Here is a 56,444-nt window from a genome sequence, read left to right as displayed (position 1 = left end):
GGCCGGCGGCGACGACTACGTGACCAAGCCGTTCAGTCTGGCCGAGGTGGTGGTCCGGCTGCGCGGCCTGCTGCGCCGGGCCGCCCCGCCCGCCGCGCCCGGGCAGCCGCCCCCGCACGCCCTGGTGCTCGGCGACCTGGTGCTGGACGACCGGGCCCGCGAGGTCACCCGGGGCGGGGAGGCGGTCGAGCTCAGCCCCACCGAGTACGCGCTGCTCGCCCACCTGATGCGCCACCCCCGGCAGGTGCTCAGCAAGGCGCAGATCCTGGACGCCGTCTGGTCGTACGACTTCGGCGGGCAGGCGCACATCGTGGAGCTGTACATCAGCTACCTGCGCAAGAAGGTGGACGCCGGGCGCAGTCCGATGATCCACACGGTGCGCGGCGCGGGTTACCTGATCAAGGCCGCGACGTGAGCGGCGCGCAGGCCCGCGACGCGAAGCGCCAAAAGTCCCGCGGCCCGAAGCGCCTGGGGTCCCGCGACGCGAAGCGCCTGGGGTCCCGCGTCGCCCGGCTGGTGCCCCGCACCCTGCGGGCCCGGCTGATCGCCGGACTGCTGGTGCTGCTGGTCGTCACCTGCGCCGCCGTCGGCCTCGCCACCACCGCCGCGCTGCGCCACTTCCTGGTCGACCGGCTGGACCAGCAGCTCACCGAGTCCGGCGGACGCTACGCCGCGAGCCTGGAGCACACCGCCCAGGGCGCCGGCCCCGACACCCGGGCCCAGACCCCCGGCACCCTCGGCGTACGGCTGCTCGGCGGCCGGGTCACCGCCGCGGGCGTGGTCGACGGGGACGCCGACGACGTGGACAGCCCCGGCGACGAGGACGACCGGGTCGCCTTCACCCCCGAGCAGCAGCACGCGCTGGCCGCCCTGTCCGTCGACGGCCCGGCCCGCACCCTCGACCTCGGCCGGGCCCTGGGGCGCTACCGGGTCCGCGCGGTCACCGGGCGGGACGGCGACGTGCTGGTCAGCGGTCTGCCGCTGCGCCCGGCCGAGGACACCGTCGAGCGGCTGGCGACCCTGGAGCTCACCGTGTTCGCGATCTCCGTCGCCGCGGCCGGTGCTGCCGGGGCCGCCTGGGTCGGCGTCTCGCTGCGCCCGCTGCGGCGGGTGGTGGGCATGGCCGAGCGGGTCAGCGCGCTGCCGCTCGCCAGCGGTGAGGTGATGCTCGCCGAGCGCGTGCCCGACGACGACCCGCGCACCGAGGTCGGCCGGGTCGGCGCCGCGCTCAACCGGATGCTCGGGCACGTCGGCGGCGCACTCGCCCGCCGCCACGCGGTGGAGGAGCGGCTGCGCGGCTTCGCCGCCGACGCCAGCCACGAGTTGCGCACCCCGGTCGCGGCGGTCCGCGGCCACGCCGAGCTGGCGCTGCGCCACCCCGGGCCGGTGCCGCCCGAGGTGCGGCACTCGCTGGAGCGGATCGACGCCGAGGCGCTGCGGATGGGGGCGATCGTCGAGGACCTGCTGCTGCTCGCCCGGCTGGACGCCGGCCGCCCGCTGGCCGAGGAGGAGGTGGACCTGACCCGGACCGCCCTCGACGCGGTGGCCGACGCCCGTGCCGCCGGACCGGAGCACCGCTGGCGGCTCGTCCTGCCCGAGGAACCGGTGCTGGTGCGCGGGGACGGGCACCGGCTGAGCCAGGTGGTGGCCAACCTGCTGGCCAACGCCCGGAGCCACACCCCGCCCGGCACCGAGGTCGAGCTGCGGCTCGAACGGGCGGACGGCCAGGTCGAGTTGAGCGTCACGGACGACGGCCCGGGGATCGCGCCGGAGCTGGCCGAGCGGGTCTTCGAGCGCTTCGTCCGGGGCGACCGGGCCCGCTCCCGGGCCACCGGCTCGACCGGGCTCGGCCTGGCGATCGTCCGGGCCGTGGTCGGGGCGCACGGCGGCACGGTGACGGTGGCGAGCCGGCCCGGCCGTACGGAGTTCACCGTCCGGCTGCCGTGACGGTCGCCCTGGCAGCGGTGGGGATCGCGGTGGGTGCGGCAGCCGTCCGGAAGCGCTGCCGGTAGTCGGTCGGCGTCGTCCCGAGGCGGCGGCGGAAGGCGCGCACCAGGGTGTCGACGGTGCCGAACCCGCAGGCGGTGGCGATGCGTTCGAGCGTCGCGTCGGTGGACTCCAGCCGGTGGCGGGCCAGTTCGACCCGGGCCGACTCGACGTAGGCGCTCGGGGTGGTGCCCAGCTCCGTCTTGAAGATCCGGGTCAACTGCCGTTCGCTGACGTGGGCGTGGGCCGCGAGGTCCGGGACGGTGAGCCGTCCGGAGAGGTTGCGCAGGATGTGGTGGCGCAGTTCCTCGATCCGCCGGGTGGTCGACACGGGTTCCAGTGGGACGCTGAACTGGCTCTGGCCGCTGGGGCGTTTGAGGTACATGACGAGCTGGCGGGCGACCCGCAGGGCCAGCTCCTCGCCGAAGTCCTCGGCGACCAGGGCGAGCGACAGGTCCAGGCAGGCGCTGATGCCCGCGCCCGTCCAGACCTCGCCCTCGCGGATGAAGATCGGGTCCGGGTCGACCTCGATCTCCGGGTGCTCCTCGGCGAGTTGGCCGGCCGTGGACCAGTGGGTGGTGGCGCGCCGCCCGTCCAGCAGCCCGGCGGCGGCGAGCAGGTGCGCGCCGACGCAGACGCTCGCCACCCGGCGCGAGCGGGCGGCCAGGGAGCGGACCCGGTCGACCACCGCCGGGTCGGTGAGCGCGCGGACCCGGCGGCGCTCGTCCACCTCGACCGAGCCGGGCACCAGCAGGGTGTCGATCCGGCTCCGGGCGGCCTCGTCGAAGGTGAGGTCGGGCAGGATGCGCACGCCCGCCGAGGTGGTGACCGGCGCCGCCGTCTCGGCGGCGAGGACGACCCGGTAGCCGGTCGCGTCGTCGGTCTCCCGGCGGACCAGGGAGAACACCTCGGGCGGGCCGGTCACGTCGAGCAGGTCGACGCCCTCGAACAGCACGATGACGATCAGCCGTTGCGCAACCGGTGCGGCCACTGCCTGCCCCCTCGTTCCCCGGGGCGCTCTTCCCCGTCGATGTCGGAATCTGCATGTTAGGCGACATTGCCGACACGCGAGCACCGCCCGTAGCGTTTTCGAAGCCGGCCGCACCAGGTGTGACCTGCGAGATCCCCGACTCCCGACCGTGAAGGCGGCATCCCATGCCCACGACGACCCTGCGCACCCTCAACGGCCTCGACGAGCAGCCCGCCGCGCTCGGCGACTCGACCCTGATCATGATCGACTACCAGAACACCTACGTGCGCGGCGTGATGGAACTGGAGGGCTGGCAGGAGGCGCTCGACGCCGGTGCCGACCTGCTCGCCCGGGCCCGGGATGCCGGCGCCCCCGTGATCCACGTGATCAACGACGGCGGCGAGGGCACCCCGTACGACATCCGGGCCGAGATCGGGCGGATCCACCCGAGCGTGGCCCCGGCCGAGGGCGAGCGGGTGGTGGTCAAGCAGGCCCCGGACGCCTTCGTCGGCACCGAGCTGGGCGAACTGCTCGACGCCGCCGGCCGCCGGGATGTCGTCGTCGCCGGGTTCATGACCCACATGTGCGTGGCCTTCACGACGGCCGGCGCCTTCCTGCGCGGCAACCGCCCGACCGTCGTGGCCGCCGCCTGCGCCACCCGCCCGCTGGACTCGGCGGGCACCGGGCTGACGGCCACCCAGGTCCACCGCGCGGCGCTGGCGACGATCGGCGACCTGTACGGCGTGGTGGTGGAGTCCCCGGCCGACCTCGGCTGAGGCCAGGCCAGGCCAGGCCAGGCCAGGCCGGACCGGACCGGACCGGACCGGACCGCGCGCGGAGCCGGGGCCGACAGCCGGGGTCCGCCCGGATCGCCACCGATCCGCCGCCGCCTCGTTGACCAGACGGTGCACGGCGAACAGCGGTGCACGGTGCGCGGTGGCGGAGAGGGGCGGGGAACGGGCATGGCGGCGAACGGGGCGGCAGCGGTGGGCGGTCCGCCGGAGCTGGCGGAGTCGTACCGGCTCTGCGAGCGGGAGGTGGCCGCCCACCAGGCCCCGCTGCGGGCGATCAGCGACACGCTGCCGCCCGAGGTGCGGCCGTACTTCCACGCCGTCAACGGCTTCGCCTCCCGGTCCGACCGGATCGCCGACGACGCCGCTGCCGACTCCGACTCCTACGGTGACGAGGACACCCAGGGCGCCGCCGACCCCGCCGAGCGCGAGCGCCGGTTCGCCCGCTGGCGGGCCGACACCCTGGCCGACCTCGTGGCCGGCCGCAGCGACCACCCGCTGCGCCGGGCCTTCGTCGACACCGTGCGGCGCTGGGAGCTGGACCGGGCGCTGGTCGAGGAGTTCCTGGACGCCACCCGGGCCGACGGCGCCCGCCCGCCCGCCTTCGAGACCCACGCGGACCAGCGCCGCCACCTGCGGGGCGTCGCGGGGACGGTCACCGAGCTGTGGGCCCCGCTGCTGGGCGCGCGGGGCCCGCGGGCGGCGGGCGCGCTGTCCGCGCTGGGGGAGGCCTGCCAGCTGGCGGACATCCTGGAGGACCTCCCGCTCGACCTCGCGGCCGGCCGCTGCTACCTGCCGCAGGACGACCTGCGCCGACTCGGCCTGACCGTCGCCGACTTCGGCCGGGACACGAGTCAGGACGACCGCCGACCCGACCGCCGACCCGACCGCCGCGCCGCCCTGGACGAGCTGGTCGAGAGCCAGCAGAGGCACCTGCACCGCCTGCTGGAGCAGGCCCTGCCCGCCACCTGGCTCGCCGCCCCCGGCTGCCGCCCGTTCCTGCACACCCTGCTTCTCGGCGCCCAGCTCCAGTACGACGAAGTGACCCTGCTGCGCTCACGCGTCCTGACCGAGGGCCTCACCCCGCTGAGCTCCGACGGCACCACGCCCCACCGCCGCGCCCGGCCCGCGCCTCCCGAGGGCGCGCCCGCCCACGTCGCCGTGATCATGGACGGCAACCGCCGCTGGGCCGAGGCCCGTCGGCTGCCCGCGCAGCACGGCCACCGGGCCGGGCAGCGGGCCGCGCTGCGCCTGGTCAACGCGGCGCTGCGGCTGGGCATCCGCCACCTGAGCCTGTACGCCTTCTCCACCGAGAACTGGGACCGCCCGCCCGAGGAACTGACCGCGCTGTTCGACTCGCTGGCCGACGGCCTCACCCGCAGCGCGGAGGGCCTGCACGCGCTCGGCGTACGGATCCGCTGGTGCGGCCGGCGGGACCGGGTGGACGAGTCGCTCGCCTCCTCCATCGCGCTGGTGGAGAGCCTGACGTCGAACAACGGCACGCTGACCCTGACGGTCTGCGTGGACTACGGCGGACGGGAGGAACTGGCCGCCGCGGCACGGAGCCTGGCCGCCGAGGCGGTGGCGGGCCGGATCAGCCCGGAGGCGATCGGCCCGGCCGACCTCGCCCGGCACCTGTACGCCCCGGACCTCCCGGACGTGGACCTGCTGATCCGCACCTCCGGGGAGCAGCGGATCAGCAACTTCCTGCCCTGGCAGCTCGCCTACGCCGAGCTGCTGTTCGACCCCACGCCGTGGCCGGACTACGACCTGGCCCGGCTGCGCGGGGCGGTCCGGGCGTACGCGGTGCGCGAGCGGCGCTTCGGCGGCGGCGTGCCCGCCCAGTCCCGGACACCCCGCCGAGACCGGCCCGCTACGCCTTCTGCTCCTGGGCGGCCGGAGGAGGGGTGTACGTCCCCTGGGCCGTGACGTAGGCGAGCACCGTGTCCACGGTGACCGGGTGCGCGCCGAAGTTGGCGGTGTACGCGTCCACCGCCTCCTGGGTGGGGCGCAGCGGCACCCCGCTGAGCCGGACCTTCATCGGCTTCCCGGCCGGCACCGGATCGGCCGTCAGCTTGCCCTCGGTGAGGCCGCAGCGGAAGGCCGAGCGGTGCCCCATCTCCGCCCCGCTCACCTCGCACCGGCCCGAGCCCAGGCCGTCCTTGATCGCGCCGGACAGGTTGACCACCCGGTAGTCGCCCTTGGAGGTGCGGACGGAGACCCCGCCGTCCAGGGCCCCGTCGCCGTGCGCCTTCGGCGGGTTGGCGAGGGACGGGTCGCCCACGGCGGAGCGGATCGGCAGGTGGACCGCCGGGCCCCGTTGGTCCAGCACCATGCGCGCCGGGGCGACGACGTCCACCATCGCGTGGAAGCGGTCCAGCTGGGCCTGTGCCTCCGGGGTCCAGCGCACCTCCACCCAGCCGTCGGAGAGCGTGCCCAGACTCCCGGTGCGGTCGGTGCCGCCGTCAACGGCACCGGCCGCCGTCCCGGTGAGCCACCCCAGTAGCGGGGCGCCCAGCGCCGCGCCCAGCAGCGAACGCCGCGTCGTGCCCATCGTCCCGAACCGTCCTTCCCTGGCCGCCCGGTACGGCCCCGGAAGCGATCATCCGTCCACCGACCGTCTCCGGGGCCGAGGCGGGGGACGAAACCACTCGTGCGGGGGGAGCGGGGAGCGGGCCGGGGTGGTTCGTCCAGGCGCGGAAGCCCCCCGGGACGGCCGCCCGCCGGGTGCCCGCCGGGTGTCCGGTCCGGCTCTCGGGCCTCCCGCCCGAGAGCCCTGAATCCGGGCCGGCCGACAGCCCGATGCCCGCCGGACGGCGGCCCGCCCGGCAATGGATTCGGTTCTCGCCGAACGGTCTTGCGGCGGTGCCGCATCCGGGCGACGATCGCGACCGTGCTGCGAATCTTCTTCGGTACGGACGACCTGGAGCGGCTCCGGGTGGCGGAGCGCCCCGACATGTCGATGGAGCTCTCCCTGAGCGTGCACGCCCTGGTCAGCGGGGTGCGCGACCCGCGCTTCCAGGCCTGGCGCGAGCAGCTGCGGGCCTCCTGGAACCCGCGCACCGCGCTGCTCTTCGACCTCTACACCCCCACGGCGATCCCGGAGTTCCTCGCGGTGCGGCGCGACCCGGGCGCCACCGAGAGCGCCACCGCCCAGGCGCCCGAGGCGCCGCTGCGCGACCACCTGCGCTCGGTCGGCGGGGAGCGGCAGTTGAGCGCCTTCGCCCGGGGCGTCGCGGCCGGCGACCGCCGGGCCCGCAGGCTGCTGGGCAACGTCACCGCCGACTACCAGACCCGGGCGATCGACCCGTACCGGCGGCAGATCGAGACCATCGTCACCACCGAGCACGGGCGCCGGCGCCGGATCGCCGAGCCGGACCGGGTGCTCGGCTCGCTGCACCCGACGGTGTCCTGGCGCCGCCCGGTGCTGAGCTTCCCGCTGGCCGGCGGATGCCGGCACGACGTGCGCCTGGACGGCCGGGGGCTGCTGCTCCAGCCGTGCGTGTTCGGCCCCCGCCGGCCCGTCATCGCCCGTTTCGAGGACCCGGCCCAGCAGCCGGTGCTCCTCTACCCCGCCCGGATCGGTGGTCCCTTGCGCGCCGAGCCCGAGCCGACCCCCAGTCGCACCCTCACCGCGCTGCTCGGGCAGACCAGGGCCGCCGCCCTGGAGGCCATCGCGGCCCACGGGCCCTGCTCGACCAAGGACCTGGCGGGCCATCTCGACATCTCCACCGCCTCCGCGAGCGAGCACGCCACCGTCCTGGCCGACTCCGGCCTGACCACCAAGGACCGCACCGGCCGCTCCGTCACCCACCGCCCCACCGCGCTCGGCCACGCCCTGCTGGCCGGCCGCGTCCCGGCCCCGGACCCCGAGGACGACCCGGCCTGACCCCGTCTCCGCCACACCCTGACCCCGCCTCCGCCACGCCCGGGGCCCGCGCTCGCGCAGCGCGGGCCCCGGGCGTTCGCGTACCCCGCCCACCCCTCCAAGCCCCGAGTTGAACACGTTCAAAGTCGTGCGCCATGATGAGGACGCGCGAGAAAACCCCGCCGCGGCCCGCGGCGAAGGGCGGTCCCGTGCTGCCCCGTCACGCTCCGAACCCCCCTACCCGACCACGGAGTCGACCGTGCGACACCTGCTGCAACGCCACCCCTTCGCGATGCGCACCCGCTTCGCGCACTCGCTCGTCCTCACCTACGCCCTGCCGCCCCGCCTGCTCGCCCCGCTGGTGCCGCCCGGCCTCGCCCTCGACACCTACACCGACCCCGACGGCGCCGAGCACGGCTTCGTGGCCGCCGCCGTCGTGGACGCCCGGGCACTGCGCCCGGCCGCCCTGCCCGCCCGCCTCGGCCGGGACTTCATCCTGACCGGCTACCGGGTCTTCACCCGCTTCCCGACCCCCGGCGGCCGCACCATGCGCGGCCTGCGCATCCTGCGCTCCGACACGGACAGCCGGATGATGGCGCTCGGCGGCAACGCCTTCTCCCGCTACCACTACCGGCACGCCCGGATCGGCACCCGGGTGGTCGACGGGACCCTGGAGTTCAAGGTGGTCAGCGGCGACGGCCGCGCCGACCTGCACGTGCGCGCCGACCTCGGCAGCGCCCCCGCCGCCCTCCCGCCGGGCAGCCCGTTCGCGGACGCCCGCGCCGCGCGCCGCTTCGCCGGCCCGCTGCCCTACACCTTCGAGTACGAGCCGCAGACCCGGTCGATGATCGTGGTCAAGGCCACCCGCGCCCACTGGGAACCCGCCCCGGTGGCCGTCGAGGTGCCCCGGCTCACCTTCTTCGACCACGGCCCGCTGGCCGGCAGCCGGCCGGTGCTCGCCAACGCCTTCCACGTCGCCGGCCTCGACTACGGCTGGCACGCCGGGGAGCGCCGCACCCTCACCGGAGCCGCCCGATGACCGCACCCGCCGCCCCCGCCGCCCCCGTCGCCGCTCCCGTCCCGGACGGCCCCCGCCCGTCGGGTGTGCGCGAGGTCGTCCGCTACAACTGGCCGATGTACGCCGCCGGCGCGTTCACCGTCGTCGCCGGCGGGGTGCTGGCCCGCCGGCTGCCCGGCCCCGCCGCCGCGCTCTCCCGGGCGGCCGCCGCCACCGCCGCCGGGTACCTCGCCCTCGGCACCCTCGCCACCTGGTGCGTCTACGACCGCTCCGGGCTCCACAGCTACGACTGGCTACCCGCCCTGCTGCCCGACGGCCCCGGCGACCACCTGGTGATCAGCACCGGCCTGGACGAGGCCGGCCGCCCGCTCGCCGCCCGCCACCCCGGGGCCCGCGGACGGCTCGCCGACCTGTACGACCCGGCGCTGACCTCCAGCGGCTCGATCCGCCGCGCCCGCCGCCACGCCCCGCCCGCCCCCGGCGGCATCCCGTCCCGGCCGGACGCCCTGCCCGCCGCGACGGGCACCCTGGACACCGTGTTCGCCGTCTTCGCCGCCCACGAGCTGCGCCGCCCCGCCGACCGCACCGCCCTGTTCGCCGAGGCCGCCCGCACCCTGCGCCCCGGCGGCACCCTGCTGCTGGTCGAGCACCTGCGGGACGCCGCCAACACCGCCGTCTACGGCCCCGGCGCCTGGCACTTCCTGCCCCGGGCCACCTGGCTCCGGCACGCCGCCGAGGCGGGCCTGCGCCCGGCCGCCGAACGCCGGATCGCCGGCCTGGTCACCGCCTTCGCCCTCCGGAAGCCCGCCTCATGACCGGGCCGACCGGACTGACCGAGCTGACCGTACTGGCCGAACTGACCGGTACGCCCGGACTCCTCACCCTCGAGGCCCAGTTGCGCCTGGTCGGCGCCGCCCTCGTGACCGCTGGCCTGGTCCACGCCGTCCTGCCCCGCGCCATCGGCTGGCCCGCCGACCTCGCCGGCACCACCCTGCTGACCCGCCAGGTCTCCTACGCCCACCTCTTCTTCATCGGCCTCGCCTGCGCGCTGCTCGGCCTGCTCCCGCTCTGCCTGGCCCCCGACCTGCTCGCCGGCGGCCGGCTCGGCACCGCCCTGCTGGCCGGCCAGACCCTCTTCTGGGGCCTGCGCTGGCTCTTCGAGTTCGCCTACTTCTCGCCCCGCCTGTGGCGCGGCGACCGCCTGCGCACGGTCGCGCACCTCGGCCTCTCCGTCCTGTGGACCTGGGTGACGGCGGTCTTCGCGGCCGCCCTCTGGCACACGGTCTAGGAACCGACCCGCTTCTGCGGCCCTCACGCCCCCAGGTAGCGCAGCACCGCCAGGACCCGCCGGTGGCCGTCCACGTCCACCGGCAGGTCCAGCTTGGCGAAGATGTTGCCGATGTGCTTGTTCACCGCCGCGTCGCTGATGAAGAGTTCAGCCGCGAGCGTGGCGTTGGAGCGGCCCTGGGCCATCAGCGCCAGCACCTCGCGCTCGCGGGCGCTGAGGCGCTCCAGCGGGTCGTGCCGCAGCCGGACCAGCTGCTGGACCACCTCCCGGTCCACCACCGTCCCGCCGCCGGCCACCCGTTCCAGGCCGGCCATGAAGTCGGCCACCGCGCCCACCCGCTCCTTCAGGAGGTAGCCGACCGCCCGTCCGCCGTCCGAGTCCAACAGCCGTGTCGCGTAGGACTGTTCGACGTACTGGCTGAGCACCACCACCGGCAGCCCGGGGTACTCCCGGCGCAGCCGGACGGCGGCGCGCAGGCCGTCGTCGCGGTGGTCCGGGGGCATCCGGACGTCCGTGACCACGAGGTCGGGCCGCTGCGTGCGCACGGCGGCGGCCAGGGCGTCCGCGTCGCCGACGGCGGCGAGGACGTGGTGCCCGAAGCGGTGCAGCAGGCCGATCAGTCCCTCGCGGAGCAGGACGGCGTCCTCGGCGACGATCACCCGAAGCGGCACGGTATCTCCACGTGGAGCAGGGTCGGGCCGCCGGCCGGGCTGGACACCCGCATCCGGCCGTCGACGGCGGTGAGGCGGTCGGCGAGCCCGGTCAGCCCGCTGCCGAGCGCCGGGTCCGCGCCGCCGCGGCCGTCGTCGGCGATCTCCAGGACGAGCAGGTCCGCGTGGTAGCGGCCGGAGACCCGGGCGCGGCCGGCGCCGCTGTGGCGGGCGATGTTGGTCATCGCCTCGCTGATCAGGTAGTAGACGCCGGTCTCCAGCTGCCGGGGCAGCCGGACGGGCAGGTCCAGGTCGACGGTGACCGGGATCGGGAACCGTCCGGCCTGCTCCCGGACGGCGGCGGCCAGCCCGTGGTCGGCCAGCACCGGAGGGTTGAGGCCGCGTACGATCCGGCGCAACTCCTCGTGCGCGGTGCCGAGTTGCTCCTGCGCCCGGGCCAGCTGCGGGCCGAGCGGCGAGCCCGGCGGGACGTCCAGGTGCATCAGCCCGAGGGTCATCCCCAGCGAGACCAGCTGCTGCTGCGCGCCGTCGTGCAGGTCCCGCTCGATCCGCTGCCGCTCGGCGTCGAAGGCGTCCACCAGTCGCGCCCGGGAGGCCTTCACCTCCCGCAGCCGCGCGCCCAACTCCGCGTCGCGCGGGGCGAGCAGGGTGCGGGCGAGGGCCGCGCGGGCGCCCGCCCAGGAGGTCACCGTGTACGGCGAGGCGAGCAGCACGAGGGCCCCGAAGACCGACCACGGCCAGGTGGCGCCGTCGAGCGACGAGAAGCAGAGCGCCGGCACCCCGAAGGAGAAGAGCAGCACCAGCAGGTCCAGCCACCACAGCGCGGCGGCCGAGAGCAGGGTGAAGCCCAGTTCGCGCCAGGTCACCGGTTCGGTCAGCCGGGTGGCCGCCCAGGCGCGCGGCCCCGGGGCGTCCGGCGCCCGGTGCGGGTCCTCGGCCGGGTCCAGGTCCACCAGCCGCAGCCGCCACCGCTCGACGGCCGCGACCGCCACCGCCGACAGCACCACCCCGACCAGCGGCGCCACCCCGACCAGCACCACCAGCAGCACCGCCCCCGCCACCAGGCCGGCGGCCAGCACCACCAGCGCCGCGGCCCCCACCAGCACCCCGCTGGCCAGGTACGCCAGCGAACGCCACGGCCACGCGGAGCCGAGGAAGCTCAACGGCCGTTGGGCCATCGCCTGCCATGCCGTTCTCGGACGCATGCGAAGAACGATAGTGGGGTGGTCCGTCGGGCGGGGTAGTGCAGGCACTACCTTCCCGGTGGTGCCCGGATCAGTGCCCCCGGTCCGCGGGTCCGCTGGAATCCTCGGCATGACGAACCATCGGGAACCCAGGGCGGAGCGGGGCGCCGCCGAACCGCACGGCGTGGTGGAGCTGCACGACGTCCGCAAGGTGCACGGCAGCGGCGAAGGGGCGGTGACCGCGCTCGACCGGGTCACGCTCGGCTTTCCGCGCGGCACCCTGACCGCGATCATGGGGCCCTCCGGCTCCGGGAAGTCCACGCTGCTCCAGTGCGCCGCCGGACTGGACCGGCCCACCGGCGGCCGGGTGCTGCTGGCCGGCCTCGACCTCGGCGCCCAGAGCGAGCGCCGCCGCACCGAACTGCGGCGCGAGCGGATCGGCTTCGTGTTCCAGGCGTACAACCTGGTCGAGTCGCTGACCGCCGCCCAGAACGTCGAACTGCCCGCGCGCTTCGCGGGCCGCCGGAAGGGCGGGACCGTCGGCCGCGAGGAGGTGGCCGCCGCGCTGCGCGCCGTCGGGCTGGCCGAGCGCGCCGGGCACCGGCCGAGCCGGCTCTCCGGAGGCCAGCAGCAGCGCGTCGCCCTGGCCCGCGCCCTGGTCACCCGCCCCGACGTGCTCTTCGCCGACGAGCCCACCGGCGCCCTGGACACCCGGACCTCCGGCGAAGTCCTGCGCCTGCTGCGGCGGTTGGTGGACGAGCAGGCACAGACCACGGTCATGGTCACCCACGACCCGGCAGCCGCCGCCGTCGCCGACACCGTGGTCTTCCTCCAGGACGGCCGGATCGCCGACCGGCTGGACCTCGACGGCGACCACGCCCGCGCCGCCGCCGCCGTCGCGGCCCGCATGGCCCGGCTGGAGGCGTGATGCTGATCGTCGCCAACGTCCGTGAGCGCTGGTCGAGTCACCTCGCGTGCTGGCTCGCCGTGCTGGTCGGCGTCGGGCTGATCACCGCCACGCTGACCGTCCACGAGTCCGCCCGGCCCGCCGTCCAGCCCCGCCTCTCCGCCGCCACCGCCCTGGTGCTCCCGCCGCAGGCCACCGGCCGCGGCGGCAGTGCCGAGGACCGCGTCCCGTGGAACGCCGCCGAGGCGGGGGCCCTGACCGACCGGCTGCGCGCGGCGCCCGGCGTGGCGGCCGCCGTGGTGGACCGCGCCTTCTACGCCCAGGCCGTCCGGGACGGTCGGCCGGTCCCCGACGAGGGCGCGGCCGAGGCGGGCCACGGCTGGTCCTCGGCGCGGCTGGCCCCCTACCGGCTGCTCACGGGCCGGGGGCCGGAGGCCGCCGACGAGGTGGTGGTCGACCGGTCCCTCGGCGTCCCGGCCGGCGCCCGGCTGACCGTCAACCTCACCGCCGGGCGTACCGAGTTCACCGTCGTCGGCACGGTGGACGGCCCCGGGTACTACCTCAGCGACGCCGCCGCCGCGCAGCGCGACCCGGGCGTCCGGACGATCGCCCTGCTCCCCGCCCCCGGCACCCCGCCCGCCCGCCTGGCCGCGGCCGCCCGTACGGCCGTCGGCGACCGGGCGGCCGTGGTCACCGGCGAGGGCCGCGCCGCGCTCCAGCCCCGCCACGTCGAGCACCGGCGCTTCCTCGGCACCCAGGTGATCGCCGCGCTGGCCACCCTCGGCCTGTTCACCACCGGCTTCGTGGTCGCCTCGATGCTCGTCCTCGCCACCGGCCTGCGGCGGCGCGAACTCGGCCTGCTGCGCGTCCTCGGCGCCACCCCGGGCCAACTGCGCCGGATGGTGCTCGGCGAGGCCGCGCTGGTCGGCCTGCTCGGCTCGGCGGCGGGCTGCCTCGCCGGGCTCGCGGCCGCCCCGCTGCTGCGGGACGCCCTGCTGCGCCTGGACGTCGCCCCGCCGGGGCTCACCGTGCGGGTGACGGCCTGGCCGCTGCTCACCGCCGCCGCGACCGGCGTCGGCGTCAGCGTGCTCGGAGCCTGGGCGGCGAGCCGCCCCGCCGCCCGGGTGGCGCCACTGCAGGCACTGCGCGAAAGCCGCACGGGGGAAGGGCAGTTGGGCCGCACCCGGCTGATCTGCGGCGTGGTGGTGCTCGGCCTCGGCACCGGCTGCGCGGTGCTCACCGCGACCGCCGCCGCGGACCGCCGGATCAGCCTGGCGATCACCGCCACCATGCTGCTGATCGCGGCCGCCGCCCTGCTCGCCCCGGTCCTGGTCGGCCCGGTGGGCCGGGTGGTGACCGCACCACTGCGACGGCTCGGTACGGCCGGCCCGCTGCTGCTGCGGGCCGGGCTGACGGCGGGCGCGTCCCGCGCCGCCGCGGCGGCGGCACCGGTGATCGCGGCGGTCGGCTTCGCCGTGCTGCTCAGCGGCGCGGTGGAGACGATGCGGGCGGCCTACCCGGCCGGCCAGGCGCTGCGGCTCTCCGGCCAGGCGATCGTCACCAACGACGGCACCCCGGGCCTCACCGACGAGGCGGCCGACGCCCACCCGGTCGGCAAGGCCGCCCTGCCGACCCGCGCCTTCGTCCACCGCGCCGACGGGACGACCGTCGTGATCGACGCCCTCGGCTCCCGCGACCCGGCCTGGAGCCGGCCCGGCGAGGCGGTGCTGGGAACGTCCATGGCGCGTTGGCTGGGCGTGACGGCCGGGCAGCGGTACCCGGTCCGCTTCGCCGACGGGGCGACCGTCCCGCTGCTCATCGCCGGGATCCTGCCGGACGACCCGGCCCGCGGCGACTTCGTCCTCGCCCGGAGCCTGGTCCGCGGCCACGACCCGGCCGCGCTGGGCGACGACCTGTTCGTCCCGGCGGAGGCGGATCCGGTGGCGGTCGTCCCGGGCACGGCCGTCCACGACGCCGTCCGTTACGCCCTGGACGACTACGACACCGACGCCCGGCTGACCGACAGCCTGGCAGCCATGCTGATCGCCGTGGCCGTCGGCTACAGCGCGATCGCCACCGCGAACAGCACCGCCCTGTCCGCCCACGGCCGGCGCCGTGACCTCGCCGTGCTGCGCTCGACCGGCGGCACCGTGCGCCAACTGGTCCTGCTGGCCGCGGGCGAGGCGGCCGTGGTGACCGCGATCGGCACCCTGCTGGGACTGCTGGCCACCCTCCCGCCGCTGGCCGGTCTCGCCTCCGGCCTCGCCCAGAGCACCGGAGCCCCGGTCACGCTCCACCTGGACCCGGCGGCGCTGGCCTCCGTGGTCCTCGCCTGCCTGCTGCTGTCGGGGACGACCGCCGGCCTGGTGACCTGGCGGGTGCTGCGCCGGGCCTGAGGAACCGGCCCCGCGGGACCCCGGTGCCTCAGGGGTTGGCCGGGAGGGCCGGGGCGCGGCGGGGCTGGGGCGGGAGGGTGAGGGTGAGGGCTTCGCGGGAGGCGGGTGGGAGGGCGAGGGCGGAGGCGGTTTCGGCGGGGAAGGGGTGGAGGCCGAGGAGGGCGGTGGTGAGGCGGGTGGTGGCGCGGTGCCAGTCGGGGAGGCGCTGGAGCATGGCGTGGCCGCTGCCGGTGACGGTGTAGCCGCAGACCCGGGCGCCCGCGGCGCGGCTGCGGGCGGCGAAGGCGCGGGTTTCGGCGGGCGGGGTGACGGTGTCGCGGTCGCCGTGCAGCAGGAGGACGTCCCGCCCGGCGAGTTGGTCGCACGGGTCCTCGGGCGGGCACCACGGTGCGAGGGCGACCAGGCCGGTGACGGAGGGGTGTCCGCCGGCCTGGAGGGCGGCGCGCCCGCCCATCGAGTGGCCGACCAGGACGGTCGGCACCGGCCCGAGCAGCGCGGTGAGTTCGTCGAGCGCGGCGGTCGCGTCCCGTGCGGCGTCGGCCCGTTCGCCGTTCCAGCCGCGGTGGCGGTAGCGGACGGTGCCGATGGCCACCCCGTCCCGCGCGGTCGCCCTGGTGAGCGCGCGCAGGAAGCCGTGCATCCGCAGCAGCGGGAGGTTGAGGCGCCCGGGCCGGGCGACGTTGTGCTCCTCGCCGCCGTGCAGGACCAGGACGGCGGCCCGGGCCGCTTCCGGTCGGACCCGCCAGTGCAGCGCCCGGTGGTCCACCGCGTGCTCCGCCGCCGTACCGCCCACTTGCCGCACCGTCCCGTCCGTCCCGCCCCGTGGCCCGTCCCCCCGGACCGCCACTGTACGCGTGCGGACGGCCGGAGCATTCACCCGAGGGGACCATCCCGGACACCGGGCGCGCGCGGCCGGGGCGGGCGCCTGCTATCCACGAAGGGTGGGGGGCCGAAGCGCCCGCTCGTGGCGCCGTGTCACCGAGTGGAGGACTCCGTGGCTCAGCAGCTCGCACTGTCCGTCGATTTCGGGTCGGGCTTCACCGAGGCCTGGTCGAAGATCGCCAAGGTCATTCCGCAGTTCATCGCCTTCCTGGCGATCCTGGTCGTCGGCTGGTTCGTGGCCAAGGCGATCGCCAAGATCCTCGACCGGGTGCTGCGCAGGGTCGGCTCCGAACGGGTCGCGGAGCGGTCCGGAGTGGCCGCCCACCTGCAGGGTTCCAAGTACGACATGACCGGCATCATCTGCAAGGTCGTGTACTACATCGTCCTGCTGATGGCCCTGCAGTTGGCGTTCGGCGTCTTCGGCTCGAACCCGATCAGCACGATGATCCACAGCATCGTCGCCTGGCTGCCGCGCGGCATCGTCGCCGTGGTGATCGTGGTGGTCGCGATGGCCATCGCCAACGCGGTGCGCGACATCGTGGGCAGCACGCTCTCCGGCGCCTCGTACGGCCGGACGGTCTCCACCCTGGTCTGGGCGTTCATCGTCGGCCTCGGCGTGATCGCCGCGCTGGGCCAGGCCGGGATCGCCACCTCGATCACCGGGCCGGTCCTGATCGCCGCGCTCGCCACCATCGCCGGTGTGCTGGTGGTCGGTGTCGGCGGCGGCCTGATCATCCCGATGCGCCAGCGCTGGGAGCGGTGGCTGGACGGCGCCGAGCGGGAGACCGCCCGGCTGCGCGGCACCGCCTACCAGGCCGGCCGCTCCGACGCGCTGTCCAACCAGCCGGTCCGGCCGACCACCCAGACCGGTCCGGGCACCCCGCCCGCGCCGGGCATCGAGGGCGACCAGAACCGGTAGCCCGCCGCACCGGGCGGTCCGGGAGGGCCTGCCGGGGCTCAGACCCCGAGCAGGCCCTGCTCGCGAACCAGCCAGCAGATCGCGGTGAGCCGGATCACGGCGTAGTCGTGGCCGACCGGCTCCCGCCAGCCGATCTCGGCGAGCGCGTCCAGGAAACCCAGCGCGTAGTCCGACAACTCCTCACGGTCCAGGGGCCGGGGCGCGAGCTCCGGCCCCTGCGCGTACAGCAGCTCCCGCAGCATCGCCGCGTGCTGGTCGACCGCCGCGACGAAACCGGGCTCGAAGGCGAACTCGGCCAGCCGGGGCGTGAAGGCCGTCACGATGCCGGGCAGCGGACAGCCGGCCGGCTCGTCGGGGGAGCGCCGGAAGGACTCGTCGGGGGTCGCGAACATCCGTCCACGGTAGGCGACCCTCCGAGCGGGAACGGGCGCCCGTGACGGTTCCGTACTGAGACCTTGGCCACCCCTGCCGCCCCACCCGGCCGGATCGGAAACCGTCCGTGGCGCGGCGGACGCGCTGTGCCGATCACCGGTCGGTCCGTACCAGAATGGCCGGCATGGATCTCCGCGTCTTCACCGAACCCCAGCAGGGTGCGAGTTACGACACCCTCCTCAAGGTCGCCCGCACCGCCGAGGAGCTCGGGGCCTTCAGCGCCTTCTTCCGCTCCGACCACTACCTGAAGATGGGCGACGTCGACGGCCTGCCCGGGCCCACCGACGCCTGGATCACCCTGGCCGGCCTCGCCCGCGACACCAGCACCATCCGCCTGGGCACCCTGATGACCGCCGCCACCTTCCGGCTGCCGGGCGTCACCGCGATCCAGGTCGCCCAGGTGGACGCGATGAGCGGCGGCCGGGTCGAGTTCGGCCTCGGCGCCGGCTGGTACGAGGCCGAGCACACCGCGTACGGCATCCCCTTCCCGAAGGAGAAGTTCGGGCGGCTGGAGGAGCAGCTGGCGATCATCACCGGGCTGTGGAACACCAAGCTCGGCGACACCTTCGACTTCGCCGGCGAGTACTACACGCTGACCGACTCGCCGGCCCTGCCCAAGCCCGCCCAGGAGCACGTCCCGGTGCTGGTCGGCGGCCTCGGCCCCAAGCGCACCCCGGCCCTGGCCGCCCGCTTCGCCGACGAGTTCAACCTGCCGTTCGCCTCGGTGGACGACACCGCGGCCCTGTTCGGCCGGGTCCGCGCCGCCGTCGAGGCGGCCGGGCGCTCCGCCGACGACCTGGTCTACTCCAACGCCATGGTGGCTTGCGTCGGCCGCGACGACGCCGAGGTCGCCCGCCGGGCCGCCGCGATCGGCCGCGAGGTCGACGAGCTGAAGGAGAACGGCCTGGCCGGCACCCCGGACGAGGTGGTCGAGAGGATCGGCCGGTACGCGGCGGTCGGCAGCGAGCGGTTCTACCTCCAGATCCTCGACCTGGACGACCTCGACCACCTGGAGCTGATCGCCTCCCGGATCGCCCCGCAGCTGGGCTGACACCCGCCGCCGGGCCTCGGCGCCGCCACGCTCCGGGCCCGGCCGCGGTCGTCCGTACCCGCTCCGACCTCCGCCCTTTACTCGTTCTTGGGAATGAGCGATGCTCCTCGAAGGGGAACGGCGGGGGGAGACCGGGTGAGTGGGACGAGAACGGTGCGGACGGCGGCGGCGCCGAGGGTGCCGCCGCCGCGCACCGCAGGGGAACGGGTCGTCCTGCCCGCGTCCTACGAGCCGTCCGACCCGTCCGCGCCGCACGACCCGAGCGCCCGGCACGAGCTGCGCGGGCCCGGGCCGGCGGTCCTGCGCTACCCGGCCGGGGACCTGCTGGTCGTCACCGGCCTGCCCGGCAGCGGCAAGAGCACCCTGATGCGCCGCTGCGTCCGCGCCCCGCTGATCGACTCCCAGCTGGTCCGCGAGGAGTACGCGGCCCGGCTGCCCGGCCGCCTGCCGTACGCGCTCTACCGCCCGCTGGCCCGGCTCGCCCACTACCTGCGGTTGCGCCGGGCCGTGCTGGACGGCGGGCCGCTCGCGGTGCACGACTGCGGCACCCAGCCCTGGGTGCGGGCCTGGCTGGTGCGGGCCGCCGCCCGGCAGGGCCGCCGGGTGCACCTGCTGCTGCTCGACGCCGACCCGGCCGAGGCGCTGGACGGGCAGCGGCGGCGCCGGCGCGGCGTCTCGCGCTACGCCTTCGCCCGGCACCAGGCCGCCGTCGCCCGGCTGCGCCGCCGGATCCTGGAGACCGGACGGCTGCCGGCCGGCTGTGCGTCGGCCGTGGTACTCGACCGGGCCGCCGCGCGCGCCCTGCGGGGGATCGACTTCACGGCGTCGTAGTCTCGGCGGGTCCGCGCCGGGCGCCGGCGGGTCCGGCCGGAGCAGGCCACGGGCGCGGCCGACACCCCGTCAACTCCCCTGTCAGGAGCGCTGATGCGCCGTACTGCCCGGGTGCGCTCGCGTGCCCCACGCCTGTTCCCCTGCGCCGCCGCGCTGGTCGCCGCGGCCGGTCTGAGCCAGTTCGCCGCACCGGCCGCGCACCGCGCCGCCGTCGCTCCGGCGGTGGAGCGGTGCGCGGACGACGGCGTCGGTCCGGACGACGTCGTCGGTGCGGGCGGTGTCGCGGCGCGGCTGCCGGCCGGCAGCCGGCCGGACCGGGACCCGAACGCGGTCAGCCCCCGACAGGCCCGGGCGATGCAGGCGGACCTCGCCCAGCGGCTCGCCGAACTGGGCGTCGGCCGGGTCCGGTCCGCCGCCCCGACCACGATCCCGGTCTACTTCCACGTGATCCACGACGGCGACGAGGGGCGGCTGGACGCGGCCGCCGTCGCGGGCCAGATCGACCACCTCAACGAGAGCTACGGCGGCCAGGGCGAGGGCAACGTCCCGAGCCCGTTCCACTTCGAACTGGTCGGCACCGACTGGAGCGACAACGCCTCCTGGTACACCGGCATGACCCCGGGCTCCTCGGCCGAGCAGGCGATGAAGACCGCCCTGCGCAAGGGCGACCAGGGAACCCTCAACCTCTACACCGCCAGGCTCGGCGACTCCCTGCTCGGCTGGTCGACCTTCCCGAACGCCTACCGGACGCACCCGACCGACGACGGCGTGGTGGTGCTCGACGCCTCCCTGCCGGGCGGCTCCGCCGTCCACTACGACGAGGGCGACACCGCGACCCACGAGATCGGCCACTGGCTCGGCCTCTTCCACACCTTCCAGAACGGCTGCCGGGCCCCGGGCGACTACGTGGAGGACACCCCGGCCGAACGCACCGCCGCCTCCGGCTGCCCCGAGGGCCGGGACACCTGCCCCGGCCCGGGGCTCGACCCGATCCACAACTTCATGGACTACAGCTACGACTCCTGCATGACCGGGTTCACCCCGGGACAGGTCCAGCGGATGGCCAACATCTGGGCGGCCTACCGGAGTTGACGGTGACAGCGGATCAGCAGCGCACCACGAGGTAGAGCAGCGTCCGGTCGCCGGAGGCCCGGAACTCGTACGCCAGGTACTCCAGGGCGGAGGCGTCCAGCCAGGCGGCCGGCCGCTCCTCGGGGGTGAGCAGGGCGGGCACGAAGACGCCCGGGGAGGCCTCGTGCAGCCGGCCCCACAAGCCCAGCGTCATCTCGTCCGCGTCGGCCGCCAGCCGCTTCGCCAGCCGCCGGTCCACCGGGCCGCGGGCCAGCCGCCAGTAGCGCCCCCCGGCGTCCACGAAGCCGCCCGACGCGAGCGGGTCGTCGAGGTTCCAGTACTCGTGCTCCTCCTTCGGCGGCAGGGCGGCCAGGACCTCGGCGAAGCCGCCGGTGCGGCGGCGGGGCTTGTGCGGCATCCGGGGATCCTTGCAGGCGTCGCGGGCCGCGCGCACTGGAATTGAATGCGGCGGGCCGCTTCCGGCGTGGCAGATACCGACCGTTTGTCCGATTTGATCTATGTTCGGAGGGTCGGGACCGATCAGGAGCAACCGAAGGAGCAAGGGCATGAGTGCCAATCCCCGGATCGTCGTCGGCGTGGACGGCTCGCCCGCCTCGGAGCAGGCGCTGCGCTGGGCGATCGACTACGCGCGGGCCGTCGGCGGGACGGTCCACGCGATCGCCGCCTGGGAGTACCCGGCCTTCTACGGCTGGGCCGGCGCGGGCGTGCCGACCGTCGAGGCCTTCAACCCCGAGGAGCTCGCCGGGAAGACCCTCAGCGAGACCGTCGCCAAGGTGGCCGGCGACGACGCCGGCGTGCGGATCACCGAGAGCGTGATGCCCGGCAACGCCGCCCAGGCGCTGCTGGAGGCCGCCAAGGGCGCCGCGCTGCTCGTCGTCGGCAGCCGCGGCCTGGGCGGCTTCTCCGGCGTGCTGCTCGGTTCGGTCAGCCGCCACCTCACCGAGCACGCGCCCTGCCCGGTGGTCGTGGTGCGCGAGGCCCACGGCGCCGCCGAGCAGTCGGAGTAGCGCACCCGGGGGCGGTGCCCCGGCGGGCCGCCGCGCGGACCAGAATGGAGGCATGCCAGAAGGTGACTCCGTCTACCGCGTGGCGGCCCACTTGCACGAGGCCCTCGCCGGACAGCCGCTGACCAGCGCCGACCTGCGGGTGCCCGCGCACGCCACCGCCGACCTCACCGGCCGCCGGGTGCTGGAGGTCGCCCCGCGCGGCAAGCACCTGCTCGCCCGCTTCGAAGGCGGCCTCACCTTGCACACCCACTTGAGGATGGACGGCCGCTGGGTGGTCTACCGCCCCGGCGAGCGGTGGACCGGCGGCCCGGAGTGGCAGATCCGCGCCGTCCTCGGCACCGACCGGGGCACCGCCGTCGGCTACCGGCTGCCCGTCGTGGAACTGCTGCGCACCGCCGACGAACGGCGGATCGTCGGCCATCTCGGCCCCGACCTGCTCGGCTCCGACTGGGACCCGGTCGAGGCGGTCCGCCGGCTGCTCGCCCGCCCGGGGCGCCCGGTCGTCGAGGCCCTGCTCGACCAGCGCAACCTCGCCGGGATCGGCAACGTCTACGCGAACGAGCTGTGCTTCGTCGCGGGCGTGACGCCGTGGACCGAGGTCGGCGAACTCCCGCACCCCGACCGGCTGGTGGAGCGCGCCCGGCAGATGCTGGAGGCCAACAAGCTGCGCCCCGGCCACATCACCACCGGCGACACCCGGCCCGGCTACCAGCACTGGGTCTACGGCCGGGCCGGACGGCCCTGCCCGCGCTGCGTCACCCCCGTCGTCACCGGGCGCCAGGGCTCGCCGCCGCGCGACCGGACGGTGTTCTGGTGCCCGTACTGCCAGCGCGGCCCGGCCCCGGAGGTCACGGCCGCTCGACCAGCGCGGGGTGGCGCGGGTCGTCCACCCGGACGGTGACGTCGGCCGTCGCGGCGGGCCCGGTCTCCGCCTCGTAGCGGGCGAAGGCGGGCAGCGTCCACTGCTGGTCGGCCGGGGTGCGGCGGGCCAGCGCGGCCGGGCCGAGCGCCAGGTGGACGGTCAGCTCCAGCGGCAGCCAGCGGCCGAGCAGCAGCGCCCCGTCCAGCAACAGCACGCCGCCGGGCGGGAGTTCGGTGTACGGGGCGCGGGTCGACCGGTCGGTGGCCGGGTCGCGCAGGGAGGGCAGGACGCGGCCGCTGCCGCCCGGCTCCAGCGGGTCGAGCACCTCGCGGGCCAGGGCGCCGTCGTCCAGCCAGAGGTCGTGGAAGGCGTCCGCGTCCTGGTGGCCGTACTCCAGCCGGATCGAGGCCGGGCGCAGGAAGCCGTCGGCCGAGACCCGCAGCGTCGGGTGGCCGCGCAGCCGCAGCGGCTCCACCAGCGCGTCGGCGAGCGCCCCGGGGCGGGCGGCCGGCGCACCGTCCACGGCCACCCGCAGGCGCCGGCCGCGGGCGTCGGGCAGGGCGGCGATGCGGTCGGCGAGCAGCTCGGCCAGGTTGTCGGGGGAGATCGGGCGTACCTGCATCGGGCCGTCCTGCCGTGTCGTAGGGGGCGCTCAGCTCAGGGGGAGGGCGTGCAGGACGTCGTCGTGGCCCGCGTAGAGGCGGGTGCCGTCGAACTGGTGGGCCGCGTCGGTGGCGAGGGTCCAGACGTCCTTCCCCGGACCGGAGTCGTGGAAGGTCCACCCCAGCTCGCCGGTCGCGGGGTGGATCGCGCTGACCCCGCCGGCCGCCGTACCCGGGACGAACAGCGTGTCCCTGGCGACCAGCGGTCGGCTGCGGCGGTCCAGCGGGAACGGCAGCCGGCAGGACCAGAGCTCCGCGCCGGAGGACAGGTCGAGGCAGCTGACGACACCCTGGTCCCACGGGACGTACACCCGGCCGCTGTGTTCGAGGGGCGGGAGCGCCCGCCAGGACTCGCCCCGGTGGGGCACGTAGGTCCAGCCCGGCTCGCCGGCGGGAAGCAGCCTGCGCACGCCGCCGTTGCCGTCCGGGACGAAGAAGCCCCCCGAGCCGGCCACGCACCAGCGCAGGTCCTCCTCACCGGGGGCGGTCCACAGCTCGCGGCCGGTGGCGGCGTCCCGGGCCACCACCTCGGCGCGGCCGCCGAGGAAGCGGAGGCAGGCGAGGAGGCCGCCTCCGATGTGGGTGGCGGGCGTGACCGGCTGCTCCGTCTGCTCGGTGCGGACGGACCAGAGCAGGGAGCGGTCGGTGACCCGCAGCGCGAACAGGCGGTTCTCCGTGCGGGTGCCGTCGGACCGCGGTCGGCCCCAGGCGTAGCCGTAGAGGATGCCCGGGGCCTGGCGGTCGTAGCCGGCGAGGCGGACCTGCCCCTGGAGCTCGTCGGGCAGCGGCAGGCTCCAGTCGCCGGCCGGGTCGGTGAAGTGCCGGGCGTCGAGGTGGCCCTCGTAGATCGTGAAGAGGTGGTCGGGCCCGACCACCACCTTGCCGAGCACGTCGCCGTCGATGGGCCAGCTGCGGGCGGCCGGCGGGTCGAAGACCAGCAGCCGGGCGGCGGTGCCCTTCTCGTGGTCGAGGACCTGCAGGCCGTTCCTGGAGAGGTAGACCGGGTGGCTCGGCGGGTCGGTGAGGCGTTCCGGGGTCATCGCCTCCGGGCCGCGGTACGTCCAGAGCGGCGTCGGCCCGGACAGCGCGGTCGGGACCGGCCCGGTCGGCCCGGGCGAGGGGAAGGCCCCGCCGACACCCGAACGGCCGAACGCCCAGGCGGCCCCGCCCGCCGCGAGCACCCCGGCCCCGAGCAGCAGCCGGCGCCGGCTCGGCCGCGCGCGCTCCCCGCCGCCCGCGATCACGTCCTCGGGGGCCCCGCCGCCGTCCGTCTCCTCGTCCCACTGCCACGCCGTCCCGCTCGCGGGACCCCCGGACGACGACTGCATACGGCTCTCGCTTCCCCACCGGCGGCCCCACGCCGCCACCCGCCCGGAGAATATCGAACAGTCAGCTATGCATACGAAATGGTGGAAGAGGTGGGGAAAGCGGATCACGCAGGCGGGTGGTCGGCGAGGTCGGCGAGGACGTCGGCGTGGCAGGGGAGCGGGGCGCACCAGCAGCCGAGGCGGTGGCCGCGCAGGGGCGGGACGAGGGCGAGCAGGTCGGGGTGGGCGAGCAGGTGGGCGCGGTACTTGGCGACCATCTCCTCGCGGGTGAGGTCCGGGCCTGGGCGGTACGGGCAGTGCAGCGGGGACTCGGCGAGGTGCCAGCCGCCGCGGTGCATGGCGCGGCCGACGTAGACGACGTCGCGGTACCCGGGGTCGTCGCGGTGGCCCTTGAGGTTGACCACGGTGGTGCGGCGGGGTTCGCTCGGCATGCCGTCCATGCTGGCGCACGGCGGGCCACGGGGCAGCCCGGGGCCGGTGCGGGCTCGCCTTGACACCGGTGCGGGCCGGGCGTAGCAAAAGAGCATGCGCCATCCGCACGCGACCGGCGGGGCCCCTGGGGCGCGGCCGGGCCCGGACCGGCCGCCGGAGCCCGGGGCCGGCGCGGAGACCGGCCGGGCGGCCCCGCCGTCCGTCCGGGAGACGGCCCGGCGGGCGGACCACCGGCGCGACGAGCTGCTCGCCCTGGCCGCGCGCCGGGTGCTGGAGTCGACCGGGGCGTACGGCTCGCTGGTGTACCTGCGCTCGCGGGACCGCCGCTCGCTGGTGCTGCGCACCATCGCGGGCGTGCCGCTGTCGGTGATGGGCCCGTTCCGGCGGGTGGCCGCCGCGGGGCCGCTGCCGGTCGCGGTCGCCTTCCGGACCGGGCGCGCCGTCGTCCTCACCGACGCCGAGGACACCATGCGGCGCTTCCCGCAGCTCGCGGTCGGCCTGCCGTACGACTTCGTCTCCGCCTGCGAGCCGGTGGGGCACGGCGGGGAGACGTTCGGGGTGCTGACCGCGCTGTGGCCGGCCTCGGACGAGGGGGTGGCGGCGCCGGCGGCCCGGCAGCTGGCCGAGGCGGCCGCCCAACTGGCCGACGGCCTGGCCGGGTTGGCGGAGTCCGGGCAGTCGGTGGAGCCGGGCTGCGAGGCGGCCGTGGTGGAGCTGCCGCCGCCGTCGGTGCCGACCACCCGGGTCGGGATGTTCGACTGGGACGTGGCCACCGGGTCGCTCGCCGCCGACACCCAGTTCCTGGAGATCTTCGGTTTCGGACCCGGGGAGTTCGACGGCACGGTGGCCGCCCTGGGCCGTCGCGTCGCCCCCGGCGACCTGCCCGGGTTCCGGGCCGCCGCCCGGATCGCGCTGGAGCGCGGCGAGGTGCTGGCCGCCCGGGTCCGGGTGCTCGGCCCGGACGGCCTGCCGTACCCGGTGGAGCTGTGGGCCCGGGTGCCCCGGGCGATCTCCGACGGCCGGACCCACCTGGTCGGCGCGGTGCTGGATCTCCGGAGCCTGACCGCCGCCGCGGCCGCCGTCGACCGGCTGCCCGAGGGCGTGTTCGCGCTCGACCAGGACGGCCGGATCGGCTACGCCAACCGCGCCGTCGAACCACTGCTCCGGGCCCGCCGCGAGGACCTGGTCCACCGCCCCCCGTGGGAGGCGCTGCCCTGGCTCGCCGACCCCTTCTACGAGAACCGCTACCGCGCCGCCCAGCTCTCCCAGCGGCCCACCGCCTTCCTGGCCGCCCGCCCGCCGGACGGCTGGCTCGCCTTCTCGCTCTACCCGGACCCGCACGGCGTCACCGCCCGGGTGGTCACGGCCGAGGCCCCGCCCGGCGCCGCCGAGCCGGCCGCCGTCCCGCCGCCGCCCGCCGCCCGCACGGGGATGGGCGGCACCCACCACCTGCTCCAACTGGCCAGCGCGCTCACCGAGGCGGTCACCGTCCGGGACGTCTGCCGGGCGGTGGCCGAGGAACTCCTGCCGGCCTTCGGCGGCCAGGAGCTCGCCATCTACGCGGTGCGCGAGCAGCGGCTGCACCTGCTCTCGCAGACCGGCTACCCGGACGGCTTCCTGGATGCCTTCGAGGGCATCCCGATGGACACCCGGGTGCCCGGCGCGGAGACGCTCCGCACCGGCACCCCGGTCTTCTTCGAGTCGGTGCGCGAACTCGCCGCCACCTACCCCGGCCTGGCCCTGGACGAGATGGGCGCCTGGGCCTTCCTGCCGCTGATCGCCTCCGGCCGTCCGGTCGGCACCTGCATCGTCGGCTTCGACCTGCCGCGCCCGTTCACCGTGGAGGAGCGCGGCCTGCTCACCGCGCTCGGCGGCTTCATCGCCCAGGCCCTGGAGCGCGCCCGGCTGTACGACGCCGAGTTCGCCCTGGCCCGCGGCCTGCAGCAGGCGCTGCTGCCGCACCGGCTGCCCGAGGTGCCCGGCATCCGGATCACCGCCCGCTACCTGCCCGGCACCCAGGGCATGGAGATCGGCGGCGACTGGTACGACGCGATCGTCACCGGCGAGGACGTCACCCTGGTGATCGGCGACGTCGAGGGCCACAGCGTCGGCGCGGCCGCCACGATGGGGCAGCTGCGCAGCGCCGTGCGCGCCTTCGCCACCGGTGGCGACCCGCCCGACGAGGTGCTCGCCCGCACCAACCGGCTGCTGCTCGACCTCGACCCCGGGCTGCTCGCCAGCTGCTGCCTGGTCCGGCTCACCCCGGCCGTCGGGCTCGGCCGGATCGCCCGGGCCGGGCACCTCCCGCCGGTGCTGCGCCACCCCGGCGGGCGGGCCGAGGCGCTGTACGTCCCGGGCGGGCCGCTGCTCGGGGTGGACGAGCGGGCCGACTACCCGGTCAGCGACCTGCGGCTGGGCAGCGGGGCGGTGCTCGCCCTCTACACCGACGGGCTGGTGGAGGACCCGGCGGTGGCGATCGACCAGGGCGTGGACCGGCTGCGGGCCGCGCTGGCCCGGGCGGTGGCGGGGGAGGGACTGGAGCAGGCGGCCGAGCGGCTGCTGCGCGAGGTCGGCTCCGCCCGCCGGGTGGACGACGTGGCACTGCTGCTCACGGCCTTCGGCTGAGCGGCCACGCCGTTCGGACCCGGCGGCCGCGCCGTGCGGACCGGGCGGGCAGGCCGCCGGGACGGGGCCGACCAGGCGACTTTCGTCGGCCGGGGCGGCGACGAAGGAGGACGGCGGATGACCCGGCCGGACCGATAGCCTCGACGGGTGGAAGCGATCGCGCGGGCCTGGAACACGGCGGTACGGACGGCGCTGCCGGGGCCCTGGCGGCCCCGGCGGGTCGTGGGCGAGGCACTGCTCGCCCTGTTGATGGGCGGCTTCGCCGCGCTGATGGAGCTGCTCTCCAACACCGGCCAGGCGGTGCTCGTCGGCGTCGGGGTCGCGGTGGCGTGGGTGCTGCGCAAGGGACTGCCGGCCACCGTGCTGGTCGTCGTCGCGGCCGCCGCCGGCTGGGCGGTCGGCCCGATCCCGATGCTGGTCTGCGCGGGCTGGACGGCCGGGGCGCGGATCCGCCGGGTCTGGTCGCTGGTCGGCACCTTCGTGGTGGGCTGGGCGCTGTTCACCATGACGGGGGTGCTGAAGGAGGGCGCCTCGCTCTCGCCGAAGCTGGTGCTGCCGCTGTCCTTCGGGGCCTTCCTGGTGGTGGCCGTGCTGCCCGCGCTCTACGGCCGCTACCGGGCGCAGCGCCGCGCCCTGCTGGACGCGCTGCGCGAGCGCAACGAGCAGCTGCTGCGCGAGCGGGTCATGGTGGTGCACCAGGCGCGGCTGCGCGAGCGGCACCGGATCGCCCAGGACATGCACGACAGCCTGGGCCACCAGCTGGCGCTGATCTCGGTGCACTCGGGCGCGCTGGAGGTGGACCGGACGCTCACCGACCGGCAGCGCGAGGCGGTCGGGGTGCTGCGGCAGGCGGCGGTCGCGGCGATGCGCGAGCTGCGCGAGGTGGTCGGGGTGCTGCACGACGAGTCGACGGCGGTGCCGGCCGCCGCCCCGGCGGCCGCCGGGGTGCCCACCGCCGGGTCGGCGGCCACCGGGGCGGGTGCCGGGGCGCCGGCCCGGGGCGGGGTGGACGGGATCGAGGGGCTGGTGGAGTCCTCCCGGGCGGCCGGGGCCGGGATCGACCTGACCGTGGAGGGGGAGCGGCGTCCGCTGGCGGCCGCCGTCGACCACGCGGCGTACCGGATCGTGCAGGAGGCGCTCACCAACGCGCACAAGCACGCCCCCGGCGCGCCGATCGGCGTCGCGCTGCGGTACGAGCCGGACGCGCTGGTGGTGGAGGTCACCAACGCCCGCGCGCCGGAGCTCGTGGGGGCACGCGTCGGGGTGGGCGCGGCCGTCAGCGGCGGTCAGGGGCTGACCGGCCTGCGGGAGCGCGCCCGCTTGGTCGGCGGCATGGTGCACGCCGGGCCCACGCCGGAGCAGGGCTTCCGGCTGGCGGCGGTGCTCCCCTATGAAGGGGAGGAGCAGGCCGCGGCGGCGGACGGGGCCGAGGACTGGATGCTGGACGGCCTGCCGCCCGTCGAGGAGCCGGAGCGCAAGCGGCGCAGTCCGGCGATGGGCTGCGCCCTCGGGGTGGTCGCGATCGCGGTGACCGTGCTCGGCCTGGCGGTCTGGGGCGTGGTCGCCTTCGTCAAGGGCACCAACGACGCGACCGTGCAGCAGCCGATGTACGACCAGATCAGGGTGGGCACCGCCGAGTCCGAGGTGCTGCAGACGCTGCCGCGCGGCAACGACTTCATCACCGACACGTATAAGGGGACAGGGCCGGAGATCCCGGAGGGCGCGCGCTGCCGCTGGTTCGTCCTGAACGGTGCGCCCGGCGCCGGCTGGAACGAGGAGCACGTGGCGCGATTCTGCTTCCGGGACGGGGCGCTGGTGGAGAAACAGGAGTACGTGGCCAAGGGCTGAGTGACCCCGTGCGCGGGCGGGTGCCCCGGCCGGGCGGGCCGGGCCGGTTTCGGATCACGGTGGTCCGGATCGGGGTGGTTCGGAACGGTCCTGCCGGGATGTGAGGATGGGTGCCGCAGCCCACAGCACCGTTCGAGGGGAATGACCAGCGTGATCCGAGTCCTCGTCGCCGACGACGAGCCGCTGATCCGGGCCGGAATCAGGATGATCCTCGGTTCCGCCGAGGACATCGAGGTGGTCGCGGAGGCCGCCGACGGGCGGGAGGCGCTGGAGCTCGCGCGGGCGCACCGGGTGGACGTGGTGCTGCTGGACATCCAGATGCCGGTGATGGACGGGCTGACGGCGCTCGGGGAACTGGCGAAGGTCGCCCCCGGCGCGCGGGCGCTGATCCTCACCACCTTCGGGGAGCGCGAGAACGTCCTGCGCGCCGTGACCGAGGGCGGTGCCGGCTTCCTGCTCAAGGACACCGCGCCGCACGAGCTGATCCAGGCCGTCCGGGCGGCGGCGGGCGGGAACGCCTTCCTCTCGCCGGCCGCGACCCGGCACATCGTCGACTCGCTGGCCTCCGGGCGCAGCGCCTCGCTGGCCGCCCGCGCCGTCGCGGCGCGGCGTCGGCTGGAGGTGCTCACCCCGCGCGAGCTGGAGGTGTTGGCCCTGCTCGGAGAGGGTCTGTCCAACGCCGACGCGGGGGCGCGGATCCACATGAGCGAGGCGACGGTGAAGACCTATGTCAGCCGGATCCTGGCCAAGCTGGGCTGCGACAACCGGGTCCAGGCGGCCCTGTTGGCGCGGGACGCGGAGCTCGACGGCCGTCGCTGAGGGCGTTCGTGTGGTCGCCGTACGTGTCGGACGTGACGGATGCCACTCGATGGCGGCGCGGAACCGGGAACTCCGGGTGCGGTGGTGACGGTGCGTCAGCTGACGGTTCCTCCGCGTGGATGGTGTGACGGCTTTCTCGGGCGGACAGGTGTGAGTGAGGGCACGGAATTTGACCGTTTGATCTTGGAAATCTGGTCAAAAATGGTCAAATCGGGCATGATTTTTTGACCCGTACCGCCGGTAACAGTCAACTGACCTGCGACGTCGAAGAATTGCTTGCTGCGTCCGGGTGATGCCCCCTAGCTTCATTGGCGGCGCAACGAGCGCCACCCGGGTTCACCCCGACGCACTGCCCGCCGACTGACCCGCGGCGTGAGGGCGGTGCCCGCCGACGAGACCGGCTCGAACAGGCCGTCGGCGTGCGGAGGTGACCGGGGCGGCACGACACGTCCGACACGTGTCCGGCCGCCCGTCGAGTGAGGTGAGCGAAAGACTGCCGGCCCATGTCCCGGGCCTGGTTCCGCATGCCCACCCGGGACTTGTCGAGAGGAACTGTATGAATCCCCGTCACGAGACCGCCGCTGCCACCGACACCACCGCCACCACCAAGCGCCACCGCGTGCGGATGGCGGTCCTCGCGGGCGCCGCCGTCGCGGCCCTGCCGGTGGCCGGCCTCGTCACGGCCACCTCGGCCTCCGCCGCTACCTCCTCGACCTGGGACGCCGTCGCCCAGTGCGAGAGCGGCGGGAACTGGAGCACCAGCACCGGCAACGGCTTCCACGGAGGACTGCAGTTCAGCCCGTCCACCTGGGCCGCGTACGGCGGGACCGCGTACGCCTCCCAGGCCAACAAGGCGACCAAGGCGCAGCAGATCGCCGTCGCGGAGAAGGTCCTCGCCTCGCAGGGTGCGGGCGCCTGGCCCGTCTGCTCGCAGAGGGCGGGCCTGGGCAAGGGCGGCGCCCCGGCCGTCGCCGACACCTCGGGCGGCACGGCGGCCAAGGCGGCCAAGCCCGCCGCCAAGCCGGCCACGAAGGCCGCCAAGCCCGCGGCCAAGCCCGCCGCCAAGCTGGCGGCCGCGCAGCAGGCGCCCAAGGGGCAGCCCTCGGCCAAGCCGGCGCAGTCCGCGCCGGTCGCGCCGAAGAACACCGCCGCGGGCGGCTACACCGTCAGGAGCGGTGACACCCTGAGCGACATCGCGGCCAAGTTCGGCACCGACACGGACAGCCTGTACCAGAAGAACCTGCGCACCATCGGCGCCGACCCGGACCTGATCTTCCCGGGCCAGACGCTGACCGTCTGACCGTCTGACCGACTGACGGCTGTCCGACCGGCCGAGCGGCCGCCCCCATCAGGGCGGCCGCTCGGCCGGTCCCGGCGCGTTCGCGGTCCGTTCCCGGGGTCCCGGGCCGGGCGGCCGGCGGTCGGACCGCACCACCGGTGGTCGGCGCACACGCCGGGGCACGGGAGCACGTCGCGACTTGGTTGAACGTTGAACGCAACGTCCGAATACCGCCGGAGGTTTGAAGGGCCCCGGGCCAGGATCGAGTCATGTCCGAGATCGGAACGAGGAGTTCTGGAGATATGACGATGAACGGTGCGGCAGTGCTCGACAGCCTCGACGGCAAGGTGGCCCTGGTGACCGGCGGCAGCCGGGGGATCGGGGCGGCGGTCGCCCTGCGGCTCGCCGAGGACGGCGCCCACGTGGTGCTGACCTACCAGGGCGGCGCGGAGCGGGCCGAGGAGGTCGCCGCGAAGATCACCGCGATGGGGCGGACCGGCTGGGCCGTACGGGCGGACAGCGCCGACCCGGAGGCGGTGCGGGGCGTGGTCGAGGCCGTCGTCGAGCGGTTCGGGAGGCTGGACGTCCTGGTGAACAACGCGGGCGTCGGCGTCCTCGGCCCGATCGGCGACCTCACGCTGGAGGACGTCGACCGGGTCCTGGAGGTGAACGTCCGGGCACCCTTCCTGTACGCCCGGGCGGCCTCCGCGCACCTGACCGAGGGCGGGCGGATCGTCAACCTCGGCAGCTGCATAGCCCAGCGCGTCGCCTTCCCCGGCGCCACGCTGTACGGGACGAGCAAGGCCGCGCTGATCGGCCTGACCAAGGCGCTGGCCCGGGAGCTCGGGCCGCGCGGGATCACCGCCAACCTGGTCCACCCCGGGCCGATCGACACCGACATGAACCCGGCCGGCGGCCCCGCGGCGGAGGGCCAGCGCGAGCTCACCGCGCTCGGCCGCTTCGGCACCGGCGCGGAGGTCGCCGCCGCGGTCTCCTACCTGGTCGGCGAGGGCGGCCGGTACGTCACCGGCGCCGAGCTGGCGGTGGACGGCGGCTTCGCCGCCTGACGCGGGTTCGACGGCAGGCCCCCGGGGCGTGTCCCGCAGGCCCGGCAGGGATCCGCGGGGCGCGCCCCGGGCGGCGGCGGGCCCGGTGTCGCGCCGGGCGGTTGTCGGCGCACGCGCTTACGATCGCCCGGCACGACCCGTGCTCCCGGACCGGGACCCGTACCGAGAGGTGTGCCATGACCGCAGCGGAAGACCCGATCGGGCTGCTCGCCCGGGCGCTCGCGCAGACCGCCGGGCTGATCGACGGCACCGGCGTCGAGCTGGCCGGCCACCCGACGCCCTGCCGCTCCTGGGACGTCGGCGACCTGGTCAGCCACCTCCTGCACGACCTGCGGCAGTTCACCGTCCGGGCGAAGGGCGGGCAGCCGGACTGGTCGCAGCCCTTCGAACGGGTCGAGGAGGACTGGCTGCACGCCTTCGAGGCCGGGGCGGAGGAGCTGGTCGACGCCTGGCGCGCGGCCGGCGACCTCGGCGGCACCCTGGAGGTCCCCGGCGTCGGCACCCTCCCGGCCCGCTTCCCGGTGGACCAGCAGACCACCGAATTCGCCGTCCACGGCTGGGACTTGGCCCATGCCACCGGCCAGTCCACCGAGGGCCTGGACCACGAGGTCGCGCTCGCCGCGCTCGCCTGGGCGGCCGGCGCGCTCAAACCCGGGTACCGGGGCGCCGAGGAGGAGCAGCACGCCTTCGGGCCCGCCGTCGACGTCCCCGAGGACGCCCCGGCGTACGACCGGCTCGCCGCCTTCTTCGGCCGCGACCCGGCGGCCACCTGACGGGGTCGGAGCCTACCGGCGGCTCCAGCGGAACTCGATCTCCGGGTGGCGCGGGGACGGGGCGTCGAGGAGCGGGGCGGGGCGGTCGCGGAGGAAGTGGTCGGCGAAGGCCCGGACGTAGGTGCGGGTGAGTGCGGTGGCGCGGGCGGGGGCGATGGTGCCGAGCAGGGCGGCGTAGCGCTCGGGGGGCAGGTGGCCCGGGAGGTTGCCGGGGACGGCGGCGTGCGGCAGGTCGGTGAAGCTGAAGTGGCCCGCGCCCAGGGTGCGCAGTTGGCGCCCCCAGGCGTGGTGGTGCTCGCGCCAGCGCCGCCAGGTGTCGTGGTCCTCGAGCGAGGTGAGCAGCAGGAACGGCCGGTCCAGCCCGAGCTCCGGGACGGGGGAGCCGAACAGGCCGCCGTCCAGGTCGAGGCCGATCCGGAAGCGCGGGTCCTGGCGCAGCGCCTCGGCGGCCGCGGCTCCGCCCATGGAGTGGCCGAGCACGCCGATCCGCGCCTCGTCGACCCGGAACGGCAGTCGGCCGCCGGTCAGTCGGCCGGTCACGAAGCGCAGGTCGCCGACCCGCGCGGCGATCTCCTCGCGCTCGGCGGCGTCCCAGTCCGGTGGCTCCTCCGACAGGACGCTGCGCACCAGCCGGCCGTCCGGGAACTCGACGGCGGCGGCGTCGTAGGTGTGGTCGAGAGCCGCGACGAGGTAGCCGTGCGCGGCCAACTCCTCGGCCAGCGCGGTGCAGTTGCTGCGCCCGCCCTTACGGCCGTGGCCGAGCAGCAGCAGGGGGAGCGGGCCGGGGTGGGCGGGTGCGCCGGCGCGGGCGGTGGGGCGGACCAGGCCGAGGGTGCCCGGGTCCAGCGGCAGGGCCTGTTCGATCACGGCCGCGACCCGGGGGGTGGTGTACGGCGCGCGGGGCCGGCCGGCGGTGCCGCGCGCCGGGTACCAGAACTGCACCATCAGCTCGCGTGGGCCGGGCGTGGGCGCGAAGGGGTCGAGCCGGTCGTGGTCGACCAGGTGCAGGCTGACGGTGCCGACCGGCCGGCCGACAGTGGGCGCGGGGAGGTCGATGGTGCGCGGCGGGGCGGTCGGAGCGACCGGCGCGGCGAGGGCGGGCGCGGCGGGCAGCAGGGCGGCGGTCCCGCCCAGGCCCGTGAGGGCGAGCAGTGAACGGCGCCTGATCATGCGTCATCCTTGCCGGCTCGGCGACGGGGCCCGGTCAGCCTAGGTGGTCTGGACCGGTGACGCCAGGGTTCGGACCGGCGGAGGATCGGCGGCGGGACGGCGGTGGGCCGAACCCGGGCCCGGGGCTCAGGGCTTGGCGCCCTGCCGGGTGGCGGCCTGCTTGATCGCCTCGCGGATGCGCGGGTACGTGCCGCAGCGGCAGATGTTCTGGATCTGGTCGATGTCCGCGTCCGTCGGGTTCGGGGTGCGGCGCAGCAGGGCGACGGCGGTCATGATCTGGCCCGGCTGGCAGAAGCCGCACTGGGCGACGTCGCAGGCGAGCCAGGCCTCCTGGACGGGGTGGAGGACCTCGCCGTCGGCCAGGCCCTCGATGGTGGTGACGGTGTGGCCCGCGCAGTCCTTGACGGAACGGGTGCAGGGCTGGAACTCCTGGCCGTCCAGGTGGCTGGTGCAGGCGCGGCAGACGCCCACCCCGCAGCCGTACTTGGGGCCGGTGACGCCGAGCTTGTCGCGCAGCACCCAGAGCAGGGGCATGTCGTCCGGGGCCTCGACGGTCACGGGCTGCCCGTTGAGGACGAAGGTGTGGCTGGGCATGGGGGTCGCGGTTCCTCGGCTGGCTCGGCTGGTGGTCAGAAGTTGATCGGGAAGGAGCGCGGGCTGGTGCCGGTCGCGCGGGCGTAGGCGTTGGCGACGGCGGCGGAGGCGGCCGGGACGCCCAGCTCGCCCGCGCCGCCGGGCGGTCCGCTCGGCGGCATCAGGTGGATCTCGACCACCGGCGGGGTGTGCCGCTGCCGGGCGTAGTGGAAGTCGCCGTAACTGCCTTCCCGGAACGCGCCGTTGTCCAGGTGGTTGCCGGCCTGGAGGATCACCGAGATGCCGTCGACCAGCGCGCCGGTGAGCTGGGCCTCCAGGCCGGTGGGGTTGATCACCCGGCCGACGTCGGCGACGACGACGGCCTTGGTGACCCGGGGGTTGGCGCGGTCGGTGGCGTCCAGCTCGACGAGGTAGGCGACGGAGGCGCTGTGCTCGTCGTGGTAGCCGATGCCCTGGGCCTGGCCGGGGGGCATCGGGCGGCCCCAGCCGCCCCGTTTGGCGAGCTCGTCCAGCACCGCCCGCCCGGTGGCGCTGCGCATCCGGTCGCGGCGGAAGGCGAGTTCGTCCTGGCCCATCCGGCGGGCGAGTTCGTCCATCATGATCTCGTCGGAGACCCGGACGGTGCCGGAGTAGACGGAGCGCCAGCTGCCGGTGTGCAGTTCCAGTGGCACCTCGGCGAGCAGCTGGTTGGTCACCCCGACGTCGTACGGGATCTTCTCGGTGAGCAGGAAGAACAGCTCGGCGCCGGTGAGCCCGGCCAGCGGGAGCTTGTAGCCGGCGGCGGTGAACACGTCGCCGAGGCCGTGTCCGAGGTCGGTGCGGACGCCGGCCACGTGGTGCTCCCAGCTGAACACCTGGCCGAGGCCGTAGGTGGCCCGGACGATGTGGTGGCTGGCGGGGCGCATCCGGCCGTGGCGCATGTCGTCGTTGCGGGTCCACATCAGCTTGACCGGGCGGCCGGCGGCCTTGGAGACCTGGGCGGCCTCCAGGGCGGCGTCGAAGAACAGCCGGCGGCCGAACGAGCCGCCGCCGCGCACCACGTGGACGGTGACGGCGTTCGTCGGCAGGCCGAGTTCGGCGGCGATGGTGCCCTGGGCGAGGATCGGGCTCTGCGCGGCGAACCACAGCTCGGCCCGGTTCGGCCGGACGTCGGCGACGGCGGTGAGCACCTCCATCGGGGCGTGGTTGACGAAGGCGAAGTCGAACTCGCCCTCCACCCGGTGGGAGAGCAGCGGCGGTGGGAGGGACGGCAGGTGGGCGGCGCGCAGCCGGGACCGTACGTCGGCGTCGGACAGGCCGGCGACCGGCCCCGGGTTCCAGGTGGTGCGCAGTGCGTCGCGGGCCTTGAGCGCCTGGTCGAAGGTCTCGGCGAGGACGGCGACGCCGGTCGGGATCTGCACCACCCCGAGGACTCCGGGCATGGCGCGGGCGGCGGAGGCGTCCAGGGACTTGAGGGTGCCGTTGACGGTGGTCGGGCGGGCGACCACGGTGGGCACGGCGCCCGGGACGTCGAGGTCCCCGGCGTACTTGGCACGGCCGGTGACGATGTCGCGGGCGTCGATCCGGCCGGTCGGCCGGCCGACCAGGCGCAGCTGGTCGGGGGTCTTGGGGAGGGCCGGGACGGCGGGTGCGGCGACGGTGGCGGCCTCGGCGGCGAGGTCGCCGTAGCCGAGCCGGCGGCCGTCGGGGGCGAGGACGGCGGAGTCGGCGGTGCGCAGGGTGGGCGCGGGAACGTTCCAGCGCCTGGCGGCGGCGGTCACCAGCCGGGCCCGGGCGGCGGCGGCCGCGGCGCGCACCGGGTCGTACAGCGAGCGGATCGAGTTGGAGCCGCCGGTCAGCTGGTTGAAGAGCAGTTCGGGGCGGGCGTCGGAGAGCGGGACGTCGACGTCGGAGAGCCGGGCGTCGAGCTCCTCGGCGACGATGACGGCGATCGCGGTGGTGAGGCCCTGGCCGACCTCCAGCCGGGGCAGGTGCAGCACGGCGCGTCCGGCGGGGGTGACTTCGAGGACCAGCAGGTGGGCGGTCGGCAGCCCGGCGATGATCATCGCGTCGCCGAGGTCGACGATGTCCGGGATGCCGGGCAGGCCGATCAGCTGCTGGGGGAGGGCGGTCTCGCGGACCGGCACGGCGGCCGCGGCGGGGGACGGGACGGGGCGCGGGGCGGCCTGTGCGGTGGCGGGTGCGACGGCGTCGGCGCCGAGGCGGGCGCCGACGGTGAGGGTGGGCGCGGCCAGCAGGTAGGTGAGGAAGCGCCGGCGGCGGGTGCCCTCCGGGCCCGGGGCGTCCGGGTCGGCCGGAGCGCCGGCGGTGCCCGGGGCGTCCGTGGCAGCAGCCGTACCGTGCGGGTGCCCGGCGTCGCGCGGTCGGCCGTTGGAGTCCGAGGGGGCGAGGGAGGTGCTGATGGGAGGACACCCTTCGGGCCGGAGACGGCGACGGAACGGGCGGGCGGGGCGGCCCCGGGCCGGTGCCGGATCGCGAACGCCGTTGAGCATAAAAGGAGGCTACTGACGGGTCAACACGGTCAAAGTTGGCCCTTGGTCGGCCCGATCACGGTTGTGCGGCGGTCGGCGGGAGCGGAGTCGGAGCGGGTACGGACGGCGCTTCGGAGCTGCGGGCGGGGCCGGAGCAGGGCCGCCGGGACGGGCTCGGAGGCGCCAACTGGCGCCCCTCGCACGCGGGTTCAGGGGTCGGTCGACGGTGCGGCGGCAAGGGGAATTGGCCCAGGAAATTCCTTGATCACTGGACCGTTCCACTGGGCCGGTTCTTCCGTAGGCTGGGGGCGCACCCGAACCGGCGGTTGCGAAGACCGACTCCGCGCGCCGCCCGTCCGGGGGCCGGGAACAAGGGTGACGGTCCGTGAGGCGTTTACGGCCGCAGGGCGTTGACGGCCCTGGGGGCGCGTGCGGGTGACCGCCCGGACGCCTCCGGCCGGTGGCGCCCGCGAACGAGTGAAGGAGGGGCATGCCGTCCGACCGAACCGCCCGTTGGGGCGCCCTGCCGCCCGCCGGGCCCCAGCGGACCCTCGCGGCCGCCCAGTTGGCCGCCGCCGTGGGCGACGGCGCGTACTACACCTGCTCCGCCCTCTACTTCACCCGGGTGGTCGGGATGTCCCCGACCGCCCTCGGGCTCGGCCTCACCCTCGCCTGGGCGCTCGGCTCCCTCGCCGGCGTCCCGCTCGGACACCTCGCCGACCAGCGGGGCCCGCGCCGCACCTCGATGGCGCTCGCGCTCGGCACGGCGGCCGTGGTCGCCGCTTTCCTGGTGATCCGCTCCTACCCGCTGTTCCTGCTCGCGGTCTGCCTCTACGCCACCGCGCAGTCCGGCCTGACCGCCGCCCGGCAGGCGCTGGTCGCCGCCCTGGTGCCGCCCGCGCAGCGGACCGCGCTGCTCGCCCACATCCAGTCGACCCTCAACGGCGGACTGGCCGTCGGCGCGGCGATCGGCGGCATCGCGCTCAGCGTCGGCACCCGCGCCGCCTACCTGGCCGCCTTCGCCGTCACCGCGCTCGGCTTCCTGATCGGCGCGCTGGTCCTGCGGCGGCTGCCCGAAGCCCCGCCCGCGACCGGGCCGTCGGACGCCGGGCCGCGCCTGGCCGTGCTGCGCGACCGCCGGTACGCCGCCGTCACCGCGGTCAACGCCGTCCTGCTGCTGCGGATGCCGCTGCTCAGCCTGATCATCCCGCTCTGGATCGCCGCGCGCGCCCCCGGGATCGGCTGGCTCGGCTCGGCGCTGTTCGTGCTCAACACCCTCGCGGTGCTGGCCTTCCAGGTCCGGGCGGCCCGCGGCATCACCGGACTGGAACCGGCCGCCCGGGCGGTCCGCTCCGCCGGGCTGCTGCTGCTCGGCTCCTGCGCCGTGTTCGGGCTGTCCGCGCTGGACGTGCCGGTCTGGGCGGTCGGCGCGCTGCTGGTCGCCGCCTCCGTCCTGCAGGTGGCCGGGGAGATGCGGCAGTCGGCCGGCAGCTGGCAGATCGCCTTCGACCTCGCCCCGCCCGGGCGGATCGGCCAGTACCAGGGCTTCTTCGGCACCGGCGTCGCCGTCGCCCGCACCCTCGGACCGCTGCTGCTCACCGCGCTGCTGCTGGAGGGGGGCCTGGCCGGCTGGCTGGTCCTGGGCGGGGTGTTCCTCGCGGCGGGGTACGCGATGGGGCCGGTCGCCCGCTGGGCGGCCCGGGACCGCGGTCACGCGGTGTCACCGCCGGCGCCGCCGGTGGTGGCGGGAGCGGCGCCGGGGGCCTGACCGTACCGGACGGGAACCCCCAAGGCGGCCCGGGGAGCATCCGACGGGACCGGGCCGGAAACCCGGTGGCCCCGGGCCGCCGCCCGCTGGCATGCTGGCCGCGTGGACCGACCCCAGATCCAGCTCGACTTCGCCCCCGAGCTGCACCTCTTCGTCTCCGCGCCCCGGCGGGCCGGCCGTACCGCGCTGCGCACCGACGGCGCCTCCACCCTCGGCCACGTCGTCGAGTCCCTGGGGGTGCCGCTCACCGAGGTCGGCGCCCTGCTGGTGGACGGCCGGGCGGTGCCCGACAGCCACATCCCGGCCGACGGCGAGGAGATCACCGTCCGGGCCGTGGCCAGGCCGCAGCCCTCGCCCGTCCCGGCGCGCTTCCTGCTGGACGTCCACCTCGGCACCCTCGCCCGCCGGCTGCGCCTGCTCGGCGTGGACGCCGCGTACGAGAACCCCGACATCGGCGACGCCGCCCTGGCCGCCCGCTCGGCCGCCGAGCAGCGGATCATGCTCTCCCGCGACCGCGGCCTGCTGCGCCGCCGCGAACTGTGGGCCGGCGCCTACGTCTACAGCCACCGCCCCGCCGAGCAACTGCGCGACGTGCTCTCCCGCTTCGCGCCGCCGCTCACCCCGTGGAGCCGCTGCACCGCCTGCAACGGCAGGCTGCACCCGGCCACCAAGACCTCGGTGCGCGAGCAGCTGCGGGACGGCACCGAGCGCTCGTACGACGCCTTCGCCCAGTGCGAGGACTGCGGCCAGGCCTACTGGCGCGGCGCCCACCACGCCCGGCTGGAGGCGATCGTCGCCGAGGCGGTGCGCGACTTCGGGCCAGGCCGGGCCGGCGGACCGGGCCAGGAGCCCGGGCCGGTCGGGGAGTTCGGGGAGTTCGGGGAGGTCCACGGGTCCGGGGAGGGCCAGGGTCGGATCGGGGTCGTCTCAGGGTAGTGCGCTCTGGCGGACGGCCCGGCGCCCGTGGTCCCATCGGCGGTGGGGGACGAGACCACGCTACTCGCTCGCAGGAGAGAGGCCAGGTCGTCGTATGAGTACTCAGCCAGGGCAACAGCCCTTCCGCACCACGGACACGGGGGACACGGACACCGCGGTGGTGACCATCCCGGTCGGGGCCGAGGCACGCCCGGAGGAAGACCCCTGGAAGGCGACCGTCCGATGAGGCGGGGAGTGCTGCGCCGCCCGCTGGCGGCGCTGGTCGCCGCCGCGGCCGTGCTCGGGCTCTCGGTCGCCCCGGCGGCCGCCGCCGGGCCGTCCGGGCCCGCCGAGCCGCATCTGCGGTCGCGCTACGTGACCATGCCGGACGGGGTCCGCCTCGCCGTCGACGTCTACCTGCCCGAGGGCACCCGGGCCGGCGCCGACCTGCCCACCGTCCTGGTCACCCAGCGCTACTGGCGGGCCAGGGTCAAGGCAGGCCAACCCGGCGGCACCAGTGGCGAGGCCGAGCGGTGGACCGCCCGCGGCTACGCCTACGTGGTCGCCGACCTGCGCGGCACCGGCGCCTCCTTCGGCACCCTCACCTCCGAACTCGGCGCCGACGTGACCGCCGACAGCGGCCCGCTCAGCGACTGGATCGCCGCCCAGCCCTGGTCCAACGGCCGGATCGGCACCACCGGCATCTCCTACGGCGGCGACACCGCGATGCTCGCCACCTCCCTCGGCAACCACCACATCACCGCCGCCGCCCCGATCTCCTACGACTTTGACCCCTACGAGGACCTGGTGCGCCCCGGCGGCCTGCTCATCGAACCCCGGGTCGCCCCGTACGCGCTGCTGCTGCGCATCCTCGACCAGGCCGGCGGCACCACCTGCGAGACGGACGAGGACACCCGGCAGCTCTGCGCGCGCATCGGCCTCACCGGCCTCCAGCCCCGGCCGGTCGACGGGCCCGACGGCCCCGCCCTGCTCGCCGCCGCGCGCGCCGAGCACGCGAACAACGCCAACCTGGTCGAGATGGCGCACTCCGGCGTCCACCGCGACTACCGGGACGGGCCGAAGAGCTGGACGGTCGGCAGCGTCGGCGAGCGGACCGACGCCGTCGAGGCCGGCGGGGTGCCGGTCCTGACCAGGGCCGGCTGGCTCGACGCGGGCACCGCCAACGGGGTGCTCTCCCAGTTCACCGGCCTGTCCAACACCCAGGACGACTGGATCGGCCCGTGGAACCACGGCGCCGGCTGGTTCGCCGACCCGTTCCAGCCCGCCCGCCCGCTCACCGGGCAGGAGCACCAGGAGAACGACCAGCGGGTGCTCGACTTCTTCGACCGCTACGTCCGCGGCGACGCCCGCCCCGACGGCACCCGGCGGGTGCACTACTACACCTTCAACGAGGGCGTCTGGCGCACCACCACCCGCTGGCCGGTGCCCGGCACCCGCACCCGGCGGTTCGACCTCGGCGCGGGCCGCTCGCTCACCGACCACCCGCCCACGGGCCGTTCGTCCGTCGACGGGGCGGACGACCGCCGCGGCGGCTCCGACCAGCTGCTCCTCGACCCGACCGCGGGCACCGGCCCGCTGGACCGCTGGAACACCAACCTCAGCGGCGACGAGGTCAGTTACCCCGACCGCGCCGCCGTCGACGCCAAGCTGCTCGGCTACACCACCGCGCCGCTGGGCGCCGACACCCGGGTCACCGGCAACGGCAAGGTCACCCTCGACGTCACCGGCCTGGCGGGCTCGGCCCGCGGCGCCCTGCACGTCTACCTGGAGGACGTCGCGCCGGACGGCCGGGTCACTTATCTGACGGAGGGTCAACTCTCGCTGGCCGACCGGGCGGTGGCGGACCGCTCGGACAATCCCGACTGGCGCCGGCTGCGCACGCCGCGCAGCTACGCGGCCGAGGACGCCGAGGACTTCCCGCAGGGCCGCGCGCAGCGCGTCACCATCGACCTCCAGCCCGTCTCGGTGCTGTTCCGGGCCGGTGAGCGGATCCGGCTGACCGTCGCGGCCGCCAACCCCGACTCCTTCCAGCTGCTCCCGGCCGACGGGAAGGCGGGCTACCGGATCGGCTGGGGCGGCGACCGCGGCTCGGCGCTGGAGCTGCCCGTCGTGCGCTGAGGGGTGCGACGCGGGGCACCCGGTCTCGGCCGGGCGCCCCGCGTCGGCACGTCACCTCACGTCGTGTCGCGCCGGGTCACGCGTCCACGACCTCCAGGCCGTACGCGGTCACGGCCTGCCGCAGCCCGCCCGGGTACCCGGCGAGGGCCGGGGTGAACTCCCAGTCCCCGGAGGGCTCGCGGTCGAACCGGCCGAGCCGCATCGCGGTGTTGGTCTCCGCGCCGTCCGCCAGGTGCACCACGGCCGCGTCCTGTCCGGCGCCGGCCTCCAGGATCAGCGCGGGCCCGGCGAACCCGCCCATGGTGGCCCCGGGGTGGTTCTCGGTGTCGGCGGCGGCGATGACCACCAGCCGGTCGACGTCGGCGGGCAGCGCGTCGAAGTCGACCATCAGGCAGGCGTTCGCGTCGCCGTATCCGGTCACCAGCCGCACCGAACCGTCCGGCGTGGAGCCGTTGTTGTAGAACACCAGGTGGTCGTCGGAGAGCGCCACGTTGCCCCGGCAGACCAGGGCGGCGATGTCGTACTCCTCCTCCCCGGTCCAGTGCAGGAGCAGCCGGGAGGGCTCGGCGGCCACCTCGATCGCGGGCAGTCCGTCCAGGGCGCCGGCCTCCGCGGAGGCCTCGTCCTGGACGGCCGCGAAGACCTCGTGGAAGCCGTGGTGCTTGAGCAGACCGACCAGCTCGGAGCCGTTCAGCAGGGTGATCGGCTTGCCCGCGACGAACTGGTGCGAGCTGGGGCCGAACCTGCTGGTGGTGACCAGGACGGCCTTGGTCGCGGCCTGGTCGTGGCGCAGCGTCCCGTACAGGTCCCGCACCGCGGTGGGCGCCACCGTGTCCCGGTACCGCTTCACCTGCACGATGACGTTGCCGCCGCGGAACGGGTCGGGGTCGATGCCGCGGACGTCCACCCCGCCGTCCCGGGACCGGGCGGTGAGCTCGACCTTCATGCCCATCGCCTCCATCAGCCGGGCGATGAGGCCTTCGAACTCGACCGGGTCCATCGCCAGCAGGAGCTGGAGTTCGCGGACGCGCCGGGCCATCCGGCCGCGGTTGGCGTTGGTGTCGTCTCGGAGGTGACGGAAGAGCGCGCGCTGGGCGCGGCGTTCGTCGGCGTCGGGGTTGCTGAGGCGGTGGAGCTTCCGGCTCCGGGACATGGGCGTGCCCCCTCTTGCATGGTGACGGCTGTTGCAGGCGTCACCGTAGAGGAATCGTGGACGAAGAATTGTCGGGCCGTCACTTCCGCCGCACAATCGAGACCTGGCACACGGGCACCGGCGTGCGCACGGGCCTCGGGCGGCGCGGGGGCGGCTCGACGGCGGGGGTGCTTCCGGTGGCCGTCCGGACGGCGGACAATCCCCCCAGGAGCCGAGGAGGAGGCCAGCGGTGGAGTTCGAGGTCATGATCGAGACCCCGCAGGGGTCGCGGAACAAGTACGTGATGGACTTCGTGGCGGGCCGGATCCGGCTGGACCGCACCCTCTTCACGGCCACCGCCTACCCCGCCGACTACGGCTACGTCGAGGGCACCCTCGGCGGCGACGGCGAGCCGCTGGACGCCCTGGTGCTCGGCGGCGAGCCGGCCGTCCCCGGCTGCGTGCTCACCTGCCGGGCGGTGGGCGTGTGGGTGATGCGCGACGAACGCGGCCCGGACCAGAAGGTGCTCTGCGTCCCGGCCCACGACCCGCGCTACGCCGACCTGCGGGACATCGGCGACCTGCGCGAGTTCGACCTGCTGGAGATCACCCACTTCTTCCAGGTGTACAAGGACCTGGAGCGCGGCAAGTCCGTCGAGGGCTCGCACTGGGCGGGCCGCGACGCCGCCTACGCGGAGATCGCCGAGTCGCGGGCCCGCGCGGCGGGCACCCGCTTCGCCGACCCGGCGTAGCGGGCGCCCCCCGGGCCGCCCCGGGCCGTCCCGGACCGTCCGCGGGGCGTGCCCGGGGCGTGCCCGGACGGTCCGTCAGAGCCTGGCGGCGCTCAGGATCGCGCGGACCTCGTCGCCGATCGCGGCCTCGTTCTGCTCGAACTCCGGTGCGGTGAGCCGGTCCGGGTCGGCCGGCAGGCCGTTCAGGACCGGGGTGTGCAGATGGCCGCCGGGGAGGTCCGGGGCGAGGAACAGGCGCAGCCGGTTGGAGCGGTAGGCGACCTCGTTGGAGAGGTACCCGCCGCCGCCACCGGAGACCGCGCGGGAGCCGGGGGTGGGGCCGTCCGGCCGGAAGACCGGCCCGGTGGCGCCCGCCGGGATCTCGGTGACGAAGGTGTTGAGCAGCACCGGGAAGGGCTGCTGGACGGCCCGCATGGCGTCGGTCGGCAGGGTGGTGCGGACGAACTGCGGCCCGGGGGCCAGCCCCGGGGCGTCCACCGGGTGCTGGGAGGTGCCGCCGGAGAGCGCGGCCACGTTGTCGGTGGCCGGGTCGGCGGAGCGGGCGCGCCCGGCCCACTCCTCCAGGGTGAACTTGCCCGGGTAGCCCTGGCTGATGCTGGTGATCAGGTCGGCGGACTGCCGGCCCGGCCGCAGGTGCGGGGTGAAGGCGCGCTCCACGATGCCCTTGTCGAAGTCCCCGTAGCGCACCGGCAGGACGACCGCCCGGACCTCGGCGGTGCTGCCGTCGGCGAGCGTGATCCGCTGCCCGTGCAGCTGCAGGACGGCGGACCCGGAGGGGTTGGCGCGGCGCGCCTCGGCGTCCAAGCCGAACGGGTCGAAGCCGCTGACGAAGATCCGCCGGACGCCGGGGGCGGCGCTGAAACCGTCGTCCAGGCCGCGCGAGGCGTCCTCGAAACGGGCCCGCAGCGCGGCGTGGTCGACGTCGAACCGGGGCTGCCAGCGGGCGAGCTGGACGGTCATGGCGAGCCTGGTCCAGTACAGCGGGCGGTCGTCCCGGGCGGGCAGTTCGCCGCTCGGCCGCCGGCCCTGGGCGCGGTCCACGCCCGCCTGCCAGAGCGTCCGGCCCCAGGTGTCGGCCACCCGCTCGGCCTGCCGGGCGTTGCGGGCGGCGCACAGCGCGGAGGGGAAGCCCCCGAGCAGCTCGCCCAGGCCGGAGCGCTCGGTGAAGCCGGCCGTGCGGGCGTCCTGGAGGCGGGCCTGCTCGGCGTCCAGCGGCACCGTGGCGGAGGTGCGGCAGCCGGCCGGGGCGGCCTGGGCGGCGGCCGGGGCCAGCAGGGCGACGAGGGTTCCGGCGAGCGCGGCGGCCAGTCCGGCGGTGCGGCGTAGACATGTCATGTGCGCTGACAATAGGTCCGGACCTGACGGCCCGCCAGAGTGCCGACCCGGCGCGCCGTACGCCGGTCCAAGGGCCGCCGGACCGGCCCGCCCGGTACCGGGAGGCGCCGCCGGGGGCCCCTCGGGCGGCGTTCCGCCGCTGGTGGGACGGCGTTCCGGCCCGGACGGAAAGCCGGCGGTTCGACCGGGAACCGCCGCGAGTTCTACAGCGTTGTCGTGGTCGAACAGCGGTACTCGTACGGTGGTGGAGGAAGTTCCATGAGCGTGGCCCTGACGAAGGGTGGCAACGTCTCCCTGGGCAAGCAGGCCCCCGGGGTGCGGGTGGTGCGGGTGGGCCTGGGCTGGACGGCCGGTGACGGGTACGACCTGGACGCCAGCGCGCTGCTCTGCGGGGCGGACGGGAAGGTCGCCTCGGACCAGCACTTCGTCTTCTTCAACAACCTGCGGAGCCCGGACGGCTCGGTCCGCCACCTGGGCGGGGCCGGCGGCGGCGCCGACCGCGAGCAGGTCGAGGTCCGGCTCGCGGAGGTCCCCGCCGGGGTGGAGAAGGTCGTCTTCGCGGTGGCGATCTACGACGCGGCGCAGCGGCGGCAGTCCTTCGGGCAGGTCCGCGGCGCCCACATCCGGGTCGTCGACCCGGACAGCGGCACCGAGGTGGCCCGGTACGACGTGGCGTCGGAGGCCGGCAGCGAGACGGCGATGGTGTTCGGCGAGCTGTACCGGCACGGCGCGGACTGGAAGTTCCGGGCGGTCGGGCAGGGGTACGCCGACGGGCTCGCGGGCATCGCCACCGACTTCGGGGTGGACGTCCTGCAGCCGGCGCCCGCCGCCGCCCCGCCCGCCCCGGTGAAGCCGCCGGTCGCGCCGCCCGCCCCGCCCGTGGTTCTGCCCGCCGCGCCGCCGGCGCCGGTCGCGGCCCCGGTGCCGGCCGTGCTGCCCGCCGCCGCGCCCGCCGTTCCGATGACCCGGCAAGGACCAGGGAGTTACCCCGTGACGTGTTTCTTCGACCCCTCGCACGGCGCCGGCACCACGGCGGTGTACTGGTCGCCGCAGTGGGGCGTGCCGCGCCAGATCGAGGCCTGCGTGGCCTGCGCCCAGCGGGTGCAGACCAACGTCCCGCCGTTCTACACCCCGGCGCAGGCGGGCTACCCGCAGCCGGTCCAGCAGGGCCAGCCGCCGCAGGTGCCCGGCCAGCAGGCCCAGGGCGGACGGCGCTTCGGCACCGGCGCGCTGATCGGCGCCGGCGCGGCCGGCCTGGTCGGCGGCGCGCTGCTGAACGAGGCCTTCGACGACGACCCGCAGGTGGTCGTCAACAACTACTACGAGGACGACGGCTTCTTCTAAACCGTCTTCTGAACCGTCAGGTCGCGGCCGCGGCGAGGGCCGCCGGGGGAGCCCCCCGGCGGCCCCCGCCGTCGGTCGGATGATGTCGGAGCGTCGTTCCGGCCTTCCAGGGCCCTCGCCGCACCCGGCGGCCGCACAACGCTTCGGCGCTGTGCGGCCGTTCGCGTCCCTAGCCGCCCTGCCGCCGGTACGCCCCGGCGCGGGCCGCCGCCTCGGCGGCCTCCGCCGCGCGGTCCGCGGCGGCCTCGTCCAGCGGCTCGGCGGTGGTGAGCATCCGGTAGTAGAGCGGCGCCGAGACCGCCCGGACGACCTCGAACCCGTCGGTGTCCGGCAGGAGTTCGCCGCGCTCGACGGCCGCGGCGACGCACGGCGCCCACTCCTCGATCCGGCGCCGGTAGAAGTGCCGCAGGGCCTCGGCCGCGTCCGGGTCGCAGGTCGCCGCCACGATGACGGCGCGGAACAGCGCGCCCTGCCGGGGGTCGGCCAGGGTGCGCTGGACGAGCCGGGCGTTGGCCCGGAGGTCCCCGGCGAGGGAGCCGCTGTCGGTGCGCGGCAGCGACTGCTCGGCCATGTCCGCGAGCAGGTCGGCGACCAGCGCGGTGGTGCTGCCCCAGCGGCGGTAGACGGTGGTGCGGCCGACCTCGGCCCGCTGGGCGATGTCGCCGAGGTCGAGGCCGCTGAAGCCGCGCTCGACCAGGGCGTCCTCGGCGGCGCGCAGGACGGCGGCGCGGACCCGGGCGGTCCGGCCGCCGGGGCGGACCGTGCCGGGCGTGGAGGGCTCGACGGCCATTAACGGGATTCCTGTTCCATTAGACGGGTGGACTCTGCTAGGTTCAGAGCATCCTAACGGAACAGTGGTCCCATTAGGGGCTTCGAGGGGAGAAATCCGCCATGACCATCGCCACCGACATGGAGTACCGCCGGCTCGGCGCGTCCGGACTCAAGGTGCCCGCGCTCAGTCTCGGCACCGGCACCTTCGGCGGGCGCGGCCCGCTGTTCGGCGCCTGGGGCACCACCGACGTCCAGGAGGCCCGCCGGCTCCTCGACATCTCCATCGACGCCGGGGTCACCCTCTTCGACACCGCCGACGTCTACTCCGACGGCGCCTCCGAGGAGGTGCTCGGTCAGGCGGTCCGCGGCCGCCGCGACCAGGTGCTGATCTCCACCAAGGCCGGACTGCCCACCGGCGACGGCCCGCAGGACGCCGGCACCTCCCGCGCCCGGCTGGTCCGGAGCGTCGACGACGCGCTGCGCCGCCTCGGCACCGATTACCTGGACCTCTTCCAGCTGCACGCCTACGACGCCGGCACCCCGATCGAGGAGGTGCTCGCCACCCTGGAGGACCTGGTCCGGGCCGGCAAGATCCGCTACACCGGCGTCTCCAACTTCTCCGGCTGGCAGCTGATGAAGTCCCTCGCCCTCGCCGACCGGCACGGCCGCCCCCGGTACGCCGCCCACCAGGTCTACTACTCGCTCGTCGGCCGCGACTACGAGTGGGAACTGATGCCGCTCGCACAGGAGGAAGGCGTCGGCGCCCTGGTCTGGAGCCCGCTCGGCTGGGGCCGGCTCACGGGGAAGATCCGCCGCGGGCAGCCGCTCCCGGACGGCAGCCGGCTGCACGACACCGCCGACTACGGCCCGCCGGTGGAGGACGAGCTGCTGTACCGGGTGGTCGACGCGCTGGTCGAGGTCGCCGCCGAGACCGAACGCACCGTCCCCCAGGTGGCGATCAACTGGCTGCTGCGCCGTCCGACCGTCTCCTCGGTCATCATCGGCGCCCGCAACGAGGAGCAGCTGCGGCAGAACCTCGGCGCGGTCGGTTGGTCCCTGACGGAGGAGCAGGTGGCCCGGCTGGACGCGGCGAGCGCCCGCACCGCGCCGTACCCGTACTTCCCGTACCGGCGGCAGGAGGCGTTCGCCCGGCTCAACCCGCCCCTGGCGGGCTGAGGCGCGCGGGGAGGGACGGGGAGGGGCGTGGCGACCAGCGGAGGCGAGGGAGGCCCGAGCGGCGTGGGCCCCGGCCCGGGAGATGTCCGGGCCGGGGCCGGACCGGCTGTCGCGGGGCGGCGGTCGGCCCCGTGCCGGTGGACTCCGCGTCGGCGCCGCTACCGCTACCGCTGGTGCCAGGCGGCGAGGAGTTCGGCCTCCCGCTCGGGGTCGAGGGTGCCCGACACGCGCTCGAACGGCTGGATGTCGCGGGCGCTGTCGGCCACCGGCCGGAGGGCGAGGCCGGTGGCGAGGGCGGCCGCCGGGTCGGCGGTGCTGGTGGCGCGGCTCTCCGGGTCGGCGGGCCAGAGCGGGAGGGCGCGCTCCTGGACGCCGGCGGCCCGGAGGAAGTCCTCGTCCACCCAGGTGAGGGTGGTGCCGGGCGGGGCGACCGCCGTGGCGACGGCGTCGAGCAGGTCGCCGATGCCGAACGGCGGGGGAGTGGCGGCGTGGTAGGCGCCGGAGGCGCCCCGCTCCAGCAGGGCGAGCATCCAGGCGGCGAGGTCGCGGACGTCGACCACCTGGAGCGGCGCTTCCGGCCGGCCCGGGGCGAGCACCTCGCCGCCCCGGGTGAGGCGCTCCACCCAGTAGTCGAAGCGGTGGGTGTAGTCGCGGGGGCCGATCACGTACGTCGGGCGGACCAGCAGGGTCTCCGGGCCGAAGGCCTGCCGGGCGGCGCGCTCGCACTGGACCTTGAGGACGCCGTAGGTCTCGGCGGTGATCTCCTCGGCCTCCGGGCCGTCGGCGGGGAGCAGGGCGGAGTCCTCGGCGTAGCCCGGGGCCGCCGGGACGTCGTACACCGAGAGCGAGGAGACCAGCAGGTAGCGCCCGGCGGCGCCGGGGTCGAGGGCGGCCGCCAACTCCCGTACCTGGCGCGGGTAGTAGGCGCAGAGGTCGACGGTGGCGTCCCAGTGCCGGCCGCGCAGCGCGGACAGGTCGGCGTCGCGGTCGGCGATCAGGTGGGTGGCGTCCGGGAGGAGTCCGGCGCCGGAGCGGCCCCGGTGCACCACCGTGACCTCGTGCCCGGCGGCCAGTGCCGCCTCGGCGAAGTGGAATCCGATGAAGCGGGTGCCGCCGATGACCAGAATGCGCATTCGGACATCGTGCCAGTCCTCCCCGGGGCGGGGCCAGCCGGTGGCCGGTTGTTGCCCAAGTTGTGGGTGGGGTGGGTGAGTCGGGGCCCGGTGTGGACGGTTCCGGGGGGAAGAGTGTTCGACGGTCAACGGTGCGGTACGGTGACGGCCGGGGGCGGCGGGCCGCAGCAGGCGGATCGGCGCTGGTCAACGGCTCGACGGCCGGGGCCGGATGAGCAGCCGTGACGGCCTCGTAACGTCTGATCTCCTGTCAAAGTTCCTTGTTTCCCGGCGAACTTGTGTGAAGTCCCTTTAAGCTCCCGTTAACAATGGCGGCTTTCCGCCACTCGCGAACTCGCTCCCGAGGTCGGGCGGCAGGCCCAACTGGATGATGAGAGCAGGGATGACGACGACAAATGATCGAACCGTCGGTGCCGCGCGCGGCTCCGGCGGGCGGCGGACGGGTCCACCCGGCCGCCGCGCCGCGGGCCTTCGCACCGCGGGCGGCGCGGTGACGCTGGCCGTACTGGCCGGTTCCTGGTCCCTGGCGGCGGCCCCGCCGGCCTTCCCCCAGACCGGCGACGGCACGGTGGCGGTCCACGTGATCCGGGCCGTGGACACCGACGGTGTGTGGACGCCCGGGCTGGAATCGGGCATGGCGGGCGTGAAGGTGACGCTCACCGACGAGGCCGGGGTCGCCATCGAGGGCACCACGGCGGCGGACGGCACGGTGACGCTGGCGCCGGCCGCGAGCAAGCTGACCGGCGGCAAGTACCGCGTCCAGGTGGTGAACCCGAAGCCGGGCGTGCTGTACCCGGCCTTCGCCTCCCGCGAGGGTCTGGACGGCGGGCCGAACAAGCTGAGCTCCAACGAGGAGTTCGTCGACCTCTCCGGCGGCAAGAAGGTGGAGATCACCACGGGGCTCTGGAGCCCGGGTGACTACTGCCAGAAGAACGCGCCGCTGGTGTCGACCTGTCAGAACCCGCCCCAGGACGGGGCCGCCCAGCACACGCTGGTGTCCTTCCCGTACGAGTCCCGGGGCACGGCCGGCACCGGCTTCACCCTGACCGACGTGGCCACGGCCGGGCAGACCGGCAACCTGTACGGCATCGCCTGGAACAAGGCCGACAAGCGGGTGTTCTCCTCGGCCCAGGCCAAGCGGACCACCGCCTACGGCCCCGGCGGCCCCGGCGGGATCTACGTCACCGACTGGGCGACGAAGAAGACCACGCTGTTCGCCACCGTCCCGGACGCGGGCACCACCCCGCACGGCCCGGGCAACGACGACGGCTTCCTGGCCCCGGTGGGCAAGGAGAGCCTCGGCGGCATCAAGATCACCGACGACGGCAAGGACCTCTTCGTCGTCAACCTGAACGACCGCAAGCTCTACCGCTACGACGCCACCGCGGCGACGGCGGCCGCGCCCAAGGCCGCCTACGCCATCCCGGACCCGGGCTGCCCGGCGCCGGGGGACTGGCGTCCGTACGGCCTCGGCATCCAGGACGGCACCGGCTTCCTCGGCGGTGTCTGCTCGGGCGAGTCCACCGGCAAGGCCACGGACCTGCGCGCCGTGGTGCTGCCGTTCGACCTGTCCACCGGCGCGTTCAAGCCGGCCGTGCTGAACCAGCCGCTCGACTACCCGCGCGGCACCACGGTCGGCGGCCCGTGCCCGGGCACCGCCTGGTTCCCGTGGCAGGACACCTTCCCGACCTCCCAGAACGGCCAGGCCTGCGGGGCCAGCTACCTGGCCAACCCCGAGCCGGCGGTCGCCGAGATCGCCTTCGAGACCGACGGCTCGATGCTGCTCGCCTTCCGGGACCGCTTCGGCGACCAGTCGGCGGCCAGCCCGACGGGCAACGTGATGTCCAAGGTCCTGCCCGGCGGCGACCTCCTCAAGGCCTGCCCGGAGAACGGCACGTACGTGCTGGACACCAACCTGGGCTGCGGGTCCAAGGCCCGGGGCCAGCGGTTCTTCGACAACGCCCGGATCGGCCACAACAACCCGGCCAACGCCGGGATGGCGTTCTCGAAGGTCGAGGACTCCATCGTGACCTCGGGCTACGACAGCGACAGCCAGGCCTACGGCTACGGCAGCGCCTTCCAGAAGCGCGACGGCAAGGCGGACGGCGGCGTGCGGCTCAACACGGGCCCGGGTATCCCGCCGTTCGGCAAGGGCGCCGCGATGGGCGACCTGGAGGTGCTCTGCGACCAGGCGCCGCTCCAGATCGGCAACCGGGTCTGGTACGACCCCGAGCGCAGCGGCCTCCAACTGCCGGGCCAGAAGCCGGTTCCGGGTGCCACCGTCCACCTGTACGACGAGTCGGGGAAGCTCGTCGGCACCACCAAGACGACCAAGCGCGGCGAGTACTACTTCGACGACAGCAACGTCGACGGCGGCCTCAAGCCGAGGACCAAGTACACGATCAAGCTGGACAACCCGGCGGACTACGCCAAGGACGGCCCCCTCTTCCAGTGGGTGCCGACCGACCACGACGTCGGTGACAACCACTTCATCGACTCCAAGGGCATCGTTCCGAAGGACGGCAGGTTCCCGGAGCGGGCGCTGACCACCGGCGGCCCCGGCGAGAACGACCACACCTACGACTTCGGCTTCCGGCTCCAGGAGGGCGCGCTGCGCCTGGTCAAGCACGACCAGGACGGCAAGCCGCTGGCCGGCGCCAAGTTCCAGCTGTGGCACGAGACCAACGGGACCGACGGGCTCCAGCCGACCGGCGACAAGCCCGACACCAAGGTCGGTGAGCCCTGCACGACCGGCGCCGACGGCATCTGCCAGGGCACCGGCGTGCCGGGGACGTACTACTGGCAGGAGCTGAGCCCGCCGGACGGCTACGCGGCGCCGGAGGTCACCGTCTTCGGTCCGCTGAAGCTGACCTCGGCGAACCTCGACGCCGGTGTGGAGGTGACGGCCGTCAACAAGCTGATCCCGACGCCGACACCGACGCCCACCCCGACCGAGACGCCGACCCCGGCGCCGACGACGGCGGCCCCGGTGCCGCCGGCCCCGGCACCCCCGGCCTCCGGGCACCTGCCCAACACCGGTGCGGGTGAAGGGATGCCGATCGTGTTGACCAGCGCGGCGGCGCTGATCGCCCTCGGCACCGCCACGGTGCTGGTGGCCCGCAGGCGCAAGGCCGCCCAGCGCGGCTAGCCCCGGACGGGGTGTTCGTACCGGGCCCGGTGCGGGGAGACCGGCACCGGGCCCGAATCGGGCGGGTTCGTGGGACCGTTGGTCCCCGGGCCCGCCCGACTGTCGTGTCCGACCGAGGAGAGGGAGCGGCTGCATGCCCCGCAAGACGAAGGCCGACGGCCGCGGGCCCCGGCGGTCCCACTGGCTCAAGGCCCTGATCGCGATCGTGGTGTGCGGCGCCGCGGCGGGCGGCGTGGCCGTCTACCGGACGGTCTCCGACGAGGCCGTCGAACGCCCGGTGACCACCGACGAGGCCGGCCGGCTCGCCCTGTCGCGGCTGAACCTCTACCAGGCGAGCCCGGTGGCGGTGACGCTCACGGCCGAGGAGGGCGGGGGCGTCACCATCCGGGTCGACGGGGTCGTCGACTACCGCAACCACCGGGGGGTCGGCCGCTACCGGACCACCGGCGCGAGCGGGGCGCTGGACCACGGCCTGATCGTCTGGGACACCGGCGGCCTCGGGCTGGCCCCCGACCAGGCCGGCACCGCCCCCGCCACCGACGCCCCCGCCTGGGAGCAGGCCGAGCGCATCCCGCGCCAGGGCTGGTCGCCGCGCACCTACACGGCGGATCCGCTGGACGCCGGACTGAACCTGCTGGTCCAGCTCGGCGCGGACCGCCCCGACAACCCGCTGCTGCTCGCCCAGTCCGGGGCCCGCTGGCTGGGCCGGGACCGGATCGACGGCAAGGGCTACGACCGCTTCGCCGGTCCGCGCGCCCAGGGGGCCGCGCCCGACGGCGCCCGTTCGCCGCTGACCTACTGGGTCGACGGCGACGGCGGGCTGCGCCGGGTGACGATGCGGATGCCGGGGCTGGGCACCCCCACCACCGTCGAGCTCGCCGGCCGGCAGGCGGACGCCAAGCTGCCCGAGGCCCCGTGGCTCACCGGCTGACCGGCGCACCGGTCGGTCGGCCGACCGGTTGACCGGGCGACCAGGCCGGCCCGGTACGGCCGGAAGCCGCAGGACAGGGCGGTCAGCCGTACAAAAATCGTTGGTGAGGCAGCAATAGCTTCATCATCTTCCGTTCACCCGGACCCGGCTGCCAGCATCGGCGCACCGTCACCGCCCGAGGGAGTAGCCGATGAACCGCCCCCGTTCCCTGCGCTGTCTGGCCGCACTGTCCCTGGTCGTCCTGGCCGCCACCGCCTGCGGGCGCTCCGACCAGGGCGGCTCCCCGGCCGCCGGCGCGGCCCAGGCCGCGCAGAACGCCGGGAAGAGCGCCGCCGAGCTGCTCCCGGCGAAGAACAAGCAGAGCGGCGTGCTCAGAGTCGCCACCTCCGTCGGCTACCCGCCGATGGAGATGTACAAGCCCGGCACCACCGAGCTGACCGGGGTCGACCCGGACCTCGCCGCCGCCGTCGCCGGGAGGCTCGGCCTGAAGCTGGAGCTCGCCAACTCCTCCTTCGACGGCCTGATCCCCGGCCTCCAGGCCGGCCGCTACGACCTGGTGATGTCCTCCATGACGGACAGCGCCCAGCGCCGCCAGGCCGTCGACTTCGTCGACTACTTCCGCACCGGCGGCGTGATCATGACGAAGAAGGGCAACCCCGAGGGCATCAAGTCCATGGAGGACCTCTGCGGGAAGAAGGTGGTCCTCGCCAAGGGCAGCTCCAACCTGGAGATCGGCGAGCAGCAGAACGCCAAGTGCGCCACCAGGATGGCGATCTCGCAGAGCGAGGACGCCCCGACCGGGCTGCTCCAGCTGGACAGCGAGCGGGCCGTGGCCACGATCGTGGACTACCCGGTGGCGCAGATGTTCGTGCAGAACAGCGGCTCCTACGAGGTGCTGCCGGACCAGTACGGGACGGCGCCCTGGGGCATCGCGGTGGCGAAGAAGGACTCCGGGCTGCGCGACGCGGTGCAGAAGGCGCTCCAGGAGCTGATCGAGAGCGGCGAGTACCGCAAGGTGCTGGACACCTACCAGGTCGGCGGCAGCGCGGTGGAGCGCGCCACCGTCAACGCGGCGCAGTGAGAACGGCGGCACCGACGAGATGAGCACCGACATGAGAGACCCCGCGATGCCCGCACCGGCCGGCCGGGTCCCGACCGCCGAGACCGCGGCCGACGACGACCTGGCCTTCGAGGTCACCGGCCGGCCCCGCCCGGCGCGCTGGTTCGCCGTGCTGGCGGCGGCCTTCGTCGCCGTCTGGCTGGCCTGGACGATCATCGTCAACCCCAACCTGCACTGGGACATCGTCGCCCGGTACCAGTTCGACGGCGTGATCCTGGAAGGGCTCTGGGTGACGGTCCAACTCACCCTGATCTCCCAGGTGGTGGGCATCGTCATCGGCGTGGTGGTCGCGGTGATGCAGCTGTCCGACAGCCCGGTGCTGCGGACCACCGCCGGGGCGTACACCTGGTTCTTCCGCGGCACCCCGCTGCTGGTCCAGCTGATCTTCTGGTTCAACCTGGCGCTGCTCTTCCCGGAGATCAGCATCGGCATCCCGTTCGACGGGCCCAAGCTGGTCAGCTGGCAGTCCAACACCCTGATCACCGGCTTCGTGGCGGCGCTGCTCGGCCTGTCGATCAACGAGGGCGCCTACATGTCCGAGATCGTCCGGGCCGGCATCCAGAGCGTCGACCCCGGGCAGCGCGAGGCCGGCGCCTCGCTCGGCATGTCCAACCGGCAGATCCTCACCCGGGTGGTGCTGCCGCAGGCGATGCGGGTGATCATCCCGCCGTTCGGCAACCAGTTCATCTCGATGCTGAAGACCACCTCGCTGGTCTCCGTCATCGCCGGCGCCGACCTGATGACCGTCTCCCAGCACCTCTACCTCGCCAACTTCGAGGTGATAGCGCTGCTGATCGTCGCGTCCCTCTGGTACCTGGTGCTCACCACCATCGCGAGCGTCGCCCAGCACGCGGTGGAGCGGAAGTTCAACCCGGCCGGCGCTCCGCCGGCCCTGCACCGCCGGGTGCTGGCCAACCTGCGGCCGGGGCGCGGCGCAGCACAGAAGCGCGTGAAGAAGGGGGAGGGCAAGTGACGGGTACGGATCCGGCGAAGCCGACCGCCGAGGTGGTCCTGTCGGCCCGGAAGGTGCGCAAGCACTTCGGGGAGCTGGAGGTGCTGCGCGGCATCGACCTGGAGGTCCGGGCGGGGGAGGTGCTCTGCGTGATCGGCCCCTCCGGCTCCGGCAAGTCCACCCTGCTGCGCTGCTTCAACCACCTGGAGAAGATCGACGCCGGGCGGATCGAGGTGGACGGCGAACTGGTCGGCTACGAGCCGCACGGCGCCTCCGGCAGCAGGCTGCGCGAGCGCCGGCCGCGCGACATCCGCCACCAGCGCGAGCGGATCGGCATGGTCTTCCAGCGCTTCCACCTCTTCCCGCACCGCACCGCGCTGCAGAACGTGATGGAGGGCCCGATCGCGGTCAAGGGGCGCCCGCGCCAGGAGGCCGAGCGCCGGGCCCGCGAGCTGCTCGCCCGGGTCGGCCTGGCCGACCGCGCCGACCACTACCCGGCCCAGCTCTCCGGCGGCCAGCAGCAGCGGGTGGCGATCGCCCGGGCGCTGGCCATGGAACCGACCCTGATGCTCTTCGACGAGCCCACCTCCGCGCTCGACCCGGAGC

49 protein-coding genes and 1 pseudogene (2 of these 50 cut by a window edge) are annotated in these 56,444 nt (G+C 75.4%); 33 read left to right on the top strand and 17 right to left on the bottom strand.

Going from position 1 to position 56,444, the window contains the following annotated elements:
- Positions 1-415 carry the 3' portion of a response regulator transcription factor gene (locus AMK13_RS36125; RefSeq protein WP_074005779.1) on the top strand. 302 nt of this gene lie to the left of the window's left edge, so the window shows 415 of its 717 coding nt (coding positions 303-717); the start codon falls outside the window, past its left edge; the stop codon is at positions 413-415.
- A gap of 77 nt (positions 416-492) precedes the next feature.
- Positions 493-1,947, top strand: coding sequence for a sensor histidine kinase (locus AMK13_RS36120; protein WP_074005812.1), 1,455 nt, complete (start codon positions 493-495; stop codon positions 1,945-1,947).
- On the opposite strand, the gene AMK13_RS36115 is transcribed toward AMK13_RS36120, so the two are convergent.
- The gene (locus tag AMK13_RS36115) at positions 1,928-2,977 is read right to left on the bottom strand and encodes a GlxA family transcriptional regulator (RefSeq protein WP_074005778.1); all 1,050 of its coding nucleotides are present in this window, start codon (positions 2,975-2,977) and stop codon (positions 1,928-1,930) included. The two genes, AMK13_RS36120 and AMK13_RS36115, sit on opposite strands and share 20 nt — an antisense overlap.
- Before the next feature lie 164 nt (positions 2,978-3,141).
- Here AMK13_RS36115 and AMK13_RS36110 point away from each other — a divergent pair, with 164 nt between their 5' ends.
- Together AMK13_RS36110 and uppS are read left to right on the top strand one after the other, a co-directional pair.
- Positions 3,142-3,732, top strand: coding sequence for a cysteine hydrolase family protein (locus AMK13_RS36110; RefSeq protein WP_074005777.1), 591 nt, complete (start codon positions 3,142-3,144; stop codon positions 3,730-3,732).
- A gap of 186 nt (positions 3,733-3,918) precedes the next feature.
- Positions 3,919-5,676 carry a polyprenyl diphosphate synthase gene (uppS, locus tag AMK13_RS36105; protein WP_074005776.1) on the top strand — a complete coding sequence of 586 codons (1,758 nt, stop codon included), beginning with the start codon at positions 3,919-3,921 and terminating at the stop codon, positions 5,674-5,676.
- Here uppS and AMK13_RS36100 read toward each other — a convergent pair.
- Positions 5,621-6,301, bottom strand: a complete 681-nt coding sequence (locus tag AMK13_RS36100) for a hypothetical protein (RefSeq protein WP_074005775.1) — start codon at positions 6,299-6,301, stop codon at positions 5,621-5,623. The genes uppS and AMK13_RS36100 overlap by 56 nt on opposite strands.
- 339 nt (positions 6,302-6,640) lie before the next feature.
- Between AMK13_RS36100 and AMK13_RS36095 the strand changes: the two genes are divergently transcribed.
- The 4 genes from AMK13_RS36095 (at position 6,641) to AMK13_RS43845 (ending at position 9,921) form a co-directional block, all read left to right on the top strand.
- On the top strand, positions 6,641-7,636 hold the full coding sequence (locus AMK13_RS36095; RefSeq protein ID WP_143204714.1) for a winged helix-turn-helix domain-containing protein: 996 nt from the start codon (positions 6,641-6,643) through the stop codon (positions 7,634-7,636).
- 238 nt (positions 7,637-7,874) lie between these two features.
- A complete protein-coding gene (locus AMK13_RS36090) occupies positions 7,875-8,654 on the top strand; it encodes a DUF2071 domain-containing protein (protein ID WP_198959501.1) in 780 nt (259 codons plus the stop codon).
- Positions 8,651-9,448, top strand: a complete 798-nt coding sequence (locus AMK13_RS46180) for a class I SAM-dependent methyltransferase (RefSeq protein WP_079272823.1) — start codon at positions 8,651-8,653, stop codon at positions 9,446-9,448. The genes AMK13_RS36090 and AMK13_RS46180 overlap by 4 nt, the downstream gene beginning before the upstream one ends.
- The gene (locus AMK13_RS43845) at positions 9,445-9,921 is read left to right on the top strand and encodes a hypothetical protein (protein ID WP_079272822.1); all 477 of its coding nucleotides are present in this window, start codon (positions 9,445-9,447) and stop codon (positions 9,919-9,921) included. The genes AMK13_RS46180 and AMK13_RS43845 overlap by 4 nt, the downstream gene beginning before the upstream one ends.
- A gap of 23 nt (positions 9,922-9,944) precedes the next feature.
- Here the strand turns inward: AMK13_RS43845 and AMK13_RS36075 are convergent, their stop codons facing one another.
- The gene (locus AMK13_RS36075) at positions 9,945-10,592 is read right to left on the bottom strand and encodes a response regulator (RefSeq protein ID WP_074005774.1); all 648 of its coding nucleotides are present in this window, start codon (positions 10,590-10,592) and stop codon (positions 9,945-9,947) included.
- Positions 10,577-11,797 (bottom strand): sensor histidine kinase, encoded by a 1,221-nt coding sequence (locus tag AMK13_RS36070; RefSeq protein WP_074005773.1) that lies wholly within the window; start codon positions 11,795-11,797, stop codon positions 10,577-10,579. The genes AMK13_RS36075 and AMK13_RS36070 overlap by 16 nt, the downstream gene beginning before the upstream one ends.
- Positions 11,798-11,906: 109 nt before the next feature.
- Here AMK13_RS36070 and AMK13_RS36065 point away from each other — a divergent pair, with 109 nt between their 5' ends.
- Positions 11,907-12,704 (top strand): ABC transporter ATP-binding protein, encoded by a 798-nt coding sequence (locus tag AMK13_RS36065; protein ID WP_074005772.1) that lies wholly within the window; start codon positions 11,907-11,909, stop codon positions 12,702-12,704.
- On the top strand, positions 12,704-15,079 hold the full coding sequence (locus AMK13_RS36060; RefSeq protein ID WP_074005771.1) for an ABC transporter permease: 2,376 nt from the start codon (positions 12,704-12,706) through the stop codon (positions 15,077-15,079). The genes AMK13_RS36065 and AMK13_RS36060 overlap by 1 nt, the downstream gene beginning before the upstream one ends.
- A gap of 28 nt (positions 15,080-15,107) precedes the next feature.
- Here the strand turns inward: AMK13_RS36060 and AMK13_RS36055 are convergent, their stop codons facing one another.
- Entirely contained in the window at positions 15,108-15,872 is a 765-nt protein-coding gene (locus AMK13_RS36055) for an alpha/beta hydrolase (RefSeq protein ID WP_198959500.1), read from the bottom strand.
- A 201-nt stretch (positions 15,873-16,073) separates the two neighbouring features.
- On the opposite strand from AMK13_RS36055, the gene AMK13_RS36050 reads away from it, so the two are divergent.
- The gene (locus AMK13_RS36050) at positions 16,074-16,880 is read left to right on the top strand and encodes a mechanosensitive ion channel family protein (protein ID WP_049659068.1); all 807 of its coding nucleotides are present in this window, start codon (positions 16,074-16,076) and stop codon (positions 16,878-16,880) included.
- Positions 16,881-16,918: 38 nt separating this feature from the next.
- Here AMK13_RS36050 and AMK13_RS36045 read toward each other — a convergent pair whose 3' ends face one another.
- Positions 16,919-17,272 carry a DUF6401 family natural product biosynthesis protein gene (locus AMK13_RS36045; protein ID WP_049659067.1) on the bottom strand — a complete coding sequence of 118 codons (354 nt, stop codon included), beginning with the start codon at positions 17,270-17,272 and terminating at the stop codon, positions 16,919-16,921.
- Between the two features lie 164 nt (positions 17,273-17,436).
- On the opposite strand from AMK13_RS36045, the gene AMK13_RS36040 reads away from it, so the two are divergent.
- The 3 genes from AMK13_RS36040 to AMK13_RS36030 all read left to right on the top strand — a co-directional run bounded on the left by AMK13_RS36040 (position 17,437) and on the right by AMK13_RS36030 (position 20,286).
- Complete coding sequence (locus AMK13_RS36040) at positions 17,437-18,363, top strand: LLM class F420-dependent oxidoreductase (protein ID WP_074005807.1); 927 nt, start codon at positions 17,437-17,439, stop codon at positions 18,361-18,363.
- A gap of 135 nt (positions 18,364-18,498) precedes the next feature.
- Entirely contained in the window at positions 18,499-19,194 is a 696-nt protein-coding gene (locus tag AMK13_RS36035; protein ID WP_380719430.1) for an AAA family ATPase, read from the top strand.
- Positions 19,195-19,287: 93 nt separating this feature from the next.
- Positions 19,288-20,286, top strand: coding sequence for a zinc metalloprotease (locus AMK13_RS36030; protein WP_074005768.1), 999 nt, complete (start codon positions 19,288-19,290; stop codon positions 20,284-20,286).
- 13 nt (positions 20,287-20,299) lie between these two features.
- Here AMK13_RS36030 and AMK13_RS36025 read toward each other — a convergent pair whose 3' ends face one another.
- Complete coding sequence (locus tag AMK13_RS36025; protein WP_074005767.1) at positions 20,300-20,683, bottom strand: hypothetical protein; 384 nt, start codon at positions 20,681-20,683, stop codon at positions 20,300-20,302.
- Positions 20,684-20,831: 148 nt separating this feature from the next.
- Here AMK13_RS36025 and AMK13_RS36020 point away from each other — a divergent pair, with 148 nt between their 5' ends.
- Together AMK13_RS36020 and AMK13_RS36015 are read left to right on the top strand one after the other, a co-directional pair.
- Entirely contained in the window at positions 20,832-21,293 is a 462-nt protein-coding gene (locus AMK13_RS36020) for a universal stress protein (RefSeq protein WP_049659205.1), read from the top strand.
- Between the two features lie 52 nt (positions 21,294-21,345).
- Complete coding sequence (locus AMK13_RS36015) at positions 21,346-22,194, top strand: DNA-formamidopyrimidine glycosylase family protein (protein WP_049659204.1); 849 nt, start codon at positions 21,346-21,348, stop codon at positions 22,192-22,194.
- On the opposite strand, the gene AMK13_RS36010 is transcribed toward AMK13_RS36015, so the two are convergent.
- The 3 genes from AMK13_RS36010 to AMK13_RS36000 all read right to left on the bottom strand — a co-directional run bounded on the left by AMK13_RS36010 (position 22,142) and on the right by AMK13_RS36000 (position 24,576).
- On the bottom strand, positions 22,142-22,777 hold the full coding sequence (locus AMK13_RS36010; RefSeq protein WP_074005766.1) for a uridine kinase: 636 nt from the start codon (positions 22,775-22,777) through the stop codon (positions 22,142-22,144). The genes AMK13_RS36015 and AMK13_RS36010 overlap by 53 nt on opposite strands.
- A gap of 30 nt (positions 22,778-22,807) precedes the next feature.
- Entirely contained in the window at positions 22,808-24,145 is a 1,338-nt protein-coding gene (locus AMK13_RS36005; RefSeq protein WP_074005765.1) for an outer membrane protein assembly factor BamB family protein, read from the bottom strand.
- A gap of 104 nt (positions 24,146-24,249) precedes the next feature.
- Positions 24,250-24,576 carry a DUF4326 domain-containing protein gene (locus AMK13_RS36000; RefSeq protein ID WP_074005764.1) on the bottom strand — a complete coding sequence of 109 codons (327 nt, stop codon included), beginning with the start codon at positions 24,574-24,576 and terminating at the stop codon, positions 24,250-24,252.
- Between the two features lie 94 nt (positions 24,577-24,670).
- Between AMK13_RS36000 and AMK13_RS35995 the strand changes: the two genes are divergently transcribed.
- The 6 genes from AMK13_RS35995 to AMK13_RS35970 all read left to right on the top strand — a co-directional run bounded on the left by AMK13_RS35995 (position 24,671) and on the right by AMK13_RS35970 (position 32,988).
- A complete protein-coding gene (locus AMK13_RS35995) occupies positions 24,671-27,202 on the top strand; it encodes a SpoIIE family protein phosphatase (RefSeq protein ID WP_079272821.1) in 2,532 nt (843 codons plus the stop codon).
- Between the two features lie 147 nt (positions 27,203-27,349).
- Complete coding sequence (locus AMK13_RS35990; RefSeq protein ID WP_241853180.1) at positions 27,350-29,050, top strand: sensor histidine kinase; 1,701 nt, start codon at positions 27,350-27,352, stop codon at positions 29,048-29,050.
- A gap of 150 nt (positions 29,051-29,200) precedes the next feature.
- Positions 29,201-29,869: a response regulator transcription factor gene (locus AMK13_RS35985; protein ID WP_049652130.1), complete on the top strand. Its 669-nt coding sequence runs from the start codon at positions 29,201-29,203 to the stop codon at positions 29,867-29,869.
- A 556-nt stretch (positions 29,870-30,425) separates the two neighbouring features.
- On the top strand, positions 30,426-31,169 hold the full coding sequence (locus AMK13_RS35980; RefSeq protein WP_074005763.1) for a LysM peptidoglycan-binding domain-containing protein: 744 nt from the start codon (positions 30,426-30,428) through the stop codon (positions 31,167-31,169).
- Between the two features lie 281 nt (positions 31,170-31,450).
- The gene (locus AMK13_RS35975; RefSeq protein ID WP_198959499.1) at positions 31,451-32,215 is read left to right on the top strand and encodes an SDR family NAD(P)-dependent oxidoreductase; all 765 of its coding nucleotides are present in this window, start codon (positions 31,451-31,453) and stop codon (positions 32,213-32,215) included.
- A 176-nt stretch (positions 32,216-32,391) separates the two neighbouring features.
- On the top strand, positions 32,392-32,988 hold the full coding sequence (locus AMK13_RS35970; protein WP_074005762.1) for a TIGR03086 family metal-binding protein: 597 nt from the start codon (positions 32,392-32,394) through the stop codon (positions 32,986-32,988).
- Positions 32,989-33,000: 12 nt separating this feature from the next.
- Here AMK13_RS35970 and AMK13_RS35965 read toward each other — a convergent pair whose 3' ends face one another.
- From AMK13_RS35965 to AMK13_RS35955, 3 genes are all read right to left on the bottom strand, one after another.
- Positions 33,001-34,158 carry an alpha/beta hydrolase gene (locus AMK13_RS35965; RefSeq protein ID WP_074005761.1) on the bottom strand — a complete coding sequence of 386 codons (1,158 nt, stop codon included), beginning with the start codon at positions 34,156-34,158 and terminating at the stop codon, positions 33,001-33,003.
- Between the two features lie 126 nt (positions 34,159-34,284).
- Positions 34,285-34,752, bottom strand: coding sequence for a (2Fe-2S)-binding protein (locus tag AMK13_RS35960; protein WP_049652133.1), 468 nt, complete (start codon positions 34,750-34,752; stop codon positions 34,285-34,287).
- A gap of 35 nt (positions 34,753-34,787) precedes the next feature.
- Positions 34,788-37,244 (bottom strand): molybdopterin cofactor-binding domain-containing protein, encoded by a 2,457-nt coding sequence (locus tag AMK13_RS35955; RefSeq protein ID WP_079272820.1) that lies wholly within the window; start codon positions 37,242-37,244, stop codon positions 34,788-34,790.
- A gap of 469 nt (positions 37,245-37,713) precedes the next feature.
- Between AMK13_RS35955 and AMK13_RS35950 the strand changes: the two genes are divergently transcribed.
- The 3 genes from AMK13_RS35950 to AMK13_RS35940 all read left to right on the top strand — a co-directional run bounded on the left by AMK13_RS35950 (position 37,714) and on the right by AMK13_RS35940 (position 42,045).
- Positions 37,714-38,991, top strand: a complete 1,278-nt coding sequence (locus AMK13_RS35950) for an MFS transporter (RefSeq protein WP_074005760.1) — start codon at positions 37,714-37,716, stop codon at positions 38,989-38,991.
- Positions 38,992-39,093: 102 nt separating this feature from the next.
- Entirely contained in the window at positions 39,094-39,927 is an 834-nt protein-coding gene (locus AMK13_RS35945) for a Mut7-C RNAse domain-containing protein (protein WP_079272819.1), read from the top strand.
- A 222-nt stretch (positions 39,928-40,149) separates the two neighbouring features.
- Positions 40,150-42,045: a CocE/NonD family hydrolase gene (locus tag AMK13_RS35940; RefSeq protein WP_074005759.1), complete on the top strand. Its 1,896-nt coding sequence runs from the start codon at positions 40,150-40,152 to the stop codon at positions 42,043-42,045.
- Positions 42,046-42,121: 76 nt separating this feature from the next.
- On the opposite strand, the gene AMK13_RS35935 is transcribed toward AMK13_RS35940, so the two are convergent.
- Complete coding sequence (locus AMK13_RS35935; protein WP_049652136.1) at positions 42,122-43,198, bottom strand: restriction endonuclease; 1,077 nt, start codon at positions 43,196-43,198, stop codon at positions 42,122-42,124.
- 229 nt (positions 43,199-43,427) lie between these two features.
- Here AMK13_RS35935 and AMK13_RS35930 point away from each other — a divergent pair, with 229 nt between their 5' ends.
- Positions 43,428-43,928 (top strand): inorganic diphosphatase, encoded by a 501-nt coding sequence (locus AMK13_RS35930; RefSeq protein WP_049652137.1) that lies wholly within the window; start codon positions 43,428-43,430, stop codon positions 43,926-43,928.
- 75 nt (positions 43,929-44,003) lie between these two features.
- On the opposite strand, the gene AMK13_RS35925 is transcribed toward AMK13_RS35930, so the two are convergent.
- Positions 44,004-45,263 carry a hypothetical protein gene (locus AMK13_RS35925; protein ID WP_074005758.1) on the bottom strand — a complete coding sequence of 420 codons (1,260 nt, stop codon included), beginning with the start codon at positions 45,261-45,263 and terminating at the stop codon, positions 44,004-44,006.
- Between the two features lie 258 nt (positions 45,264-45,521).
- Between AMK13_RS35925 and AMK13_RS45510 the strand changes: the two are divergent.
- A pseudogene (locus tag AMK13_RS45510) lies at positions 45,522-46,073 on the top strand (TerD family protein); the annotation flags it as partial.
- Positions 46,074-46,776: 703 nt separating this feature from the next.
- On the opposite strand, the gene AMK13_RS35915 reads toward AMK13_RS45510, so the two are convergent.
- Positions 46,777-47,397, bottom strand: coding sequence for a TetR/AcrR family transcriptional regulator (locus AMK13_RS35915; protein ID WP_074005756.1), 621 nt, complete (start codon positions 47,395-47,397; stop codon positions 46,777-46,779).
- Between the two features lie 119 nt (positions 47,398-47,516).
- Between AMK13_RS35915 and AMK13_RS35910 the strand changes: the two genes are divergently transcribed.
- Positions 47,517-48,554 (top strand): aldo/keto reductase, encoded by a 1,038-nt coding sequence (locus AMK13_RS35910; RefSeq protein WP_074005803.1) that lies wholly within the window; start codon positions 47,517-47,519, stop codon positions 48,552-48,554.
- Between the two features lie 164 nt (positions 48,555-48,718).
- Here AMK13_RS35910 and AMK13_RS35905 read toward each other — a convergent pair whose 3' ends face one another.
- Positions 48,719-49,687, bottom strand: a complete 969-nt coding sequence (locus AMK13_RS35905; protein ID WP_074005755.1) for an NAD-dependent epimerase/dehydratase family protein — start codon at positions 49,685-49,687, stop codon at positions 48,719-48,721.
- A gap of 490 nt (positions 49,688-50,177) precedes the next feature.
- On the opposite strand from AMK13_RS35905, the gene AMK13_RS35900 reads away from it, so the two are divergent.
- From AMK13_RS35900 to AMK13_RS35880, 5 genes are all read left to right on the top strand, one after another.
- Positions 50,178-52,835: an SdrD B-like domain-containing protein gene (locus AMK13_RS35900; protein ID WP_241853179.1), complete on the top strand. Its 2,658-nt coding sequence runs from the start codon at positions 50,178-50,180 to the stop codon at positions 52,833-52,835.
- A 133-nt stretch (positions 52,836-52,968) separates the two neighbouring features.
- On the top strand, positions 52,969-53,766 hold the full coding sequence (locus tag AMK13_RS35895; RefSeq protein ID WP_074005754.1) for a hypothetical protein: 798 nt from the start codon (positions 52,969-52,971) through the stop codon (positions 53,764-53,766).
- 190 nt (positions 53,767-53,956) lie between these two features.
- The gene (locus AMK13_RS35890) at positions 53,957-54,847 is read left to right on the top strand and encodes an ABC transporter substrate-binding protein (protein ID WP_074005753.1); all 891 of its coding nucleotides are present in this window, start codon (positions 53,957-53,959) and stop codon (positions 54,845-54,847) included.
- A gap of 31 nt (positions 54,848-54,878) precedes the next feature.
- Positions 54,879-55,859, top strand: a complete 981-nt coding sequence (locus AMK13_RS35885; protein WP_234348503.1) for an amino acid ABC transporter permease — start codon at positions 54,879-54,881, stop codon at positions 55,857-55,859.
- Positions 55,856-56,444, top strand: partial view of an amino acid ABC transporter ATP-binding protein gene (locus tag AMK13_RS35880; protein WP_107418955.1) — the 5' portion only. The gene runs 212 nt beyond the window's last position; only the first 589 of its 801 coding nucleotides appear in the window; its start codon is at positions 55,856-55,858; its stop codon lies beyond the right edge, outside the window. Before AMK13_RS35885 ends, AMK13_RS35880 begins: the two co-directional genes overlap by 4 nt.

The sequence above is a fragment of the Streptomyces sp. CB02056 genome, assembly GCF_001905545.1.
Lineage (GTDB): Bacteria > Actinomycetota > Actinomycetes > Streptomycetales > Streptomycetaceae > Kitasatospora.
This window is presented reverse-complemented; position numbering and strand designations above follow the sequence as displayed.

Coding starts and splice junctions, on each gene's coding strand:
- AMK13_RS36110 (WP_074005777.1), top strand. CDS start 3,142: ATGCCCACGACGACCCTGCGCACCCTCAACGGCCTCGACGAGCAGCCC.
- uppS (WP_074005776.1), top strand. CDS start 3,919: ATGGCGGCGAACGGGGCGGCAGCGGTGGGCGGTCCGCCGGAGCTGGCG.
- AMK13_RS36100 (WP_074005775.1), bottom strand. CDS start 6,301: ATGGGCACGACGCGGCGTTCGCTGCTGGGCGCGGCGCTGGGCGCCCCG.
- AMK13_RS46180 (WP_079272823.1), top strand. CDS start 8,651: ATGACCGCACCCGCCGCCCCCGCCGCCCCCGTCGCCGCTCCCGTCCCG.
- AMK13_RS43845 (WP_079272822.1), top strand. CDS start 9,445: ATGACCGGGCCGACCGGACTGACCGAGCTGACCGTACTGGCCGAACTG.
- AMK13_RS36070 (WP_074005773.1), bottom strand. CDS start 11,797: ATGCGTCCGAGAACGGCATGGCAGGCGATGGCCCAACGGCCGTTGAGC.
- AMK13_RS36065 (WP_074005772.1), top strand. CDS start 11,907: ATGACGAACCATCGGGAACCCAGGGCGGAGCGGGGCGCCGCCGAACCG.
- AMK13_RS36060 (WP_074005771.1), top strand. CDS start 12,704: ATGCTGATCGTCGCCAACGTCCGTGAGCGCTGGTCGAGTCACCTCGCG.
- AMK13_RS36045 (WP_049659067.1), bottom strand. CDS start 17,272: ATGTTCGCGACCCCCGACGAGTCCTTCCGGCGCTCCCCCGACGAGCCG.
- AMK13_RS36040 (WP_074005807.1), top strand. CDS start 17,437: ATGGATCTCCGCGTCTTCACCGAACCCCAGCAGGGTGCGAGTTACGAC.
- AMK13_RS36030 (WP_074005768.1), top strand. CDS start 19,288: ATGCGCCGTACTGCCCGGGTGCGCTCGCGTGCCCCACGCCTGTTCCCC.
- AMK13_RS36025 (WP_074005767.1), bottom strand. CDS start 20,683: ATGCCGCACAAGCCCCGCCGCCGCACCGGCGGCTTCGCCGAGGTCCTG.
- AMK13_RS36020 (WP_049659205.1), top strand. CDS start 20,832: ATGAGTGCCAATCCCCGGATCGTCGTCGGCGTGGACGGCTCGCCCGCC.
- AMK13_RS36015 (WP_049659204.1), top strand. CDS start 21,346: ATGCCAGAAGGTGACTCCGTCTACCGCGTGGCGGCCCACTTGCACGAG.
- AMK13_RS36010 (WP_074005766.1), bottom strand. CDS start 22,777: ATGCAGGTACGCCCGATCTCCCCCGACAACCTGGCCGAGCTGCTCGCC.
- AMK13_RS36005 (WP_074005765.1), bottom strand. CDS start 24,145: ATGCAGTCGTCGTCCGGGGGTCCCGCGAGCGGGACGGCGTGGCAGTGG.
- AMK13_RS36000 (WP_074005764.1), bottom strand. CDS start 24,576: ATGCCGAGCGAACCCCGCCGCACCACCGTGGTCAACCTCAAGGGCCAC.
- AMK13_RS35995 (WP_079272821.1), top strand. CDS start 24,671: ATGCGCCATCCGCACGCGACCGGCGGGGCCCCTGGGGCGCGGCCGGGC.
- AMK13_RS35980 (WP_074005763.1), top strand. CDS start 30,426: ATGAATCCCCGTCACGAGACCGCCGCTGCCACCGACACCACCGCCACC.
- AMK13_RS35975 (WP_198959499.1), top strand. CDS start 31,451: ATGACGATGAACGGTGCGGCAGTGCTCGACAGCCTCGACGGCAAGGTG.
- AMK13_RS35970 (WP_074005762.1), top strand. CDS start 32,392: ATGACCGCAGCGGAAGACCCGATCGGGCTGCTCGCCCGGGCGCTCGCG.
- AMK13_RS35965 (WP_074005761.1), bottom strand. CDS start 34,158: ATGATCAGGCGCCGTTCACTGCTCGCCCTCACGGGCCTGGGCGGGACC.
- AMK13_RS35960 (WP_049652133.1), bottom strand. CDS start 34,752: ATGCCCAGCCACACCTTCGTCCTCAACGGGCAGCCCGTGACCGTCGAG.
- AMK13_RS35955 (WP_079272820.1), bottom strand. CDS start 37,244: ATGCTCAACGGCGTTCGCGATCCGGCACCGGCCCGGGGCCGCCCCGCC.
- AMK13_RS35950 (WP_074005760.1), top strand. CDS start 37,714: ATGCCGTCCGACCGAACCGCCCGTTGGGGCGCCCTGCCGCCCGCCGGG.
- AMK13_RS35940 (WP_074005759.1), top strand. CDS start 40,150: ATGAGGCGGGGAGTGCTGCGCCGCCCGCTGGCGGCGCTGGTCGCCGCC.
- AMK13_RS35935 (WP_049652136.1), bottom strand. CDS start 43,198: ATGTCCCGGAGCCGGAAGCTCCACCGCCTCAGCAACCCCGACGCCGAC.
- AMK13_RS35925 (WP_074005758.1), bottom strand. CDS start 45,263: ATGACATGTCTACGCCGCACCGCCGGACTGGCCGCCGCGCTCGCCGGA.
- AMK13_RS35915 (WP_074005756.1), bottom strand. CDS start 47,397: ATGGCCGTCGAGCCCTCCACGCCCGGCACGGTCCGCCCCGGCGGCCGG.
- AMK13_RS35910 (WP_074005803.1), top strand. CDS start 47,517: ATGGAGTACCGCCGGCTCGGCGCGTCCGGACTCAAGGTGCCCGCGCTC.
- AMK13_RS35905 (WP_074005755.1), bottom strand. CDS start 49,687: ATGCGCATTCTGGTCATCGGCGGCACCCGCTTCATCGGATTCCACTTC.
- AMK13_RS35895 (WP_074005754.1), top strand. CDS start 52,969: ATGCCCCGCAAGACGAAGGCCGACGGCCGCGGGCCCCGGCGGTCCCAC.
- AMK13_RS35890 (WP_074005753.1), top strand. CDS start 53,957: ATGAACCGCCCCCGTTCCCTGCGCTGTCTGGCCGCACTGTCCCTGGTC.
- AMK13_RS35885 (WP_234348503.1), top strand. CDS start 54,879: ATGAGAGACCCCGCGATGCCCGCACCGGCCGGCCGGGTCCCGACCGCC.